Annotated in this window: 51 protein-coding genes (1 of these 51 running past the window's edge); 29 read left to right on the top strand and 22 right to left on the bottom strand. The window is 66.4% G+C overall.

Translation table 11 applies throughout. The features are described from left to right. The 7 genes from WKW77_RS32235 to WKW77_RS32265 all read left to right on the top strand — a co-directional run. Positions 1-3433 (top strand): Ig-like domain-containing protein (locus WKW77_RS32235; RefSeq protein ID WP_340360972.1); only part of this gene is annotated, 3433 nt, incomplete at its 5' end. A gap of 110 nt (positions 3434-3543) precedes the next feature. Continuing rightward, positions 3544-4539, top strand: coding sequence for an OmpA family protein (locus WKW77_RS32240; RefSeq protein ID WP_340360973.1), 996 nt, complete (start codon positions 3544-3546; stop codon positions 4537-4539). 368 nt (positions 4540-4907) lie between these two features. Then, entirely contained in the window at positions 4908-7109 is a 2202-nt protein-coding gene (locus tag WKW77_RS32245; protein ID WP_340360974.1) for a type I secretion system permease/ATPase, read from the top strand. 143 nt (positions 7110-7252) lie between these two features. Beyond that, positions 7253-8431, top strand: a complete 1179-nt coding sequence (locus WKW77_RS32250) for an HlyD family type I secretion periplasmic adaptor subunit (protein ID WP_422823309.1) — start codon at positions 7253-7255, stop codon at positions 8429-8431. Between the two features lie 5 nt (positions 8432-8436). Next, positions 8437-9975, top strand: coding sequence for a TolC family protein (locus WKW77_RS32255; RefSeq protein ID WP_340360976.1), 1539 nt, complete (start codon positions 8437-8439; stop codon positions 9973-9975). 77 nt (positions 9976-10052) lie between these two features. Continuing rightward, complete coding sequence (locus WKW77_RS32260; RefSeq protein WP_340360977.1) at positions 10053-10721, top strand: hypothetical protein; 669 nt, start codon at positions 10053-10055, stop codon at positions 10719-10721. Positions 10722-11021: 300 nt separating this feature from the next. Beyond that, the gene (locus WKW77_RS32265) at positions 11022-11582 is read left to right on the top strand and encodes a hypothetical protein (RefSeq protein ID WP_340360978.1); all 561 of its coding nucleotides are present in this window, start codon (positions 11022-11024) and stop codon (positions 11580-11582) included. Positions 11583-11586: 4 nt separating this feature from the next. Here the strand turns inward: WKW77_RS32265 and recJ are convergent, their stop codons facing one another. Together recJ and WKW77_RS32275 are read right to left on the bottom strand one after the other, a co-directional pair. Then, entirely contained in the window at positions 11587-13296 is a 1710-nt protein-coding gene (recJ, locus tag WKW77_RS32270) for a single-stranded-DNA-specific exonuclease RecJ (protein ID WP_340360979.1), read from the bottom strand. 2 nt (positions 13297-13298) lie between these two features. Continuing rightward, on the bottom strand, positions 13299-14270 hold the full coding sequence (locus tag WKW77_RS32275) for a hypothetical protein (RefSeq protein WP_340360980.1): 972 nt from the start codon (positions 14268-14270) through the stop codon (positions 13299-13301). A gap of 121 nt (positions 14271-14391) precedes the next feature. Between WKW77_RS32275 and WKW77_RS32280 the strand changes: the two genes are divergently transcribed. Together WKW77_RS32280 and lolD are read left to right on the top strand one after the other, a co-directional pair. After that, the gene (locus WKW77_RS32280; RefSeq protein ID WP_340360981.1) at positions 14392-15648 is read left to right on the top strand and encodes a lipoprotein-releasing ABC transporter permease subunit; all 1257 of its coding nucleotides are present in this window, start codon (positions 14392-14394) and stop codon (positions 15646-15648) included. Next, positions 15641-16336, top strand: a complete 696-nt coding sequence (lolD, locus tag WKW77_RS32285) for a lipoprotein-releasing ABC transporter ATP-binding protein LolD (protein WP_340360982.1) — start codon at positions 15641-15643, stop codon at positions 16334-16336. The genes WKW77_RS32280 and lolD overlap by 8 nt, the downstream gene beginning before the upstream one ends. A gap of 21 nt (positions 16337-16357) precedes the next feature. Here the strand turns inward: lolD and WKW77_RS32290 are convergent, their stop codons facing one another. The 5 genes from WKW77_RS32290 to WKW77_RS32310 form a co-directional block, all read right to left on the bottom strand. After that, positions 16358-17116: an SDR family NAD(P)-dependent oxidoreductase gene (locus WKW77_RS32290; protein ID WP_340360983.1), complete on the bottom strand. Its 759-nt coding sequence runs from the start codon at positions 17114-17116 to the stop codon at positions 16358-16360. Between the two features lie 76 nt (positions 17117-17192). After that, entirely contained in the window at positions 17193-18233 is a 1041-nt protein-coding gene (locus tag WKW77_RS32295) for a VWA domain-containing protein (RefSeq protein ID WP_340360984.1), read from the bottom strand. Beyond that, complete coding sequence (locus WKW77_RS32300; RefSeq protein ID WP_340360985.1) at positions 18230-19222, bottom strand: DUF58 domain-containing protein; 993 nt, start codon at positions 19220-19222, stop codon at positions 18230-18232. Before WKW77_RS32300 ends, WKW77_RS32295 begins: the two co-directional genes overlap by 4 nt. Next, positions 19203-20213 (bottom strand): AAA family ATPase, encoded by a 1011-nt coding sequence (locus tag WKW77_RS32305; RefSeq protein ID WP_340360986.1) that lies wholly within the window; start codon positions 20211-20213, stop codon positions 19203-19205. The genes WKW77_RS32300 and WKW77_RS32305 overlap by 20 nt, the downstream gene beginning before the upstream one ends. Before the next feature lie 177 nt (positions 20214-20390). Further along, positions 20391-21404, bottom strand: coding sequence for a S1C family serine protease (locus tag WKW77_RS32310; RefSeq protein WP_340360987.1), 1014 nt, complete (start codon positions 21402-21404; stop codon positions 20391-20393). A gap of 87 nt (positions 21405-21491) precedes the next feature. On the opposite strand from WKW77_RS32310, the gene WKW77_RS32315 reads away from it, so the two are divergent. Together WKW77_RS32315 and WKW77_RS32320 are read left to right on the top strand one after the other, a co-directional pair. Further along, positions 21492-22352 carry a TatD family hydrolase gene (locus WKW77_RS32315; protein WP_340360988.1) on the top strand — a complete coding sequence of 287 codons (861 nt, stop codon included), beginning with the start codon at positions 21492-21494 and terminating at the stop codon, positions 22350-22352. A 137-nt stretch (positions 22353-22489) separates the two neighbouring features. Next, entirely contained in the window at positions 22490-22870 is a 381-nt protein-coding gene (locus tag WKW77_RS32320; RefSeq protein WP_340360989.1) for a hypothetical protein, read from the top strand. A 67-nt stretch (positions 22871-22937) separates the two neighbouring features. Here WKW77_RS32320 and WKW77_RS32325 read toward each other — a convergent pair whose 3' ends face one another. Next, positions 22938-23771 carry a mechanosensitive ion channel family protein gene (locus tag WKW77_RS32325; protein ID WP_340360990.1) on the bottom strand — a complete coding sequence of 278 codons (834 nt, stop codon included), beginning with the start codon at positions 23769-23771 and terminating at the stop codon, positions 22938-22940. A 43-nt stretch (positions 23772-23814) separates the two neighbouring features. On the opposite strand from WKW77_RS32325, the gene WKW77_RS32330 reads away from it, so the two are divergent. The 4 genes from WKW77_RS32330 to WKW77_RS32345 all read left to right on the top strand — a co-directional run bounded on the left by WKW77_RS32330 (position 23815) and on the right by WKW77_RS32345 (position 27194). Continuing rightward, positions 23815-24348, top strand: a complete 534-nt coding sequence (locus WKW77_RS32330; RefSeq protein ID WP_340361037.1) for a DNA-deoxyinosine glycosylase — start codon at positions 23815-23817, stop codon at positions 24346-24348. After that, on the top strand, positions 24345-25088 hold the full coding sequence (locus WKW77_RS32335) for a class I SAM-dependent methyltransferase (protein ID WP_340360991.1): 744 nt from the start codon (positions 24345-24347) through the stop codon (positions 25086-25088). The genes WKW77_RS32330 and WKW77_RS32335 overlap by 4 nt, the downstream gene beginning before the upstream one ends. Before the next feature lie 21 nt (positions 25089-25109). After that, complete coding sequence (gene tfpB, locus WKW77_RS32340) at positions 25110-26894, top strand: type IV pilus assembly ATPase TfpB (RefSeq protein WP_340360992.1); 1785 nt, start codon at positions 25110-25112, stop codon at positions 26892-26894. A 141-nt stretch (positions 26895-27035) separates the two neighbouring features. Beyond that, positions 27036-27194 carry a hypothetical protein gene (locus tag WKW77_RS32345; protein ID WP_340360993.1) on the top strand — a complete coding sequence of 53 codons (159 nt, stop codon included), beginning with the start codon at positions 27036-27038 and terminating at the stop codon, positions 27192-27194. A gap of 21 nt (positions 27195-27215) precedes the next feature. Here the strand turns inward: WKW77_RS32345 and WKW77_RS32350 are convergent, their stop codons facing one another. Then, a complete protein-coding gene (locus tag WKW77_RS32350) occupies positions 27216-28040 on the bottom strand; it encodes a plasmid replication/partition related protein (RefSeq protein ID WP_340360994.1) in 825 nt (274 codons plus the stop codon). Between the two features lie 155 nt (positions 28041-28195). Here WKW77_RS32350 and WKW77_RS32355 point away from each other — a divergent pair, with 155 nt between their 5' ends. After that, on the top strand, positions 28196-28684 hold the full coding sequence (locus tag WKW77_RS32355; RefSeq protein ID WP_340360995.1) for a tripartite tricarboxylate transporter TctB family protein: 489 nt from the start codon (positions 28196-28198) through the stop codon (positions 28682-28684). A 10-nt stretch (positions 28685-28694) separates the two neighbouring features. Continuing rightward, positions 28695-30212 (top strand): tripartite tricarboxylate transporter permease, encoded by a 1518-nt coding sequence (locus tag WKW77_RS32360; RefSeq protein WP_340360996.1) that lies wholly within the window; start codon positions 28695-28697, stop codon positions 30210-30212. A 160-nt stretch (positions 30213-30372) separates the two neighbouring features. Here the strand turns inward: WKW77_RS32360 and WKW77_RS32365 are convergent, their stop codons facing one another. Continuing rightward, positions 30373-31287, bottom strand: a complete 915-nt coding sequence (locus WKW77_RS32365) for a LysR family transcriptional regulator (RefSeq protein ID WP_422823308.1) — start codon at positions 31285-31287, stop codon at positions 30373-30375. Positions 31288-31383: 96 nt separating this feature from the next. On the opposite strand from WKW77_RS32365, the gene WKW77_RS32370 reads away from it, so the two are divergent. The 4 genes from WKW77_RS32370 to WKW77_RS32385 are packed head-to-tail and all read left to right on the top strand — an operon-like array spanning position 31384 to position 35705. Beyond that, positions 31384-32352 carry a tripartite tricarboxylate transporter substrate binding protein gene (locus WKW77_RS32370; protein WP_340360998.1) on the top strand — a complete coding sequence of 323 codons (969 nt, stop codon included), beginning with the start codon at positions 31384-31386 and terminating at the stop codon, positions 32350-32352. Between the two features lie 13 nt (positions 32353-32365). Beyond that, positions 32366-33979, top strand: coding sequence for a gamma-glutamyltransferase family protein (locus tag WKW77_RS32375; protein WP_340360999.1), 1614 nt, complete (start codon positions 32366-32368; stop codon positions 33977-33979). A 3-nt stretch (positions 33980-33982) separates the two neighbouring features. Continuing rightward, complete coding sequence (locus tag WKW77_RS32380) at positions 33983-34891, top strand: DMT family transporter (RefSeq protein WP_340361000.1); 909 nt, start codon at positions 33983-33985, stop codon at positions 34889-34891. Between the two features lie 16 nt (positions 34892-34907). After that, the gene (locus tag WKW77_RS32385) at positions 34908-35705 is read left to right on the top strand and encodes an SDR family oxidoreductase (protein WP_340361001.1); all 798 of its coding nucleotides are present in this window, start codon (positions 34908-34910) and stop codon (positions 35703-35705) included. Positions 35706-35708: 3 nt separating this feature from the next. On the opposite strand, the gene WKW77_RS32390 is transcribed toward WKW77_RS32385, so the two are convergent. Next, positions 35709-36608, bottom strand: a complete 900-nt coding sequence (locus tag WKW77_RS32390; RefSeq protein ID WP_340361002.1) for a DMT family transporter — start codon at positions 36606-36608, stop codon at positions 35709-35711. Positions 36609-36706: 98 nt separating this feature from the next. Between WKW77_RS32390 and WKW77_RS32395 the strand changes: the two genes are divergently transcribed. After that, on the top strand, positions 36707-37693 hold the full coding sequence (locus WKW77_RS32395; protein ID WP_340361003.1) for a quinone oxidoreductase family protein: 987 nt from the start codon (positions 36707-36709) through the stop codon (positions 37691-37693). On the opposite strand, the gene WKW77_RS32400 is transcribed toward WKW77_RS32395, so the two are convergent. The 4 genes from WKW77_RS32400 to WKW77_RS32415 all read right to left on the bottom strand — a co-directional run bounded on the left by WKW77_RS32400 (position 37690) and on the right by WKW77_RS32415 (position 43964). Continuing rightward, positions 37690-39348 carry a Na/Pi cotransporter family protein gene (locus WKW77_RS32400; RefSeq protein ID WP_340361004.1) on the bottom strand — a complete coding sequence of 553 codons (1659 nt, stop codon included), beginning with the start codon at positions 39346-39348 and terminating at the stop codon, positions 37690-37692. The two genes, WKW77_RS32395 and WKW77_RS32400, sit on opposite strands and share 4 nt — an antisense overlap. Before the next feature lie 126 nt (positions 39349-39474). Continuing rightward, a complete protein-coding gene (gene lspA / locus WKW77_RS32405) occupies positions 39475-39972 on the bottom strand; it encodes a signal peptidase II (RefSeq protein WP_340361005.1) in 498 nt (165 codons plus the stop codon). After that, complete coding sequence (gene ileS, locus WKW77_RS32410; protein ID WP_340361006.1) at positions 39972-42815, bottom strand: isoleucine--tRNA ligase; 2844 nt, start codon at positions 42813-42815, stop codon at positions 39972-39974. Before ileS ends, lspA begins: the two co-directional genes overlap by 1 nt. Positions 42816-42926: 111 nt before the next feature. After that, on the bottom strand, positions 42927-43964 hold the full coding sequence (locus WKW77_RS32415; protein WP_340361007.1) for a bifunctional riboflavin kinase/FAD synthetase: 1038 nt from the start codon (positions 43962-43964) through the stop codon (positions 42927-42929). Between the two features lie 163 nt (positions 43965-44127). Here WKW77_RS32415 and WKW77_RS32420 point away from each other — a divergent pair, with 163 nt between their 5' ends. Continuing rightward, positions 44128-44685 carry an HNH endonuclease gene (locus tag WKW77_RS32420; RefSeq protein WP_340361008.1) on the top strand — a complete coding sequence of 186 codons (558 nt, stop codon included), beginning with the start codon at positions 44128-44130 and terminating at the stop codon, positions 44683-44685. A gap of 7 nt (positions 44686-44692) precedes the next feature. Here the strand turns inward: WKW77_RS32420 and WKW77_RS32425 are convergent, their stop codons facing one another. The 3 genes from WKW77_RS32425 to WKW77_RS32435 all read right to left on the bottom strand — a co-directional run bounded on the left by WKW77_RS32425 (position 44693) and on the right by WKW77_RS32435 (position 48479). Further along, on the bottom strand, positions 44693-46072 hold the full coding sequence (locus tag WKW77_RS32425) for an alpha/beta fold hydrolase (protein ID WP_340361009.1): 1380 nt from the start codon (positions 46070-46072) through the stop codon (positions 44693-44695). A gap of 85 nt (positions 46073-46157) precedes the next feature. Next, a complete protein-coding gene (locus tag WKW77_RS32430; protein ID WP_340361010.1) occupies positions 46158-47273 on the bottom strand; it encodes an acyl-CoA dehydrogenase family protein in 1116 nt (371 codons plus the stop codon). Between the two features lie 24 nt (positions 47274-47297). Next, complete coding sequence (locus tag WKW77_RS32435; protein WP_340361011.1) at positions 47298-48479, bottom strand: acyl-CoA dehydrogenase family protein; 1182 nt, start codon at positions 48477-48479, stop codon at positions 47298-47300. Positions 48480-48622: 143 nt separating this feature from the next. On the opposite strand from WKW77_RS32435, the gene purN reads away from it, so the two are divergent. Next, entirely contained in the window at positions 48623-49213 is a 591-nt protein-coding gene (gene purN / locus WKW77_RS32440; RefSeq protein WP_340361012.1) for a phosphoribosylglycinamide formyltransferase, read from the top strand. Positions 49214-49268: 55 nt separating this feature from the next. Here the strand turns inward: purN and WKW77_RS32445 are convergent, their stop codons facing one another. After that, positions 49269-49505, bottom strand: a complete 237-nt coding sequence (locus WKW77_RS32445; RefSeq protein WP_340361013.1) for a DUF1653 domain-containing protein — start codon at positions 49503-49505, stop codon at positions 49269-49271. A gap of 33 nt (positions 49506-49538) precedes the next feature. Here WKW77_RS32445 and WKW77_RS32450 point away from each other — a divergent pair, with 33 nt between their 5' ends. The 3 genes from WKW77_RS32450 to WKW77_RS32460 all read left to right on the top strand — a co-directional run bounded on the left by WKW77_RS32450 (position 49539) and on the right by WKW77_RS32460 (position 54044). Next, positions 49539-51398 carry a M48 family metallopeptidase gene (locus tag WKW77_RS32450; RefSeq protein ID WP_340361014.1) on the top strand — a complete coding sequence of 620 codons (1860 nt, stop codon included), beginning with the start codon at positions 49539-49541 and terminating at the stop codon, positions 51396-51398. A gap of 28 nt (positions 51399-51426) precedes the next feature. Then, positions 51427-52698: an RsmB/NOP family class I SAM-dependent RNA methyltransferase gene (locus tag WKW77_RS32455; protein ID WP_340361015.1), complete on the top strand. Its 1272-nt coding sequence runs from the start codon at positions 51427-51429 to the stop codon at positions 52696-52698. Positions 52699-52829: 131 nt separating this feature from the next. Further along, entirely contained in the window at positions 52830-54044 is a 1215-nt protein-coding gene (locus WKW77_RS32460) for a DesA family fatty acid desaturase (RefSeq protein ID WP_340361016.1), read from the top strand. Between the two features lie 136 nt (positions 54045-54180). Here the strand turns inward: WKW77_RS32460 and rpmG are convergent, their stop codons facing one another. The 3 genes from rpmG to trxB all read right to left on the bottom strand — a co-directional run bounded on the left by rpmG (position 54181) and on the right by trxB (position 55833). Then, positions 54181-54354, bottom strand: a complete 174-nt coding sequence (rpmG, locus tag WKW77_RS32465; protein ID WP_007830291.1) for a 50S ribosomal protein L33 — start codon at positions 54352-54354, stop codon at positions 54181-54183. A gap of 11 nt (positions 54355-54365) precedes the next feature. Next, complete coding sequence (rpmB, locus tag WKW77_RS32470) at positions 54366-54599, bottom strand: 50S ribosomal protein L28 (protein ID WP_088955402.1); 234 nt, start codon at positions 54597-54599, stop codon at positions 54366-54368. Between the two features lie 283 nt (positions 54600-54882). Beyond that, positions 54883-55833, bottom strand: coding sequence for a thioredoxin-disulfide reductase (trxB, locus tag WKW77_RS32475; protein ID WP_340361017.1), 951 nt, complete (start codon positions 55831-55833; stop codon positions 54883-54885). Between the two features lie 163 nt (positions 55834-55996). Between trxB and WKW77_RS32480 the strand changes: the two genes are divergently transcribed. Both WKW77_RS32480 and WKW77_RS32485 read left to right on the top strand, forming a co-directional pair. Further along, positions 55997-56671 (top strand): Crp/Fnr family transcriptional regulator, encoded by a 675-nt coding sequence (locus WKW77_RS32480; RefSeq protein ID WP_340361018.1) that lies wholly within the window; start codon positions 55997-55999, stop codon positions 56669-56671. Positions 56672-56803: 132 nt separating this feature from the next. Further along, on the top strand, positions 56804-57059 hold the beginning of the coding sequence (locus WKW77_RS32485; protein ID WP_340361019.1) for a DNA translocase FtsK. The gene runs 2120 nt beyond the window's last position; the window shows 256 of its 2376 coding nt (coding positions 1-256); the start codon lies at positions 56804-56806; the stop codon falls past the right edge of the window.

Raw genomic sequence — 57059 nt, forward strand, 5'->3', positions numbered from 1 at the left:
CGCGACCACCGACGACCCCTCGCCGACCCTGACGGGCACGGCCGAGCCGGGCAGCGTGGTGACCATCTACGACAACGGCAGCAAGCTGGGCACGGCCAGCGCCGACAAGGATGGCAACTGGACCTACACCCCCACTACGCCTCTGAATGAGGGTCAGCACGACTTCACGGTGAGGGCGACCGATGCGGCCGGCAACACCAGCGCGTCTTCGCCATCCTTCAAGCTGATCACGGACTACACGCCGCCGGATGCGAGCAAGCTCGCCATCACGGGCGTGGAAGACGACGTGGGTGTCGTGACCGGCAATGTGGTCTCGGGCGCCACGACCGACGACGCCGAGCCGCTGCTGCGAGGCACGGGCACGGCTGGCGACACGATCATCGTGATGGTGAAGGACAGCACCGGCAGCCACGAACTCGGTCGTGCCATCGTCGACGACTATGGCTACTGGAAGCTGGCGGTGGACAGGCCGCTGGCCCCGGGTGCCAATGAGTTCACGGCCATCGAGATGGACGCCGCAGGCAACAAGACCAGCCCCAGCGCGAGCTACACGATCGTCGTCGACACCAGCCTTCCCGGCTCGATCACGATCGACGGGATCACGGACGACACCGGCGTTTCCGCGAGTGACTTCGTCACCAACGACACGACGCTCACGATCCGTGGAACCCTCGGCCAACCGCTGCAAAGCGGACAGGTCGCTCAGATTTCCACCGACGGTGGCAAGACCTGGCAGAACGTCAACGTCTCGGGAACCGACTGGAGCTTTGTCGACGGCCGCACGCTCGCGGAGGGTTCGTACCTCTACACCGCGCGCGTGATCTCCGCGGCCGGTGTGCCGGGAACGCCCGACTCGAAGACCGTCGTGGTCGACACCACGGGGCCGACCAACAAGACCACGGTCGATCTGGCAACCGCGAGCGATTGGGGTGACTCGAACGCCGACAACATCACCTCGAACAAGACGCCGACGATCAACGGCAAGGTGGGCGCCGGCAGCGACACGAACCTGAGCAAGCTGACGGTCACGCTGTTCGACGACGTCAACAACAACGGCAAGCTGGATGCGGCCGACCGCGTCTTCGCCAGCGGCATCAAGGTCAACGCCGACGGCAGCTGGACCTACGACCTGCCGAGCCTGAAGGACGGCTCGTACCGCCTGAAGGCGGTGCTGGCGGACGTGGCGGGCAACCAGTCCAGCACCGTCTCGACGCTCGATGACAAGAACGCGAACCTAGTGATCGACAGCAATGTCCGGCAGGTCATTTCGGGCCAGCGGGCGGCCGACGAGTTCGGCTGGGACGTGACCAACATCGGCGACTTCAATGGCGACGGCATCGACGACCTGCTGGTCGCGGCCCCATGGTTTGACAATGCAGGGTACGGCGATACGGGCGCGGCTTATGTCCTGTTCGGCTCGCCCGCAGGCTTGGCCAGCGTCGGCAACATCGCCAATCTCACGCCGGAGCAAGGCCTGAAGATCTACGGTGCGGTGCCGATCCAGGAGGGTGCCGACCGGATGGGCTACACCATCAACATGCTGGGCGATATCAACGGCGACGGCTACGCCGATGCCCTGGTCGGTTCGCACTGGAACGACAAGGTCTACGTGGTCTTCGGCGGCGCGAACGGAACCTGGGCGAACGGCACGCTCAACCTCAACGCGATCGACAACGGCGACAACCGCTACGGCTTCAAGGTGGCGCTGCCGGTGGCCAACGACAGCTGGTTCGGTTTTGCAACTGGCGCCGCCGACATCAACGGCGATGGCTATGCGGACCTGTTGATCGGTGACCGCGAAGGCAACGCCGGCTTCGGCAATGCCATGGTGGTCTATGGCCACTCCGGCAAGTGGTCGAACATCGAACTGGTCTACAGCAACAGCAACACCACCTACTACAACTGGTCGCTGCCGAGCGGCGTGCATGGCACGCTGATCACGGGAACCTCGTCACAGGTTGGCTCGGTCGCGCAGCCCGGTATCGTCTACAACCGCGACCTCGGCGAATCGATCAACGGCGTCGGCGACGTCAACGGCGATGGCATCGAAGACTTCGTGGTCGCAGATCCGCGCGCAGGCAACGTGCTGTCCTGGCAGAACGGCGCAAGCGCCGGCACCGCCTACCTGATCTACGGCACGAAGGATGGCCTCCCGGCCAACTACGACCTCGGCAGCCTCACGGCGGATCAGGGCATCCGCATCAATGCGATGCCCTACGAATGGATCGGCGGTTCGAACACGGTGGAATCGCACAATCTGATCACCGGTCTGGGCGACATCAACGGCGACGGCATCGACGACTTCGCCATTGCGGCCCCGTACTCCGATCCGGGCGATCCGGGCCGGGTGTGGGTGATCTACGGCAAGGCGGGCGGCTATGGGAAGGACATCAACCTGGATGCCTTCTTTCCCTCGACAGCCTACGGACCGGCGACCGGGTACACCCCGACCTTCACGGCTGCCGATGGCTTCCTGCTGGTGAACGAGAAGTCCACGTCCACCAACCAGAGCAGTGACACGGAGTGGTTCGGCACGAGCATTCGCGGCCTGGGTGACGTCAACGGCGACGGCATCAACGACTTCCTGGTCGGTGCGCGCTACGCCGATAGCAACGGCCTGAACAACAACGGTGCGGTGTACGTGGTCCACGGACGTGGCGAGAACTTCGATGCTTCGGTGATTTCCATCAAGGACATCGTCAACGATCCGTCCAAGGGCTATGCGCTGCGCGGGCTGACCAACGAAGAGTGGCTGGGCAACGGCGTGGCGGTGGGTGACTGGAACGGCGACGGCGTGGCCGACATTGCGGTGGGTGCGCCGCTGCAGGACGCCAATGGCCTCGGCGATTCAGGTTCCGTGTTCGTGTATTACTCGACGCCGAACTTCACGCAGGAGTACACGACGGGCGACGACGTGCTGGTCGGCACCAGCGGCGTGGACTTCCTGTCGGGCGGTGGCGGCAACGACACCATCTCCAACATAGGCACGAAGGACATCGCGCTGGGCGGCACCGGCAACGACACGGTCAAGATCCTGAGCACGGACTTCACCAACGTCGACGGCGGCGCGGGCATCGATACCCTCGTGCTCGACGGCCGGGGCATGAACGTCGACTTGACGGCCCTGCAGAGCAAGGTCAAGGGCTTCGAGCAGTTCGACCTCGGCTCCGGCGGCAACTCGTTGAGCCTGCACATGAGCGACATCACGCGACTCGGTCAGAGCAACGTGCTCGTGAACGACGGCAAGAAGCAGCTCGTGGTGTACGGCGACGTCTCGGGCCAGGTGAACCTGGTCAACACGGGAGTCGCGGCCGACCAGTGGACCGACGCGGGTACGAAGGCCATCAACGGCGCGACGTACCACGCTTACACCAACGTCGCTGGAACCAGCGAGCTGCTGGTCGAAGACAAGGTTCACGTCACGATCCTGTAACCACCCGGGCGGCGTGGTGGCCTCCTGGCACCACGCCGTTCGTGGAGTCGCCCTAACCCTTCCTTCCACTACCACCCCGGCGCCTGGCCGCCGGGGTGCTGGAGCCTTACATGCAACAGTCGAATTCCATTCCTTCCAAGCGGCGCCTGGGCGCCGGTCGCGGCCCGGCCCTGGTGCTGTCGACGCTCTGTCTTTTCCTCGCTTCGGCCGCCGGCGCCCAGCCCGTCGCAAACGCAGCCGCCCATCGAGAGGAGGCTTTCTATAGTGCGGCGCCCGGTGTGGCGTCCCATCTGTCCCAAGTGATCTTCTTCAGGTCCGCGACGCCGTCGTCGGCCGGCAATGACCGGAACGGGGCCCATATCTACGTGGATGGCGAGTTCCACACCGCGCTTTCGGCGAGCCGCTATACCCGCTTCTGCGTCCCACAAGGCGTGCATTCGCTCGAGGCTTACATCGGCGATGCGCCCCGCTATGGCGGCAAGGCCAACCCGAAGACGAGGGTCTCGCTCGAAGGCGGCAAGACCTATTTCGTGCAGGTCTCCGACAGCGGCCTGGGCGAGGCCGTGCCGCTGGCGCGCGCCGAGGCGGAGCGCGCGCTCGCCGGCTCCCGCGAGCAGCGCCGCTTCGTGAATCGAGCGAGCACGGTGGTGGCCTGCGAGGAAGCCCCGCGCTCGTCTGCGCCGCCACCTCCGCCCCCTCCGTCACCTGCGCGGCGAATGAGCTTCACGGTCAGTAGCGACGTCCTCTTCGCATTCGGCAAGGGCAACTACGAATCGATCACGCCGCAGGGCCGGGCCGAACTGCGAAAGATCGCGGAGAAGCTTCGCGCGCAGCCCACCGACAACGTCAGCACGATCACGGTACGCGGGCATGCCGATGCGATCGGTTCGGCGGCCTCGAATCAATTGCTGTCCGAACAGCGGGCCCGGACCGTGAAACGCGTCCTCACGGAAGAAGGTCTCACCTCGGCTCGCATTCGCACCGAGGGTGTGGGCAGTCGCGAACCCGTCGTGTCATGCCCGGCCGCAGGAACGCAGCAGCAGCGCATCGACTGCAACGCGCCGAACCGCCGCGTCGAGCTGGATGCCGACAGCGTGCATGAGTGAGTGTTTGGCCGGGCTTCCGGCTCGACAAGAAAGTCACTGAATCAGGCGGCCTTCGGCCGCCGTTTTGCTTTTTGAGCGCTTTCTCATTTTCCGTTCCGGATCGCTTCAAGAAAATTCCACTTCCTCAACGGGTCGCGGCGCAAGCAGGGGTCGCCGGTCTCCATTTCCGAGATCTCGAAAGTGCGGTTCAGTCGTCGCGACCGGTGATTCGCCGCCGCTGGTCCGGAGCCCGCATCCGGATGCCTTGACGTCGCGACGCCGTCTCGGCCGCATCCAGTGAAGCCGTGTTCATTTTTCATCCGCGCCTCGTCTCGAGGCGCTGTCGAGCGCGATGGCAGCCCTGATGCCGTCGCCAACAAGGAGTACTCATGACTGCCGTGATGGTGCAGAACAAGCCCGCGGAAGGGCAAAACGCGATCCAGCCGCAGGCGGGTCCGGACACGCTGCTGTGGGCGGTGCACTGGCTGTGCGTTCACCATGGCGTGCCGCTGAGCATGGCCGCCCTGCAGGCGGGCTTGCCGCGCGACGCGCGACTCTCGCCCACGCTCGCAGGGCGCATGCTGGAGCAGGCCGGGATCGGCGCGGGGTGGATCAAGCGGGACGTGGACGACCTGCTTCCCTATCTGTTGCCCGTGGTCCTGCTGCGCAAGGATGGCGGCGCCTGCGTGCTGCTGGCGCGTCACGGAAAAGGCCGCGCGGCCACCTATGACGTCGTGCTGCCGGAAGCGGGCGGCGGAAGCGTCAGCCTGAACGCCAATGACATGGGGGAGCTCTATGGCGGGCACGCGCTGCTCGCCAAGCCGCGCCCGCGCCTGGACGAGCGCGCGGGCCCGGAGGTGCAGGAGAGCGAAGGCCACTGGCTCTTCGCCACGCTGTGGCGCTTCCGGCGCTACTACGCGAGTGCTGCGCTCGCGGCATTGCTCATCAATGTGCTGACGCTGGCCAGCACCTTCTTCACGATGAATGTGTACGACCGCGTGGTCCCCACCGGGGCCTATGTGACGCTCTGGTCGCTGGCGGTCGGCGTGGTCTTCGCGATGGTGTTCGAGTTCTGCGCCCGCCATGTGCGCTCGCATCTGGTGGACGTCGCGGGCAAGAAGGCCGACCTGCTGCTGGGGGCGGCCCTGTTCCGCAAGGTGCTCTCCACGCGCATGGAGTTCAAGCCGCAGTCGGCCGGCTCTTCGGCGAACCAGCTGCGAGAGTTCGAGTCGGTGCGCGACTTCGTGACCTCGGCCACCGTGTCGACGCTGTCCGATCTGCCCTTCTGCCTCCTGTTCGTCGCGATCATCGGAATGATCGGCGGCCCGCTCGCGCTGGTGCCGCTGCTGTCCATTCCGCTCATCGTCCTCATCAGCGTGGCGATCCAGTGGCCGCTCGCACGCGCCATGCAGGAAAACCTCCGCGAAGGCTCGCTCAAGCAGGGCCTGCTGATCGAGTCGATCGAGGGCCTCGAATCGCTCAAGGCAAGCCGTGGCGAAGGCGTCATGCAGCAGAAATGGGAGCATTTCAGTGCGCTCGCCGCATCCAGTTCCATGAAGTCGCGCGCCCTGTCGAGCCTGGCGGTCAATCTCGTGACCCTCATCCAGCAGCTGCAGACGGTGGTGCTGGTGGTCTGGGGGGTCTACCTGATTCATGCCGGTTCGCTCAGCATGGGCGCGCTGTTTGGCGCGGTGATTCTTGCGAGCCGTGCCACGTCGCCGCTGGCGGCGGTCGTCGGGCTCGCGGTGCGCTATCAGCAGGCCAAGACCGCGCTGCGCTCGCTCAACCAGATCATGAAGCACCCGGTCGATCGCGCGCCGGGGCAGCGCTATCTCGCCAAGCCCCAGTTCGCCGGCAGGGTGACCTTGCGAAAGATCGGCTTCTCGTATCCGAGTCCGCCGATGCAGCCGTCGCCGAAGGTCCTGCAGGACATCAGCCTGGACTTCAAACCAGGCGAGCGTGTCGCCGTGCTCGGCAACATCGGCTGTGGCAAGTCCACGCTGCTGCGCATCATGGCGGCCCTGTATCAGCCCTTGAGCGGCCAGGTGCTCATGGACGGCATCGACGTCGGGCAGATCGATCCGGCGGACCTTCGCGCCGCGGTCGGCCTGCTGGGCCAGGACGCCCGCCTTTTCCACGGAACGCTGCGCGAGAACGTGACGATCGGCAACCCGGCCGCGACCACGGAGGAATTCCTGCGGGTGGCACGGCTCACCGGTCTGGATGCGATCGCGGCGCGGCATCCGCGCGGCTTCGACATGCCGATCGGCGAAGCGGGGCAGGGACTCTCGGGCGGCCAGCGGCAGCTCGTCGCGCTCGCACGCTGCCTGCTGCTGCGCCCGCGCGTGCTGCTCATGGACGAGCCGACCAGCTCGATGGACCTGCAGACCGAGCAGTACTTCCTGCGGCGCATGACGGCCGCCACGCAGGGGCAGACCGTGATCGTCGCGACGCACCGCCTGTCGGTGCTGGAGATGGTGGACCGCATCGTCATCCTCGACGGCGACGGCAGGCTGTACGCCGACGGGCCCAAGGATGAGGTGCTCGAGCGCCTGCAGGCCAAGACCTCGAACGAAGGGAAAAGCGAATGAGCGACGATACCCCCGATCGACTGCCGGCAGCCGCCGGAGCGAACGACAAGCAGCGCCACGCCGGGACGAATCCGCCCCCGGCCATCAGGAATGCCGCCGAACGACCGGCAACGGCCCGTGTGCGCAAGGAAGACCTCGCGTTCATGCACGATCTTCGCGAAGCGATGCTGGTGCAGAAGACGCCAGGCAGCATGCTGGTCCTGTACCTGATCGCCGTGATCGTGGTCGTGGCGCTGGTCTGGGCGCATTTCGCGCGCGTCGAAGAGGTCACGGTCGGTGAGGGCCGGGTGATTCCCGCCAGCCGCGAGCAGGTGATCCAGAGCCTCGAAGGCGGGATCCTCGGCGCGATGTACGTGCACGAGGGCGATGTCGTGGAACGCGGACAGGTGCTGCTGGAGATCGACCCCACCCGTGCGGGCGCGGCGTATCGCGAAGGCGTGTCGAAAGTCGTCGCGCTCAAGGCCTCGATCGCGCGGCTGCGCGCCGAGGCCTATCAGGAGCCGCTGAAGTTCCCGGATGACGTGATGGCCGTGCCGACGATCGTGAACGACGAGACGCGCGCCTTCAATGCACGCCAGCAAACACTCTCCGAGAGCGTGCGGGCCCTGCGGCGCAGCCTGGATCTGGCCGAGCGCGAGATCGGACTGTCGGAGCCGCTGTCGGCGCGGGGCCTGATGTCCGAGGTCGAGATCCTGCGCATGAAGCGGCAGGCCAACGAGTTCCGGCTGCAGATCGCCGAGCGGCAGAACAAGTTCCGTTCGGACGCCAATGCGGACCTCACGCGCCTGGAGGGCGAGCTCGCTCAGGCCAAGGAGAACGTCGGTGCGCGTGAGGACGTCATGAAGCGCACCACCATCCGTGCCCCGCTCAAGGGCACCGTCAAGAACATTCGCGTGACCACGATCGGCGGCGTGATCCAGCAAGGCGCCGACATCATGGAAATCGTGCCGCTGGAAGACCAGTTGGTGATCGAGGCCAAGATCAAGCCCTCGGACGTGGCCTTCATCCGCCCGAACCTGCCGGCCGTGGTGAAGATCTCCGCGTACGACTACGCGATCTATGGCGGTCTGAAAGGCGAAGTCGAGCACATCAGCCCCGACACGCTGAAAGACGACGAGAAGGCTCGCCAGGGCCGCGCCGATGCCAGCTACTACCGGCTGCTGGTGCGCACCGACAAGGCCTCGCTGCATGCCGGCGAAAAGGACTTCCCGATCATTCCGGGCATGACGGCGACGGTGGAGGTCCGCACGGGCGAGAAGACCATCCTGAGCTATCTGCTCAAGCCCGTGCTGAAGGCGCGTGAGGCTTTCAGGGAGAGGTGAGAAAGATGCACAAGAAACTGCGATCCACGGCGCACGCCGTGGCCGTGCTGGCGGGTTGCCTTGGCGCCGCCGTGATGGCGCAAACGGCGCCGCCGTCGGCTCCGCGGACCCTCGAATGGGGTCACTTCGCCGATGGGGGTCCACCGGGCTCTTCGACTCCCGCCATTCCAGCGATTCCTGCGATTCCCGCGTCGGCCGCGAAGCCGGTCGCCAAGCCGGCCGAGCGGCCGCCCCTCGCGGTGGCTGCGCCAGCACGGGCTTCGGCCAGCCTTCCTCCGCACGTGCAAGCCGACGCGATGGCGCGGCCGCGGATGAGCGAGGCGACGCGTGCGTTCTTCCAGAGCACCGTGAGCAAGGCGCTGGCCCGGAGCCCCGAGGTCCGCGAGGCGAATGCGAAGTGGCTGGCCGCGGAGTCCGACATCAGCGAGGCCAAGGGCCAGCGCTGGCCGCAGGTGCAGCTCGGTGTGGCGTCGCCCTCGGCCACTTTCGGCAGCGGCACGAACGAATCCGCACGCAACGCGATCGGCAGCGTCCAGGTCACGACGCCGGTGTACGACTGGGGCCGCATTTCCCGCACGGTCGAGAGCCGCACCGAGACCTCGAGGGCCGTGCACGAGCAGATGATGCAGGTGCGCCAACAAGTGGCTTTCGACACGCTCAATGCGGTCATCGAGCTCGCGCGCAACCGCGAGGCGATGACGATCAGCAACGCCTACGTGGATCGCATGACCGAGCTGGTGGACATGCTGGGCGAGATCGTCAAGGCCGATCGCGGGCGTGCCAGCGAGCTGACCCAGGCGCGCGCGCGCCGCCTTCAGGCCGTCACGAGTCGCGATCAGGTCGCGGCCAAGCTCGGCGAGGTCGAGATCGATCTGATGAAGCTCGTGGGCGAAAAGGTGACGCTGCCGGCCGGCCTGCAATGGGGTTTCGGCGTCGTCGACGTGCAGGACGCATTGCAGGCCGCGCCGGAGCACCCGTCCCTGCGCCAGGCGCGCGCCGAAGCCAAGGCTGCCGAGCTGTATGCCGAATCGGTGCGGGCCTCGCGGCGGCCGCAGCTGAACTGGGTGGTCTCGAAAAGCACCCAGCAGGACAGCCTCGGACGGAGCCAACCCTGGGCCACGGGCCTGTCCGTGCAATGGAACGCCTTCCAGGGCGGCTCCGGCACCGCTTCGGAACGCGCCGCCTTCGAGCGCGCGGCCGCCAGCGAGCAGAAGGCCGTGGCGGCGACGCGCGACCTGGAGTACCGCCTGCGCACTTCGGCTTCGCAGCGCGACGCGGCATTGAGCCGAGCGAACGACTACACCGCGCTGATCCGGGATTCGAACGAGGTGCGGGCCGCTTTCTTCGAGCAGTGGTATCACCTCGGGCGGAGAACCCTGCTCGACGTGCTCATCGCGGAGAACGACCACTACAACCAGCAGATCGCTCAGGTGAACAGCCGCTTCGACGGCGAGGCCGCCGACCTGCGCATGCGGGCGGATGCGGCCATCCTCCTCACCCGCCTCTTCGGTTCCACGGGCGACGACGTTCCGTCGCCGCTCTGAGGGGCGCTTCGAGTTCCGCGCGGCGGCGAGCGCGACTGTCGCCGGGCTTTCAACGGGACTGCCTAGAATCCGCCGGCATGTCTCGACGGGTTCTTGCCGCCTTCCTTTGCACGCTCGCCTCCGCCTCACAGGCGGGCGGGCATTTCGACGTCGATGATGCCGGCACGCTGGACCCTGGTCGCTGCCAATACGAAATCTGGGCCGGCCGCTTCGGCGAGGACAAGGTCACCGACTATCACTTCGGGCCTGCCTGCCGGGTCGGTCCGGTCGAACTGGGCCTGAGCCTCGATCGTTATTCCGTCCTCGGCGAACACGCCTACTTCCTTGGGCCGCAGGCGAAGTGGACCTTCTTCGGCCAGGACCCCGACGCCCGTCTTGCCGCCGCTGTGTCTGCGAGCCTGACATTCGACGTGACGCGCGGCGGCCACACGGGCGGGCAGTTCGTGATCCCCGTGAGCTGGCGCGCGCTCGACAGTCTGTGGATCCACGCCAACCTCGGCGCCGACTGGTCCACGGACACCGGCGAGCGCACCGGCCGGGGTGGCTTGCAGGCCGAGTGGGCGATGAACGACGCCGTCTCGCTGATCTTCGAGCGCTTCCGCGCGTTCGGCCTCTGGACCTCACGCGGCGGCATGCGCTACAGCATCACGCCGTCCATCAGCATCGACCTCAGCGCCTCACGCACCGGGACGCAGGGCGTCTGGGGCTACGCAATCGGTCTCAACCACGAGTTCCGCGGCTTCTAGGCAATCGCCGGGGCGCATGACATAGGCCCTGCGTCCGGGCCGAGTGAGCGCATGCATCCCCCGAACGGCGGATGTGCAACGGCCACCGCCCCATGCAGACTCCGCCTCGTCGCAACAGACAGGAGACGAAATGGGGGATCCCGCAATGCGCGGCGTGCGCTGGTCGCGCGTCATGGCCGCTTCATTCAACCGTGATGTAGTTCACGCTTCTTGCGAGTGAGGACTGACAACGCTATGTCGCGATCCGAAGCATCCTTGCACACTGTTCTGCGGTCGAAGAACTCCCGCGAAAGGCTCGCCATGCGAATCGTGCGGACCCCGTCGAACAAGGTCGAAGGCCCGATTTCCGACTACCACGTGCTGACGTATGCCGACTCCGGCTTCGGCCCCTTGCCGCACTACACGAAGCGCCGCGTTCCACGTGACCAGGTGGAGGAGATCGTCAGCCGCATCAACCAGCGCGACGAGGCGGCTACCTTCTTCCCGCTGGCACTGAGCGCGGTGCCGCGCAAGGTGATCTGGGACAAGCTCCACTGGTCGGAGCTTCGCGCGCACCTTGCGGACTTCCTCCAGGTCAACGCACGCGCCTTCGGCGCGCGCCGCATCCTCATTGATCTGCAATCGCCGCACGGAACCGCGCACGTCATGGAAGCACTGCGCGGCGCGGTCGAAGACGTGCCGCCGGTCTGCGTGGAGGAGATCGTCGTCGTGACCGCGGCAGAGGGCGTCGATGAGCAGCCGCAGCTCTCGCGGCGCCAGCGGGACGCGAGCGTCATCGCGGCCATCGCTAAGGACCACGAGGCGCGCGCCGCCGAGGCCGAGATCCGCATGCGGCGTACACGGCAGCACGGTAGCGCCTGAGCGTTCAGATCTCCGCGCCTTCGACCAGGAAGCGCACGCGCCGCACTCCCTGCCACTCGTCTGCGTCGAGCCGGTAGGCGATCACCACGCGCGGCGGCAGCGGGTCGGTATGGCCGAACCAGATGCCGTCGACCGGCTTGCCCTTGTGCCGGAGCTTGAGCGCAAGGTGCTTCTCGCCGACCAGCCGCTGCGAGACGACTTCGACCTCCTCGCTGAAGGTCGGCGGCGCGAAGCCCTGTCCCCACACTTCCCGATGCAGCGTATCGACGAGGTCGACGCGCAGGTATTCGGGCGCGAGCGGCCCGTCGGTGTCCAGCCTGCGGGTGAGCGTGGCCGCGTCGAGCCACTCCTGCGCCACTTGGGCGAGCGCCTTCTCGAACACCTCGAACTGCTCGCGCGCCACCGTGCAGCCCGCCGCCATCGCGTGGCCGCCGAAGCGCAGCAGCACGCCGGGATGCCGCTTGGCGACGAGATCGAGCGCGTCGCGCAGGTGAAAGCCCGGAATGGAACGGCCCGATCCCTTGAGTTCGTGTTCCTTGCCGTCCGCGCCGCTGGCCGCGAAGACGAAGGTCGGCCGGTGAAAGCGTTCCTTGATGCGCGAGGCCACGATGCCCACCACGCCTTCATGGAAGTCCGCGCCGAACACGCTGATCGCCGCGGGCGGCTGCCGGGTGTCGTCGAACATGGATTCGGCCAGGCGCAGCGCCTGGTCCCGCATGCCGCCCTCGATGTCGCGGCGCTCGCGGTTGATGCCGTCGAGCATGCGCGCGAGTTCGTCGGCCCGGGCGGCATCCTCGGTCAGCAGGCACTCGATGCCGAGCGTCATGTCGGCCAGCCGCCCCGCCGCATTGATGCGCGGGCCGAGCGCGAAGCCGAAGTCGAAGGTGGTCGCGATCGCCGCGTTGCGCCCCGCCGCCTTGAACAGCGCCGCGACGCCGGCCGGCATCGCGCCCGCGCGGATGCGGCGCAGGCCCTGCGCGACCAGCCGGCGATTGTTGGCGTCGAGCCGCACCACGTCGGCTACGGTGCCGAGCGCCACCAGCGGCAGCAGCGTGTCGAGCTTGGGCTGCTGCGTCTTGTCGAACACGGCGCGATGGCGCAGCTCCGACCGCAGGGCCAGCAGCACGTAGAACATCACGCCGACGCCAGCGATGCTCTTGCTTTCGAAGTCGCAGCCCGGCTGGTTCGGATTCACCATCACGTCCGCGGCGGGCAGCTCGGCGCCCGGCAGGTGGTGGTCCGTCACCAGCACCGAGAGGCCGCGCGCCTTCGCGGCGGCGACGCCTTCGACGCTCGCGATGCCGTTGTCCACGGTGATGAGCATGTCGGCGCCGCTGTCCGCCACGCGCTGCGCGATCGGCGGTGTGAGGCCGTAGCCGTCGGTCACCCGGTCGGGCACGAGGTAGGTCGCGTGCTTGGCGCCGAGCAGGCGCAGGCCCCGGATGGCGACCGCGCAGGCGGTCGCGCCATCGCAGTCGTAGTCCGCGACCACGCACAGGCGCTTGTCGCTCTGGATCGCATCCGCCAGCAGCACGGCTGCCTCGCGCGCACCGCGCAGCGTGTCCGGCGGGAGCAGCAGCGCGAGTCCGTCGTCGAGCTCGGCCCGGCTCAGCACGCCGCGCGCCGCGTAGAGCTGCGCGAGCAGCGGATGCACGCCGGCCTGTTCGAGCGCCCAGGCGCTGCGTGGAGGAATCTCTCTGGCAATGATCTTCATCTTCACAGCCCTCCGAGCACCGCGGCAGCCGAGGGCCGGCTGAACATGCTGCGAAGCCGCTGCCCGATGCCGCGCGACTGCACGCCGAAGCACTGCGCACCGCGATCGCCGCAGAGGGTGATCGCCACGTCCGCGCCATTCGCGCAGGCCGTGATCAGCTCGAAGATCGGGCCTTGGTCGAGCGCTTGCCATGCCGCAGCCCACGCGGCGCCGTCGTCTCGCAGTGCGGGCGCGCGCAGGTCGCCAACCACCTCCGGCTCGGATGAAGGCAGGCCGATGAACGAGGCTGGCAGGCTCCCGGTCCCGCTGAGCCAGAACGAATTGATCGGCGGCACGCCTCGCGCCGCGCGCTCGTCGTTCACGCGCTCGGTGTAGAGAAGCATCTGCATTTCGTTCTGAAGGCGGCGCAGGGGTCGCGCCGCATCGGACAGCGGTGACCACTCCGAGATCGGAAAACCCACGGCGCGGTCCATCGATGCCGTCGCGAGACCGTCGAAGATCTTGCCGCAGGCCAGCCAGCGGCCGGGCGCCGACGAGGCGTGCAGCGCGATGCCATCCTCGGCGAAGAAAGGCTGCGCCACTGCGAGCAGCGCGGCGGATTCGGCGGCATCGATCTCGATGGCCGAGGGATCGCCGAGCACCACGTCGTCGATGCCGACCTGCCAGTGGCACAGCGTCGCTGCGCCCCAGCTCGCGCCGGCGTCCGTGGGCGCGAGGCCGAGCCTGCGCGCTTCCAGCGCCGCCCACGGGATGCAGCCGTCGGCTGCCGAAATGCCGATCGATTTGGCGAGCGCGCGCTCATGGGGAGGCGAAAGGGTGATGTCATCCTGCGTATCGCCGCTGACCAGCGCGAGCCGCGAAAGCAGCGCCTCGAGCTTCGGCAGCCGCAGACCCGCGAGGGCTTCGCGGCAGGCGGGCGAGCTGCGACCGGCGAACGGAATCAACAAATGGCGGGGAGAGGGGGGCGCAGACATGGGCCTATTGTCCGGGATGCCAAAATCCGTGGATGACCTGCCCCCACGCTCCTCACTTCGTGTATTCGCTGCCCCCCGAGGGGGCGCGGACCTCCTTCGGGGCGACCCGTCGGGAGGCCTGATGCGACTCCCCTACGAACTGCAACTCGGCTGGCGCTACACGCGGGCGGGCCGGGCGACGCGGCGCAACGGCTTCATTTCCTTCATCTCCGGCGTGTCGATGTTCGGCATCGCGCTCGGCGTGGCGGCGCTGATCATCGTGCTGAGCGTCATGAACGGCTTCCAGAAGGAAGTGACCGACCGCATGCTCGGTGTGATCTCGCACATCGAGATCTTCTCGCGCGACGGCCAGGCCCTCGGCGACATCGACGCGATCATGGCCCAGGCCCGCAAGAACCCGCAGGTGGTCGGCGTCGCGCCCTTCATCGCTGCGCAGGCGCTGATCGCGCGCGGCGAAGACATGAAGGGCGCGATCATCCGCGGCATCGAGCCGAAGCTCGAAGGACAGGTGACCGATCTCTCGACCACCACGCAGCATGGCGCGCTGGACAAGCTGGTGCCGGGCCAGTTCGGCATCGTGCTCGGCATCGAACTCGCGCGCTCGCTGTACGTGCGTGAAGGCGATCAGGTCACCCTGGTCGCACCGGGCGGGCAGGTCACGCCGGCGGGCGTGGTGCCGCGCCTCAAGCAGTTCACCGTGGTCGGCACCTTCGATTCAGGCCACTACGAGTACGACTCGTCGCTCGCGATGATCCACGAGGAAGATGCCGCGCGCATTTTCCGTCTCGAAGGACCGAGCGGCGTGCGCCTCAAGCTCAAGGACCTGCATCAGGCGCGCGAAGTGGCCGAGGAACTCGCCGCGACGCTGCCGGGCCAGTTCCTGATCCGCGACTGGACGCGCGCGAACAAGACCTGGTTCGCGGCGGTGCAGGTCGAGAAACGCATGATGTTCATCATCCTCACGCTGATCGTCGCGGTGGCCGCCTTCAACCTCGTGTCCACGCTCGTGATGACGGTGACCGACAAGCGCGCGGACATCGCGATCCTGCGCACACTCGGTTCGAGCCCGAAGAGCATCATGGGCATCTTCGTCGTGCAGGGCGCGATGGTTGGCGTCATGGGCACGCTCGGCGGGCTGCTGCTGGGCCTGGGCATCGCCTACAACATCGACGTGATCGTGCCGGCGCTGGAGCGGCTCTTCCACGCCAGTTTCCTGCCGAAGGACATCTACCTCATCAGCCAGATGCCCAGCGATCCGCAGCGCGGCGACATCATCCCGATCACCGTGATCTCGCTGATCCTCGCCTTCGTCGCCACGCTTTATCCGAGCTGGCGCGCGAGCCGCGTGAACCCCGCGGAGGCGCTGCGCTATGAGTGAGGCCAACAAGAACAATGTGGTGCTGAAGGTCCGCGGGCTGACCAAGCGCTTCAACGAAGGCCGCAGCATCGACCTCACCGTGCTGCACGGCGTGGACCTCGACGTGCATGCGGGCGAGACGGTGGCCATCGTCGGCGCCTCCGGCTCCGGCAAGAGCACGCTTCTGCACCTGATGGGCGGCCTCGACGCGCCCACCAGCGGCAGTGTCGAGCTGCATGGCGAGAACATGGCGCTGGTCGACGCGGCCGAGCAGGGCCGCCTGCGCAACATGCACCTGGGCTTCGTCTACCAGTTCCATCACCTGCTGCCGGAATTCACCGCGCTCGACAACGTCGCGATGCCGCTGCGGATCCGGCGCATGCTGCCCTCGGAAGCGCATCAGGTGGCGGCCGAGATGCTGCGCGCGGTGGGCCTCGGCGAGCGTGTGCAGCATCGTCCGGCGGAGCTGTCGGGCGGCGAACGCCAGCGCGTGGCGATCGCGCGTGCGCTGGTCACGCACCCCGATTGCGTGCTGGCCGACGAGCCGACCGGCAATCTGGATCGCGCGACGGCCGATGCGGTGTTTGCGCTGATGCTGCGCCTGGCGCACGAGCGCGGGACCGCGTTCGTGATGGTCACGCACGACGAGAGCCTGGCGGCCCGCTGCGACCGCATTTTGCGGCTCACGGCGGGGAGGCTGGCGGGCTGAGGCCTCGACGATCGGCGGCGTTCAGGCCGCGATCGAGTAGCCCCCGTCCACCGGGATCGCCGTGCCGGTGATGAAGTCCGAGGCGCCGCTGGCGAGGAACACCGCGATTCCCGCCAGATCCTGCGGCTGTCCCCAGCGTCCCGCGGCGGTGCGCGCGATCACGCGTTCGTTGAGCCCCGGCACCTGTGCGCGAGCGGCATCGGTCAGCTCCGTCTGGATCCACCCCGGAAGCACCGCGTTCACCTGGATGCCATCCGCCGCCCACGAAGCCGCCATCGCGCGCGTGAGCTGCACGATGCCGCCCTTGCTGGCGCCGTAAGCCGGCGCGTAGGGCGCGCCGAAGATTGACATCATCGAGCCGATGTTGATGATCTTCCCGCCGCCGGCCGCCTTGAGCAGCGGGTGCGCCGCGCGGCAGCAGAGGAAGGCGCTGGTGAGATTGGTGTCCATCACCTGGTTCCACTCGGCCAGCGCGAGCTGGTCCACCGGCTTGCGCACCGTGGTGCCGGCGTTGTTGACGAGGATGTCGAGCTGGCCGCAGCGCGCCGCGAGTTGGTCGAACAGCGCTTTCACCGAGTCCTCGTTCGTGACGTCGGCTTCGAGCGCGAAGCTCTCGCTGCCCAGCGCCTTCAGCGCATCGACCGCGGCTGCCGATTTCTGCGCATTGCGCGCGGCGATCACGACACGCGCACCGGCCTGTGCCAGCCCCTTGGCCATGCCGAGCCCGATACCGCCGTTGCCGCCCGTGACGAGCGCGACCTTGCCCTTGAGATCAAACATCGAGTGGAGTCCTTCCTTTCGCCGCGATTGTGCCGCTGCTCTTCGCAGCCTCGGCCTTGGGGCGACGAGCCGCAGCTCAGAGGATGCGGTTGAACCAGAGCAGCGAGAGTCCGGCCGAGAGCAGCGCGAGGCCGGCGGCCGCCATGGCGAAGAGGGCCGAGATCTCGGTTTCTTTCTTCTCCACGGTCAGGCGCGAACTCAGCGAGCTGTAGACCTTCTTCAGATCGGTGGCCGTGCCCGCGTAGAAGTACTCGGCGTTGGTCTTGTTGGCGATGGCCTTGAGCGTCTCCTCGTCGAGCCGCACGCGCATCGACCAGCCCTCGAAGCCGATGGTCTCGCCGTCGACCGTGCCGATGCCCACGGTGTAGACGCGCACGCCGCGATCGGCCGCCACCTTGGCCGCGTCGAGCGGATCGACGCCGGTGGTGCGCTGGCCGTCCGTCAGCATGATGATCGCGGCGGAGGTGTACGAGCCCGGCGCCACCGGCGTGAATTCCTTGTTCGCCTGTTTGCCGGCCCGATCGATCGGCGTGCCGCGCTCGCGGCTTTGCGGGCCGAAGTCGGAAATGTCGATGCCCGCCTCCGGGAACAGCGTGGCGAGCGACACCACGATCGCATTGCCGGTCGCCGTCGCCCGCTGGAGCTGGAAGGAATCGATGGCGGTGACGAGGTCTTCGCGGTTGGTGGTCGGAAGTTGAGCCACCTGCGCGCTGCCGGCGAACGCGACGATGCCGACCTTCACGGTGCGCGGCAGTTCCTTGATGAAGCTCTTGGCCGCTTCCTGTGCGGCGACCAGCCGGTTGGGCTGCACGTCGGCGGCGCGCATGCTGCCCGAGACGTCCATCGCCAGGATGATGGTCTGCTGGTTCGACGGCAGCACCACCACCGCCATCGGCCGCGCGGCGGCGACCAGCATCGCCGCCAGCGCGAGCATGAAGAGGAACGGCGGGATGTGCCGGCGGATCGTCTGGCTCGCGCCCATCGCCTCGCGCACGATCGACAGGCTCGCATAGCGCAGCGCGAGTTTCTTCTTGCGCCGCAGCAGCCACAGGTACAGGAGCACCAGCAGCGGCAGCGCCAGCAGCAGCCAGAGAAATTGGGGCCAGAGGAAATTCATGCTGCCACCACGGTCGAGTTTGCGAGCCCCGTGCGCACGCGCCGCTTTCGCATGTCGGCGAATCGCACGATGGCCTCCACCAAGTCATCGTCGGTCGAGAGTTCCACCGTGTCAACGCCCACCTTGGCCAGCGATTCGCGCAACGCGACTTCGCGCTCTGTGGCAAGCCGCGCAAAGCGCTTGCGGAAACCGGCGTCGTGCGTGTCGACCCAGAGCTGCTCGCCGGTTTCGGCATCGCGCAGGGGCACGAGGCCAAGGTCCGGCAGCTCGAGTTCGAGCGGATCGAACAGGCGCACCGCCACCACGTCGTGGCGCTGCACCAGATGGCCGAGCGGGCGCTCCCATCCGGGCTCGCTCAGGAAATCGGAGACCACGAACACGGTCGAACGGCGCGGCATCAGGACGGCGGCCGACTTGAGCAGATCCGCCAGCCGGGTCATGCCCTGCTGGGCGACCTCCGCCTTCGGCGCACGGCGTTCCATCGCGTGGAGAAGATGCAGCACATGCCGGCGGCCGGTGCGCGGGGGGATCACCGCCTCGATATCGTTGCCGTAGACCATCGCGCCGACGCGGTTGCCGTGCCGGGTGAGCAGCCGCGCGATCACGCCGACGAAACCCGCCGAGATCTCGCGCTTGGCGCGTACGCCGGAGCCGAAATCGACCGAACGGCTCAGGTCGAGCACGAACCAGGCGGCCATCTCGCGATCTTCGGTGAAGACGCGCACGTAGGGCGTCTGCAGCCGAGCGGTGACGTTCCAGTCGATGTGCCGCACATCGTCGTGGTGCTGGTACTCGCGAAGATCGGCGAGGTCGAGACCCGCACCGCGCATCAGCGTGCGGTAGTCACCCTGCAGCAGGCCGTCGAGGCGGCGGATCACGGTCCATTCGAGCCGGCGCAGCGCGCGTTCGACGCCGCTCGCCGCCGCCTCGGCGGCCGCGAGGGCTTCGTCGTTGGCGGCTTTCCCGCGCTTAGGCCACCAGCTTTTCATGCTCGAGCGGTTTTGCGGGCGCGGGCACGGCCCGCATGATCTTGTCGATGAGACTGTCGGGCGTGAAGCCTTCGGAGAGTCCTTCGTAGGACAGCGTGACGCGATGCCGCATCACGTCGGGCACCAGCGCGGTCATGTCCTCGGGCAGCGCGTAGCTGCGGCCGCGCAGCAGTGCGAGCGCACGTGCGCCTTCGGTCAGGCTGATGCTTGCGCGCGGGCTCGCGCCGAAGGTGATGAAGCGGCGCAGGTCCTTCAGGCCGTGCTTCTCCGGCGTGCGCGTGGCCGACACGAGCCGGACCGCGTACTGGATCAGCGAAGGATCGACATAGACGCGGCGCGCCTCGGCCTGCAGCGCGGCGAGCTGCTCCGTGGTGGCCACCGGCATGGCCGCGACCGGCGGGCCGATCACCCGCTCGACGATCACGAACTCTTCCTCGTCCGTCGGGTAGTCGACCAGCACCTTCATCATGAAGCGGTCCACCTGCGCCTCGGGCAGCGGGTAGGTGCCCTCGGTCTCGATCGGGTTCTGCGTCGCCATCACGAGGAAGGGGCGCGGCACTGGGTGCGTCTCGCCGGCGATCGTGACCTGGCGCTCCTGCATCACTTCGAGCAGCGCGCTCTGCACCTTCGCCGGTGCGCGATTGATTTCGTCGGCCAGCAGGAGGTTGGCGAAGACCGGGCCGAGCGAGGTGCTGAAATCGCCCGTCTTCTGGTTGTAGATGCGGGTGCCGACCAAGTCCGCCGGCACGAGGTCGGGCGTGAACTGGATGCGCTTGAACTGCCCGCGCACGGTGTCGGCGAGCGTCTTGACGGTCAGCGTCTTCGCCAATCCCGGCACGCCTTCGACCAGCAGATGGCCATTGGCGAGCATCGCCACCATTACCCGTTCGAGAAACCGGTCCTGGCCGACGACGACGCGCTTGACCTGATAGAGGATCTGCTCCATCAGCTCGGCCGTGGATGCGGAGGTCGGTTCGGTGTCTGTGCTCATGAGTGGACTCTTTCTCTTTTGTTCAACTCTTCATCACCACGCATTCGCAAACCCCCCGGCCGCGCAGCAGGCCCGTCCGCGGGCACCCGCGGAACCGGCTTTGCCGGGCCGCCGGGAGCGACCCCGGCGAGGGGGCGCAGAGCCACTTGAAGTGGGCGAGGCTGGGGGTGAGCATGTCTAGAACGGCGGCGAGCCGGCGGCGGATGCTGCGTTCTCGATCGGCACGGCGAAACCAATGCCGATGAAGGTGCGCTGCTGGGTCGGGTTGAGGATGGCGGTGACGATGCCGAGCACCTCGCCGTCCATGTTGATGAGCGGACCGCCGGAATTGCCGGGGTTGGCCGCGGCGTCGAACTGGATCAGGTTGCCCAGCTCCTGCTTGCCTTCGGGCGAGCGGAACGAGCGCTTCAACCCCGAGACTACGCCGGCAGACACCGAAGGTCCGATGCCGAAGGGGAAGCCGACAGCGGCGACCTGGTCGCCCGGCTGCAGGTCGGCGGTGGAACGCATCGTGGCGGGGATGAGATCGTCCGGCAGCTTCTGCGCCTGCAGCACCGCGAGGTCGTTCTCGGGCTGCACGCCTGTGATGGTGGCCGGCGATTCGAGGCCGTCGAAGAACGTCACCTTGATCGTTTCGGAGCCCGCGACCACATGCAGGTTGGTCAGGATGATTCCCTTGTCGACGATCACCACGCCGGTGCCGACGCCGCGCTCCACCTGCTGGCCGGGCGCTTCGTCCGCGGGCGCCTCGGCCGGCTTGCCCTTGGCGAGATTGCGGCCGCGCTTCTCGACCTTGGCGTCGGGCGTCGTCTTCTCGGTGCCGTAGCCGACCACGCGCACCACCGAGGGCCGGATGATTTCGGCCGCCTTGGCAGCGGGCGAGGGCAGGGTGGTGGTGTGCAGGGTGCGCAGCACCGCCTGGTCGATGTCCTTCTGCGTGTACTGGCGTGTGGCCTTGGGCCACATGACCGCAACCGTCGCGCCCATGCCGACGACGAGTGCGAGGAGCAGCGCGAAGCTGCGGCGTCCGGGTTGCCAGCGCTGGGGTGTCTGGGGAGTGGCTGCGGCTTGTGCAGGTTGCGATGGCGTGGTGTCGGAACCGTCCGACGCGCTCTTTGCCATGGTCGCCCCGGGCTCTGCCGCGTGGCGCGGCTCTCTGGGCGAGCGGCTGTAGAAAGCAGGCCTGCGCATCGGGCACCTCCGGCAAAAGAGAACGCTTGAGGAGGCACGGTAGCACGCTTTCCCGAGGTCTGCATGCCCTTGGGGCATGATGGCGGCATGGCCCTCTTTGTCGATACCCACTGTCATCTCGACGCGCCCGAATTCGGCGCCGAGATGCCCCGGATCAGGGCGCGCGCAGCCAGTCTCGGCGTCGGGCTTTGCGTGATTCCGGCGGTGGCAGCCTTCAATTTCACTGCGGTGCGCGAGCTGGCACAGCGCCAGGGCGACGTCTATGCGCTCGGCATCCATCCGATGTGCACCGGACAGGCGCTGGATGAGCATCTGGACGACCTCGACGCCGAACTGGTGCGCCGGCGCGACGACCCGCGGCTGGTGGCGGTCGGCGAGATCGGGCTCGACTTCTTCGCCCCAGGCCTCGACGCCGACCGGCAGGCAAAGTTCTTTCACACTCAGTTGCAGCTTGCACGCAAGCATGAACTGCCGGTAATCATTCATGTGCGCCGGTCGGTCGACAAGGTGCTGAAGCATCTTCGCCAGGTCGCGCCGGGGCAGCGCTGGCACGGCATCGCGCACGCCTTCAATGGCAGCGGGCAGCAGGCGCAGGCATTTATCGATCTCGGGCTCAAGCTGGGCTTTGGCGGCGCGGTGACCTTCGAGCGGGCCCTGCAACTGCGGCGGCTGGCGCAGGCCGTGCCGCTGGAGGCGATCGTCATGGAGACCGACTCGCCTGACATCCAGCCGCAGTGGATCTACCGCACGCAGGCCCAGCGCGATGCCGGCCAGCCGCAGGGGCGCAACGAGCCCGGCGAACTGCCGCGCATCGCCCAAGTGGTGGCCGACCTCCGCGGCATGTCGGTGGAAGCGCTGGCCGAGGCCACCACCCGCAATGCGATGGAGGCGCTGCCACGTCTGTCTTCGCTGGTCGGCGCGTCGGCGGGTATGCTGCGCACCGCGTAGGCCGATCGCTCGACCTGCGCGGCAGCGGCCGGGGAGTGCGCTTTCGATGTCATCCTTGGGCTCTGCACAGTCGTTGAATTGCTGTGTGTGCACCGGTGGCAATCAAGCCACTCCAACCTTGCAAGGAGCTTTACAAGATGAACAAGACTTCCATCCGCATCCTTCCTGCCGCATTGACACTCGCCGTCGCATCGGTCGCATTGCCGGCCCTGGCGCAGAACACCGCAGCGCCCACGACGACCGAGAAGGTCGAAAACGCCAGCAAGGAGACATGGGACTCCACCAAGAGCGGCACCAAGAAGGCGGTGAAGGCCACCGAGCAAGGGGGCGAGAAGGCCTGGGACGCCACCAAGAGCGGCAGCAAGAAGGCCTGGAACGCCACCAAGAAGGGCGCGCACGCGACCGGCAAGGCGGTCAGCGATGCCGGCGGTGCGGCCGCCGATGCAACCCGCAAGACCGGCGACAAGATCGGCGAGCACATCCCCGGCACGGCCCAGCATGACGCGAAGAAGCCTTGAGTACGGCGCGTTCTGCGCGCCGCAATGAAGAAACCCGCCTGTAGGCGGGTTTCGCTTTTCTGGGGCTTCAGGCCGGCTTGATCGGCGGGGGCGTCAGGTGGCGCTGCACCAGCGGCGTCTCGGGCGGCGGGTAGCCGGCGGCGCCGAAGGTCTTGACGATCGCCTTGTGCGTGTCGAAGTAGACCTGCCAGTAATGATCGGTGTGCGTATAGGGCCGCACCGCGAGCAACGGGCCCTCGGGCGTGAACTGGAGAATCTCCACGTCCGCCGGTTGCTCCTTCGAGACGTTCGGGATTTCGCTCACCGCGGCCTTGAGCCGCTGGATGGCGTCGCCGACGTCCACGCCGTTCGCGATCTTGGCCGTGACGTCGACACGTCGCCACTGCAGCGTGCTGAAGTTCTGGATCGTCTCCGACAAGACCTTGTTGTTGCCGACGGTCACGACGGTGTTGTCGGGCGAGATGAGCGTGGTGCCGAAGAGGCCCAGTTCCCTGACGGTACCCGTCACGCCGCCGACGGTGACGAAGTCGCCCACGCGGTACGGTCGCAGCACCTGCAGGAACACCCCGGCCGCGAAGTGCGTGAGCAGGCCGCCCCAGGCGGTGCCGATCGCCAGGCCCGCGCCGGCCAGCAGCACCGCGAAGGAGGTGGTGCGGATGCCGAACATGTCGAGGATCGCGAGGATCAGGACGATGTTCAGGACCACGCCGAGGATCGAGACCAGGTAGTTGCTCAAGGTCGGGTCCATGCGCTTGCCGCGTTCGAGCGCCTTGCCGACGAGCCTCTGGGCCAGGCCGATGAGCCACCGGCCGATGCCCCAGGCGATCAGTGCGCCGATGACTTTCAGGCCAAAATCGACGCCCTGCGTCGTGATGAACGTCCAGATCGCTTCCGTATTCAAGTTCTTCTCCTCACAGTGCCAGCGATTCACACCGGCAAGCGTTATGGATAAGCCAGCCTCGCGCCCAGTCGACGCGGACGCCGTGCTCACGGGCCTCGCACCGATCGTGTCCGAGAACACCGCCTTGTTGATCCTCGGCAGCTTTCCCGGCGAACGATCGATCACGGAGCAGCGGTATTATGCTCATCCGCAGAATCATTTCTGGAAGATTTTGCAGGCCCTGTGGCCCGCAAAGCCGCTCCCGCTGGGCGTTGATAGCTATCAAAAGCGTAGCGGGTGGCTGCTCGACCGAGGACTTGGCGTATGGGACGTCTACGCGAGTTGCCGGCGCGAAGGCAGCCTCGATACGGCGATCCGCGACGCGGTCGTGAACGACATCGTGAGCCTGCGTCTGCCGAAGCTCGCAGCCATCGCGCACAACGGCGGCGAGAGCTTCAAGCATGCAAAGCACACGCGCACGCTCGGGGTGCCGGTCCATCGGCTGCCCTCGTCGAGCCCTGCCAACGCATCGTGGAGCTTCGAGCGCAAGGTCCGCGCCTGGCGCGAAGTGTTTGAAAGGTATCTGGACATTCCATGAAAGTCTCTCTCCCCGAAGTCAACTTCTCCGATTGGGGAGACGTGCGCTACCTGCACCTGGGCACGGAGTGGGTGCAGGGTTCGATGAAGCTCGACGCGCCTTTCGACATCGAGCTCGAATACGTGCAGCGCATGATGGCGTGGCTGCTGTTCGTCGACCCGGCCAGCGTCGCGAAGCGGCATGCGATGCAGCTCGGGCTCGGGGCCGCGAGCCTCACCAAGTTCTGCCGCAAGCAGCTTCGCATGCGCACCACCGCGATCGAGCTCAATCCGCAGGTGGTCGCGGCGTGCCGGGGCTGGTTCAAGCTGCCGGCGGACGATGCCAAGCTGCAGATCGTGGTCGCCGACGCGGCCACCGAGATCCGCCAGCCGCAATGGCTCGGCACCGTCGATGCGCTGCAGGTGGATCTCTACGACCACGAGGCCGCAGCGCCGGTACTCGACAGCGAAGACTTCTATGCCGACTGCCGCGGTCTCCTGACCGAGGACGGATGCATGACCGTCAACCTCTTCGGCCGTTCGTCCAGCTACGAGCGCAGCCTCGCGAAGATCGTCTCGGTCTTCGGGGAGGAAGCGGTCTGGGCCTTCAAGCCGACGCGGGAAGGCAACACGGTCGTGCTGGCGCAGCGCGAAGCCAGCCAGCCGAAACGGCCCGTGCTTGCCGACCGCGCGCAAACCATCCAGACTCGCTGGAGTCTGCCCGCTCCCAAATGGCTGCGCGTGTTCAAGCCCGTGGCTTGAGCGCCGTCAGACTCGCCTTCTATGAACGCTGTGACCTCGCCTTCCTCTGATTCCCGGTTCGAAGGGCCGCTCGACCTGCGGCACCTCATCGAATGGCTTGCGCGGGATGGCGTGATTTCGCCGCACGAAGCCAAGCGAACGCTCGCGCGTTGCGCGCAGGCCGAGAGCCGGCAGGCGCCGCTGGTGCGTCTGGCGAGCGTTGCCATGACCCGCGAGGGGGACGGCAAGCCGCTCGATCTCGAAATGCTCACCCAATGGCTCGCCGCGCGGGCGGGTCTCGCGTACCTGCGCATCGACCCGCTGAAGGTCGACGTGGGCAAGGTGGCCGACACCATGAGCGCGGCCTACGCGGAACGGCACAAGGTGCTGCCGGTGCAGGTGACGCCAAGCGAAGTCGTGGTCGCGACCTCGGAGCCGTTCCTGACCGACTGGATCCCCGAGGTCGCGCGCCAGTCCCGTCGCTCGGTGCGGCGCGTGGTCGCGAATCCGGCGGATATCCAGCGCTACACGGCGGAGTTCTTCGCGCTCGCGAAATCGGTTCGCGCAGCACAGAAGGCGGGCTCCAGCGCGGGCAGCGCGAGCTTCGAGCAGCTGGTGGAGCTCGGCAAGTCCAACAAGCAGCTCGACGCCAACGACCAGAGCGTGGTGCAGGTGGTCGACTGGCTGTGGCAATACGCCTTCGACCAGCGCGCGAGCGACATCCACCTCGAGCCGCGCCGCGACCAGGGCGTGATCCGCTTCCGCATCGACGGCGTGCTGCATCCGGCCTACCAGATGCCGATGGGCGTGATGAACGCGATGGTCTCGCGCATCAAGCTGCTCGGCCGCATGGACGTGGTCGAGAAGCGCCGTCCGCTCGACGGCCGCATCAAGACCCGCAACATCCGCGGCGAAGAAATCGAAATGCGGCTGTCCACGCTGCCCACCGCCTTCGGCGAGAAGATGGTGATGCGGATCTTCGATCCGGACACCGCGGTCAAGGACCTCGATGCACTGGGCTTCGCGCAGCACGACGCGAAGCGCTGGGAGCAGCTCGTGACGCGGCCGCACGGAATCATCCTCGTGACCGGCCCGACCGGCTCCGGGAAGACCACCACGCTCTATTCCACGCTCAAGCGGGTGGCGACCGAGGAAGTCAACGTGAGCACGGTGGAGGACCCGATCGAAATGATCGAGCCGTCGTTCAACCAGACGCAGGTGCAGCCTCAACTCGACTTCGGCTTTACCGAGGGCTTGCGCGCGCTGATGCGGCAGGACCCCGACATCATCATGGTGGGAGAGATCCGCGATCTAGCCACCGCCGAGATGGCGGTGCAGGCTGCGCTCACCGGCCATCTGGTCTTCAGCACGCTGCACACCAACGATGCGCCCAGCGCGATCACGCGGCTGATGGAACTGGGGGTGCCCTCGTACCTCATCAACGCGGTGATGCTCGGCGTGCTGGCGCAGCGGCTGGTGCGCACGCTGTGTCCGCACTGCAAGGCACCCGACGAATCGATCACGCGCGAGAAGCTCGCGGAGTTCGTTGCGCCGTGGCAGATCAGCGGTTCGGTGCGCGCCTACCGGCCGGTGGGTTGCGTGGACTGCCGCATGACCGGCTACATGGGCCGCATGGGCCTGTACGAGCTGCTCACGGTGACCGAAGCCTTCAAGAGCGAGGTCACCAAGGAGCCGAGCATGGCGCCGCTGCGGCGGCAGGCGGTGGCCGACGGCATGCGGCCGCTGCGCCTGGCCGGCGCGCTCCGGGTCGCCGAAGGGCTGACCACCATCGAGGAAGTGCTCAGCGCCACGCCCCCACTCGAATAGCTTTGCCGCGCCTCCACTCAGGGGGGCGGAAAAAGGAAGAATTTCACGGTCGGCGCGGATAGCAACATCGGCTTTTTGGATGATTCCCAGAGGCCCTCGCGAGGCGCACAGTCGCACCCATCGACGACTCGGGGGAACGACATGGACTCTGAAGTTTTCACGATTGGCGCCCTGGCATTGCTCGTTGCAGGTGGCTGGTTGATCGACCTTCTGAACCATCGCGAGGAGTCCCGCCTCAGCCGCGGCATGGCCCGGCAACTCAAGAAATCGGCAGACACCGTGCACGGCATGCTGCACTGACTTTCCAGGCGATCGCCGAGCCTATACCGGGGCTTGCGACACAGACAGCTCGGCCAACTGGCGCCGCAGCGATTCGTTCTCTGCGGTCAGCTCGGCGACCCGCTGTCGCAGGATCTGCAGTTCATCGATCTGTCTCGGCTCATCCGATGTGACAGCGGGCTCCTCCCGGGGCTTGCGCTTCGATTCGCGAACCCGCTTGGCCGCCTGCTTCAGTTCTTCCTTGCCGCCGGTCGCTGCGGCGACCTGCTCTTCGGCCGGAAGGGTCGCCACTGCCGCTGCCGCGTTGATCGAGATGGTGCCGGCCTTGACGGCAGCGACGACTTCGGGCGCGGCCTGCTTCTGGATCTTTTCGATCATCACCACCTGGTTGCTGCTCAGGCGCGCGGCCTTGGCCAGGGCTTCGCGGCTTTCGAACGGCGCGGGCGGCGGTGCATCCGCGGCGACGGCGGCTTCGCGGCCGGGCGACCCGGCATCTCCGGCGGCTGTTGCGGCATCGTCCGCCGGAGGCGCGGTGCGCGAACGCCGGTCGGACACGATCTCGCGCTTGCGCAGTGCCAGTACGCCGCGCTGGAAGTCCGAGAGGCTCCGGCGGCCGAGATGCTGCTCGATCATCCAGAGGTGCACGTCCGCCATGGACTTGAAGCGCGTGTTCTGCACCGTCTGGAACGGCACGCCGTGCTTCTGGCAGATGCGGTAGCGGTTGTGGCCGTCCACGAGCACATCGCCCCACAGCACGAGCGCGTCGCGGCAGCCTTCCTCGAGGATGCTGCGTTCGAGCGACTCTTCCTCCTCGGCGGTCAACGGGTCGATATAGGCCTTGAGTTCTTCGTTGACGACGATGTCCATGAGGGAGCGGCAGCGCGGGGCATGAGTGAAAGGGGCCGCATTCTAGAGAAGCAGGGGCAGGGATAACCCTCAAATCCCGGTAGGTGGAATCCACATCGACCTGACTTTTGGCTGACTCCACAATTCGCGATCGAATTTTTTCGTGGAGACTGTTCGTGAAAATCAAGAGTCAGAAAGACTTCTTCTCGGGGGTGATGTTCGCCGTCGTCGGAGTCGCTTTCGCCTGGGGTGCCACGACGTACAACGTCGGCACCGGCGCCCGCATGGGCCCGGGCTACTTCCCGCTGATGCTCGGCATCCTGATGGCCATCATCGGGCTCGGCGTCATGTTCACCGGCCTCACGGTCGAGACCGAGGACGGCGAGAAGATCGGCAAGTGGGCCTGGAAGCAGGTCGCCTACATCATCGGCGCCAACCTCGCCTTCGGCGTGCTGCTCGGCGGTCTGCCGAGCATTGGCGTGCCGGCCATGGGGATGATTATCGCGATCTACGCGCTCGTGATCATCTCGAGCCTCGCGGGAGAGCATTTCAATCTCAAGGATGTGCTCGTCCTTGCCACCATTCTGGCGGTCGGCAGCTACGTCGCCTTCATCTGGGCGCTGAAGCTGCAGATCCAGGTGTGGCCGACCTTCATCACGGGCTGAGGACTGCGCCATGGATCTGATCACCAATCTCTCGCTAGGTTTTGGCGTTGCCTTCACCTTCACCAACCTTCTCTACTGCCTGATCGGCTGCATCCTGGGCACGCTGATCGGCGTGCTGCCGGGCATCGGCCCGGTCGCGACGATCGCGATGCTGCTGCCGGCGACCTATGCGCTGCCTCCGGTGTCGGCGCTGATCATGCTGGCCGGCATCTACTACGGCGCGCAGTACGGCGGCTCCACCACCGCGATCCTGGTCAACCTGCCGGGCGAATCGTCCTCGGTGGTGACCGTCATCGACGGCTACCAGATGGCGCGCAAGGGCCGTGCGGGCCCGGCGCTCGCCGCGGCCGGCCTCGGCTCGTTCTTCGCGGGCTGCGTCGGCACGCTGATTCTGGCCGCGTTCGCGCCGCCGCTGACCGAGCTGGCCTTCAAGTTCGGCCCGGCCGAGTACTTCTCGCTGATGGTGCTGGGCCTGATCGGCGCGGTGGTTCTGGCCTCGGGTTCGCTGCTCAAGGCGATCGGCATGATCGTGCTGGGCCTGCTGATGGGCCTCGTCGGCACCGACGTGAACTCGGGCGTCGCGCGCTTCAGCTTCGACATCCCCGAACTCACCGACGGCATCGGCTTCGTGACCATCGCCATGGGCGTGTTCGGCTACGGCGAAATCATCGCCAACCTGTCGCGTCCCGAGCATGAGCGCGAGGTCTTCACCGCCAAGGTGTCGGGCCTGTTCCCGACCAAGGAAGACTTCAAGCGCATGTTGCCGGCCGTTCTGCGCGGCACGGGCCTGGGCGCTGCGCTGGGCATCCTGCCGGGCGGCGGCGCGCTGCTGGCAGCCTTCGCGGCCTACACGATCGAGAAGAAGACCAAGCTGCATCCGGGCGAAGTGCCGTTCGGCAAGGGCAACATCCGCGGTGTGGCGGCGCCCGAGTCGGCCAACAACGCCGGCGCGCAGACCTCGTTCATCCCGCTGCTGACGCTGGGCATCCCACCGAACGCGGTGATGGCGCTGATGGTGGGCGCGATGACCATCCACAACATCCAGCCGGGCCCGCAGGTGATGACCAGCAACCCCGAGCTGTTCTGGGGCCTGATCGCCTCGATGTGGCTGGGCAATGCGATGCTGATCATCCTGAACCTGCCGTTGATCGGCATGTGGATCAAGCTGCTGTCGGTGCCGTACAAGTTCCTCTTCCCGGCCATCGTGCTGTTCTGCGCGATCGGGGTGTACTCGACCAACAACAACACCTTCGACATCTGGATGGTGGCGGCCTTCGGCTTCATCGGCTACATGTTCTTCAAGCTGGGCTGCGAACCTGCGCCGCTGCTGCTGGGCTTCATCCTCGGTCCGATGATGGAAGAGAACCTGCGCCGGGCGCTGCTGCTGTCGCGTGGTGACTGGGTCGTCTTCGTCTCGCGCCCGATCTCGGCGGGCCTGCTGGCCGCTGCACTCCTGCTGCTGGTGATCGTGCTGTTGCCTGCGGTGAAGTCCAAACGCGAGGAAGCCTTCCACGAGGAAGAGGCCTGATCGCCAGCCGATCTTCCTTTTCGCAAAGCGGCACCTTCGGGTGCCGTTTCTTTTTCAGGCACGGATCAGGAACCCCACGGAACCGGCTTCGCCGGGCCGTCGGGGTTGCTCCCGGAGAGGGGTGTCCGAGCCACACGAAGTGGGCGAGGCTGGGGGTGAACTACTTCCGCGGTTTCATGTGCTGCCGCGCCATCGCCAAAAAGGCCATCGCGGCCGGACTGAGCGGATGCTTGGCGAGCCGAATCGCCACCACCTGGTATTCGAGCGCAGGCCGCGTCACCGTGACGGCGCGCAGGTTGGCCGGCATCAGAACCTCCACGTAGCGCGGCAAGAGTGCAACGCCGGCACCGGCCTGGATGAGGCCGAACGCGGTCGAAAGCATCGAGACGTGGTGGACGACACGCGGATAGACATTCGCCGTGCTGGAGAGCATCCGGCTCACGGACCGCCACACATTGGCATCCGGATTGACGTGGATGAAGGGCAGCCCGTCGAGCTGCCTAGCATCGATCACCACCCGCTGCGCCAGCGGATGGTCCTCGCGCATGAACAGGCCCATGCGTTCGGTGAAGAGCGGCTCGGTGGCGAGCTCGGAATGCGTCTGCCCGATGTCCGACCCGAAGCCGAGGTCCGCCTCCTGCGTGAGCACGCGCGAGATCATCTGCTCCGCGGTGCTGTCGAGCAGCGTGGTCGCGAGCCCGGGGCGGTTCTCCGAGAAGCGGCGCAGCAGCGGCGGCAGCAGCGCACCGGCGGTGAGATGGCCCACCGCCAGCACCACGCGCCCTTCGCGCAACTGCGACTGCGAGCGGCACGCGCCAACGGATTCGTCGATCAGCCGCAGCGCCCGCACGGCGGTATCGACCATCATCTGCCCCGCGCTGGTCATCTGGATGCGGCGGCCGCGCACCACCAGCGCCTGGCCGAGCTCGCTCTCCATGCGCTTGACGAGATGGCTGATCGCCGGCTGCGTGAGTTGCAGGGCTTCCGCCGCGAGCGTGAAGCTGCCCGATTCGGCCACCGCCGCCAGGGCCCGGAGCTGTTGCAGGGAGATCTCTTCCATCCGCGTCCTTGCCATAAGCAAGGCTCATAGTTCGATAAAACGGATTATCTGGCTTGATGTGCCCGCGCTGCATAGGATTCGAGCTTCATCACAGGGACACAATCCAGATCCATGAAACGCCACCAGTTCCTCAAGGCCTGCGCTGCCGCGCTGTGCCTCGCTGCTTCGTCCGCCAGCATGGCGCAGGCCTTTCCGACCAAGCCGATCCGGCTGATCGTGCCGTTCCCGGCCGGCGGCGCGACGGACCTGTTCGCGCGCACCCTGTCCCAGAAGATGGGCGAGAAGCTCGGCGGCACGCTGGTGATCGACAACAAGCCCGGCGCCGGCGGCGCGATCGGCTCCGACATGGCGGCCAAGGCCCCGGCCGACGGCTACACGCTGCTGCTGGCCACCACGAGCACGCACTCGATCGGCCCGTTCATCAGCAAGGTGCCGTACGACACGGTGCGCGACTTCACGCCGATCGCGCATGTCGGCGATGCGCCGAGCATCATGCTGGTGCCGAACAACTCGCCCGCGAAGACGGTGCGCGAATGGATCGACCACGCGAAGAAGAACCCCGGCAAGCTCAACTACGCGTCCAGCGGCAACGGCACCATCGTCCAGCTCACGGCCGAGCTGTTCAAGGCGCAGGCCGGCATTTTCGTGACGCATATCCCGTACAAGGGCACGGCGCTGGCGATCCCCGATCTGATCACCGGCAAGGTCGATGTGCTCTTCGACTCGCTGCCCACCGGCATGCCGCATGTGCGTGACGGCCGTCTGCGCGCGCTCGGCGTGACCTCGCTCAAGCGCAGCCCGCTCGCGCCCGAGCTGCCGCCGATCGCGGACACGCTCCCGGGCTTCGAATCGAACACCTGGTTCGGCCTCTATGGCCCCAAGGGGCTGCCGGTGGACCTGGTGGCGCGGATCAACACGGCGGCGAACCAGGCGCTCTCCGATCCGGAGATGCGGGACAAGCTCTCGCGCCTGGGCATCGAACCCACGACGAGCACGCCGGCGCAGTTCGCCAGCATGGTGGCCGAGGACGCCGCGAAATGGAAAAAGATCATCGTCGAACGCAAGATCACCGGTGACTGAAAGAAGGACGCCCATGAAATTCGATTACGCCAATCCGTACAGCTCCACGCGCATTCCGGTCTTCGCGCGCAATGTGGTCTCCACCTCGCATCCTCTGGCCTCGCAGGCCGGGCTGCGCATCCTGTATCAGGGCGGCAACGCTGTCGATGCGGCGATCGCGACCGCAGCGGCGATGACCATCGTCGAGCCGGTGAGCAACGGCCTCGGCAGCGATGCTTTCTGCATCCTGTGGGATGGCAAGAAGCTGCATGGCCTGAACGGTTCCGGTTCGGCGCCGCAGGCCTGGACGCCGGACTACTTCCGCCGCAAGTACGGTAGTGACGCCGCCACGCCGCCGCAGCGCGGCATGGACTCGGTCACCGTTCCCGGCGCGGTGGGGAGCTGGGTTGCATTGTCGGAGCGCTTCGGCAAGCTGCCTTTCGCGGACCTGATGGCGCCGGCCATCGAGATCGCGGAGCGCGGCTACCTGATGCCGCCGGTGGTCCAGCAGAAGTGGGCTGCGGCGACGCCGATCCTGCGATCGCAGCCGGGCTTCGAGCAGGGTTTCCTGCCGTGGGGTCGCGCGCCAGAGGTCGGCGAGCTGTTCCGCTTCCCGGCGGCCGCGCGGGCGCTGAAGGCGATCGCGGCGACCAAGGGCGAGGCCTTCTACAGCGGCGAAATCGCGGCGGCGCTCGAAAAGTTCTCGACCGCGAACGGCGGCACCCTGAAGGTGAGCGATCTCGCCAACTGGAAGCCCGAGTGGGTCGAGCCGATCGCGCAGGAATACCGCGGCTACACGCTGCACGAGATTCCGCCGAACGGCCAGGGCATCGCGGCGCTCATCGCGCTCGGCATCCTGAAGCACTTCGACATCGCGTCGATCCCGGTGGATTCGGTCGCCTCGCAGCACCTGCAGATCGAAGCGATGAAGCTCGCCTTCGCCGATACCTACCGCTATGTGTCCGACCCCTCGTCGATGGAGGTGACCCCCCTGCAAATGCTCGACGAGGCGTATCTCGCTTCGCGTGCCAAGCTGATCGACTTGAACAAGGCGCAGGACTTCAAGGCGGGCAACCCGGTCAAGGGCGGCACGATCTATCTCACCGCGGCCGACGAGAACGGCATGATGGTGAGCTTCATCCAGAGCAATTACATGGGCTTCGGTTCGGGCTGCGTGGAGCCCGAGTTCGGCATCAGCCTGCAGAACCGCGGCCACGGCTTCAGCCTGAAGGCCGACAGCCCGAACGTGGTCGCGCCGGGCAAGCGGCCCTTCCACACCATCATCCCGGCCTTCCTCACCAAGGACGGCGCGCCGGTGATGAGCTTCGGCGTGATGGGCGGAAACATGCAGCCGCAAGGCCATATGCAGACGCTGGTGCGCATGCTCGACTACCGCCAGAGCCCGCAGGCGGCCTGCGATGCGCCGCGCTGGCGCTTCAACTCCGGCGTGGAGATCAACGCCGAGGCGGCGATGAACCCTGCAACGGTGAAGGGCCTCGCCGAACTGGGCCACAAGGTCGACGTCATCAACGATTCCTACCAGGACTTCGGTGCCGGCCAGTTCATCTGGCGTGCCGGCGACCCGTCGGTGGAGGGCTACGTCGCCGCGAGCGACGCACGCCGCGACGGCCTCGCGGCCGGGTTCTGACGGGTGCAGGCGGAGCCGCACGCACACAGGCGTCTCGGGCCGGGCCTCGCGCTGGCGACGCTCGGCGCGATCGCCTTCAGCGGCAAGGCGATCATCGTCAAGCTGGCGTACCGCTACGGCGTCGATGCGGTCACGCTGATCATGCTGCGCATGCTCTTCGCACTGCCGCTCTTCGCGGTCATGGCGTGGTGGGCGGGGCGCGGCAAGCCGCCGCTCACGCGGCGCGACTGGTTCGGCGTGCTGGGGCTGGGCTTCTCGGGCTACTACCTGTCGAGCTTCCTGGACTTCGCCGGGCTGGCCTACATCACTGCGAGCCTGGAGCGGCTGATCCTCTATCTCAACCCGACGCTCGTGCTGCTCTTCGGCTGGATCGTCTACCGGCGGCGCATCACGCGCGGCCAGTTCGTGGGGATGGCGATCAGCTATTGCGGGGTGCTGCTGGTCTTCGGCCACGAAGTGCAGCTGGGCCAGACCGCCTCCGCCGCCTGGGGCGCGCTGCTGGTGTTCCTGAGCGCGGTGAGCTATGCCATCTACCTCGTCGCGAGCGGCGAGTTCGTCAAACGGCTGGGCTCGCTGCGCCTCGTCGGCCTCGCGACCAGCGTGGCCTGCCTGCTGTGCATCCTGCAGTTCGTGCTCTTGCGGCCGGTCGGTTCGGCCTTCGACGTGGCGCCCCAGGTCATCTGGCTGTCGATCCTCAACGCGACGGTGTGCACCGCGCTCCCGGTCCTTGCCGTCATGATGGCCATCGAACGCATCGGCCCCGCCATGGCGGCGCAAACGGGTATGGTTGGGCCCATGTCGACCATCCTCATGGGGGTCGTCATCCTCGGCGAACCCTTCACAGCGTGGATCGCAGCCGGCACTGCGCTGGTGATCGCCGGCATCTTCGTATTCACACGCATGGGCCGCTGAGCCCGGAGGACACAGCATGGATTTGGGAATCGCAGGGAAGACCGCGCTCGTTTGCGGCGCCAGCAAGGGCCTGGGCTACGGTTGCGCGGAAGCGCTGGTGCGCGACGGCGTCAACGTGGTGATCGTGGCGCGCGGCGCCGAGGCGCTCGAAGCGGCGGCGAAATCGCTGGAAGCCGTTGCCGCGACGCATCCGGCCAAGCCCTTCGTGAAGCACGTGGCGGCGGACATCACCACCGTGGAAGGCCGCGCTGCCGCCTTCGCGGTGCACAAGGACTTCGACATCGTCGTCACCAATGCCGGCGGCCCGCCGCCCGGCGATTTCCGCGACTGGGACCGCGAAGCATGGATCAAGGCCGTCGACGCCAACATGCTCACGCCGATCGAGCTGATCAAGGCCACCGTGGACGGCATGGCCGCGCGCGGCTTCGGGCGCATCGTCAACATCACCTCCAGCGCGGTGAAGTCGCCGATCGATATCCTGGGCCTGAGCAACGGTGCGCGCAGCGGGCTCACCGGCTTCGTCGCCGGGCTCGCGCGCTCGGGCATCGCGGCCAAGGGCGTGACGATCAACAACCTGCTGCCCGGCGCCTTCGATACCGATCGCCTTCGTGGAACGATGGAAGGCGCCGTGAAGAAGACCGGCAAGGACATCGAGACGATCCGCGCCGCACGACAGAAGACCATTCCGGCCGGGCGCTTCGGCACCTCGGCCGAGTTCGGCGCGATCTGTGCGTTCCTGTGCAGCGTGCATGCGGCCTATATGACGGGCCAGAACGTGCTGGCCGACGGCGGCGCGTTCACCGGGACCTTCTGAGAATCAGCGGCGGGACGACACCCAGATCCCGCCCACGATCAGGATGAATGCGGCGCCGTGGAACCACTGCGGCACCTCGCCGAGGAAGGCCGCCGAAAGCAGCGCAGCGAAGAGCGGCGTCAGATTGCTGAAGAACCCGGCCGTCTGCGGACCGGCGCGCTCCACGCCGAGTCCCCAGCAGCGATAGGCCAGAAGCGCCGGGCCGAGCGTGATGAACACCAGCGCGGCGGCCAGCGGCCATCCCCAGTCGATGTGTGCATCGGTCACAGCCCATTCGCCGGCCGCGAAGGTCGCGGACCAGGCGAGCCCGAACACCATCTGCGCCATCAGGAACGAAGCCCAGTCGCGGCGCGCTTCGGCCGGCTCGGTGGTGCGCGACAGCAGCCAGCTATAGAACGCCCAGGAGATGGTGGCCAGCATCATGTAGAGATCGCCGGGCACCAGCCGCAGTGCGGCGAGCTGCTCCCAGTGGCCGCGGCTCAGCACGAGCAGCACGCCCGCCATCGACATCGCGGCGCCGAACAGTTGGCGCCCGGTGATCTTCGCGCCGAAGAAGAGCGTCCCCGTCGCCAGCATCCACAGCGGCATGCTCGATCCGACCAGCGTCACGTTGACCGGCGTCGAGGTCTGCAGCGCGAGGTACTGGAACGCGTTGTAGCAGCCGATGCCGAGCAGGCCGAGCACGGTGAAGCGCTTCCAGTGCGCCCACAGCGGGCTCTTCGGACTGATCATGGATGCGGCAAAAGGCAGCAGCACGATGAACGCCAGCAGCCAGCGGATGAAGTTCAGCGTCATCGGCGAGACGAGGTCGCGCACGATACGGCCGACGACGGCGTTGCCGGCCCACAGCAGGGGCGGCACCGCGAGTAGAAGGGCGGTGCCGGGGGTCAATCTCTGCTGCATGGGCATGACTGTAGCGGCTCGGTGCATCTTTTCCGGAAGCGGGCGACCGGGCGCAGACCGTGGCAGCATACGCGGCTCGTTCGAGAAGGAATCCAACCATGAGCAAAGCCGTCCGCATCGACCGCAATGGCGGTCCCGAGGAACTGAAGATCGTCGACGTCGAGGTCGGCGATCCCGGTCCCGGCGAGATCCGCATCCGCCACAAGGCGGTGGGCCTCAATTTCATCGACACCTACCAGCGAAGTGGCCTCTATCCGTTTCCGATGCCGCTGCAGCTCGGCATGGAAGCCTCGGGCATCGTCGAGGCGGTGGGCGAGGGCGTCACGCACCTGAAGGCCGGCGATCGCGCGGCCTACGCGAGCCAGCCGCCCGGGGCCTACAGCGAACTGCGCGTGATGCCGGGCCGCAATGTCTGCAAGCTGCCCGATGCGATCTCGTTCGAGACCGGCGCCGCGATGATGCTCAAGGGCCTGACCGCCCAATACCTGCTCAAGAAGACGCTGCCGGTCGAGGGCTTGCAGCCGGGCGACTTCATCGTGTTCCATGCCGCGGCGGGTGGTGTCGGACTCATCGCCTGCCAGTGGGCCAAGGCGTTGGGCCTGAAGCTCATCGGCACCGCGGGCACCGATGCCAAGTGCCAGGTGGCGCTCGACCACGGCGCCGCGCATGCGATCAACTACAGCAAGGAGAACTTCGCCGCGCGCGTGAAGGAGATCACCGGCGGCAAGGGCGTGAAGGTGGTCTACGACTCCGTGGGCAAGGACACCTTCGAAGGCTCGCTCGAATGCCTGCGGCCGTTCGGGCTGCTGGCGATCTTCGGAAATGGTTCGGGGCCGGTGCCGCCGTTCAACCTCGGCCTGCTCGGCGCGAAGGGATCGCTCTACGTCACTCGGCCGACTCTCTTCACGCACATTGCGACGCGCGAGAGCACGCAGGCCATGGCGGACGATCTCTTCGCGGTGGTCGAAAGCGGCGCGGTGAAGATCCCGATCGACCAGCGCTACCGCCTCGAAGACGTGCAGCAGGCACACCGCGACCTCGAAGCCCGCAAGACCACGGGCTGCACCATCCTCACTTTGGATTAACGCAGTTCGCTGAGCCGGGATTCGCGAACGCGGGTCGGCGCCAGCGCGCCGGCCGATTCGAGGATGGGATAGGCGATCGAGCAGATGTGCGAGTTGATGCGCTTGAGCTCGCTGATCAGGTCGATGTGCAGCGAGCTGGTCTCGATGCTCGACGCGGTCTGCTCGGTCAGCCGGTCCAGGTGCGTCGTCGCGTAGGCGCGCTCCAGGTCGCGGAAGCGCGCCTTTTCCTCCAGCAACCGCTGCGCGTCGCGCACGTTGCCGTTGAGGAACACGCTCATGGAGAGCCGCAGGTTGGCGACCAGCCGCTCGTGCAGCTCGACGATCTCGCGCATGCCGGCATCCGAGAAGTTGCGCTGCGGCTTGATCTTCTTGTCCTCGATGTCGATGATCACCCGCTCGATGATGTCGCCGATCTGCTCCATGTTGATCGTGAAGCTGATGATGTCGGTCCAGCGGCGGCTTTCTTCTTCGCCCAGCGCTTCGCGCGAGATCTTGGTCAGGTAGTACTTGATCGCCGAATAGAGCTGGTCCACCGTGTCGTCGAGGTTGCGCAGCTCCTGCGCGAGCTTGAGGTCGTTGTTGCGGATCACGTTGAGAACGCCGATCAGCATGGTCTCGACCACATCCGCCTGATGCAGCGCTTCGCGAGCGGCGTTGGAGATCGCCAGCGAAGGCGTGGAGAGCGCCGAGGGGTCGAGGTGGTGCGGACGCCGAGTCGCGGCAGGTTCTTCAGGCGCCGGCAGCAGGCGCGTGACCCATTTGGCCACGACGTTCGTGAGCCCGATGAAGCCGATGCTGATGATGACGTTGAAGGCGAGGTGATAAAGCACGACCAGGTGCGTGGCGTCGTCGACGTAGGGCCGGACTTCCCGCAGCCAGAGCCCGACGAAGGGCGCCGCCAAGGCCACGCCGAGCAGCTTGAAGATCAGGTTGCCGATCGTCACCCGCCGCACCTCGACCGCCGACTTCGCCGTGGTGAGCACCGCGAGCAGTCCGCTGCCGAGATTGGCGCCGAGCACCAGCCCGAGCGCCACGTCGAGCGGAACCACGTTGGAGCTGGCCATCGCCGCGACCAGCAGCACGATGGCGAGGCTGGAATAGGCCAGGATGGCGAGTCCGGCGCCGATGGTGATTTCCAGCAGCACGTCGCTGTTGATCGAAGCCAGCACGGCGCGCATGGCCGGGCTTTCGAAGAGCGGCCCCGTCGCCTCGACGACGAGTTGCAGCGCGAGCAGCATCAACCCCAGCCCGATGAGCACGCGCCCGACGCGGCCTGCGGGGCTCGACGGCCGCGTGATGAACAGCACCACTCCGACGAAGATGAAAAGCGGCGACAGCCAGGACAGATCGGCGGAGAAGAGCACCGACATCAGCGCCGTCCCGATGTCCGCCCCGCGCATCACCGCCAGCGCGGCAGGGAGCGTGACCAGCCCCTGGCCCACGAACGACGAGGTCATCAGCGAGGTGGCGGTGCTCGACTGCACCAGCGCCGTCACGCCGATCCCCGACAGCGCCGCCGTGAAGCGGTTGCGCATGCTGCGCACGAGGATCCTGCGCAGGTTGGCACCGAAGACGCGAAGAACCCCCGTTCGGACGAGATGGGTTCCCCATACCAGCAGCGCGATGGCTGCGAGCAGATTCAACAAGTGCTTCATGGAATCGAAACACTATAGAGCACGCGCCGGCCTGGATGCGAGAAACGCAGCGGAACCGGCTTCACCGGGCCGCTGGTGTGGCCCCCTGAAAGGGGGTGCCGAGCGACACGCAGTGGAGGCTGGGGGTCAGCCCTTTCTTACGCGGCGCAACTCGTCCAGGATGAGGCAGATCGCCCCGATGGTGATGGCGCTGTCGGCCACGTTGAAGGCCGGGAAGTGCCGCCCGGCCAGGTGGAAGTCGAGGAAGTCGACCACGTAGCCGTGCATCATCCGGTCGATCACGTTGCCGATGGCGCCGCCGAGGATGGCCGCCATCGAGAAGGAGAAGAGCTTCTGCCCCGCGTGCGACTTCAGCATCCAGATGATGAAGACGGCCGCCCCGATGCCGATCGCCATGAAGAACCACCGCTGCCAGCCCGCCGCGTCGGCCAGGAACGAGAACGCCGCCCCGGTGTTGTGAGCGCGAACCACGTTGAAGAAGCTGGTGACGTAGGTCGCGTCGCCGTACTTGTAATAGCCGAGGATCAGCGTCTTGGTGAACTGGTCGATGATGACGATGACCAGCGCAAGGCCCAGCCAGGGCCAGATGCCGAGGCCCTTCGAGCCGGAGGAGCGGCGGGCCATCAGGCGATGGTCCTTGCTTCGCCGGCGCCGTAGAGATTGCTCGTGCAACGTCCGCAGATGCCCGGGTGCGCCGGGTCGTGGCCGACATCGTCGCGCCAGTGCCAGCAGCGCTCGCACTTGGTGGCCTTGCTTGCGGTCACGGTGGCCGCAAGTGTGTCGCCGGACGCGAGCGCGATCGCCGAGGTGATGAAGACGAACTTCAGGTCATCGCCCAGCGAGGCGAGCAGCGCATGGTCATCGGCCGGCGCCGTGAGGGTCACGTTGGCTTGCAGCGAGGAGCCGACCTGGCCATCCGCACGCACCGTTTCGATCTCCTTGTTGACCGCATCGCGGATCTCGCGGATGCGGTTCCACTTGGCGAGCAGCGCATCGTCGGGCGTGCCCAGCTTGCTGTAGGTCTGCACGAAGATCGACTGGCCGTCGCCGCAGAACTTCCACGCCTCTTCGGCAGTGAAGCTCAGGAACGGCGCCATCCACCGCAGCATCGCCTGCGTGATGTGCCAGAGCGCGGTCTGCGCGCTGCGCCGCGCGCGCGAATTCGGTGCGGTGGTGTAGAGCCGGTCCTTCAGCACGTCGAGGTAGAACGCGCCGAGGTCTTCGGAGCAATACACCTGCAGCTTCGCGACGACCGGGTGGAACTCGTAGACCTTGTAGTGCGCGAGGATCTCGGCCTGGAACTGCGCGGCGCGGCTGAGCGCGTAGCGGTCGATCTCGAGCAGCTCATCGAGCGGGACCGCGTCCATGGCGATATCGAAGTCGCTGGTGTTCGCGAGCAGGAAGCGCAGCGTGTTGCGGATGCGCCGATAGGCATCGACCACGCGCGCGAGGATCTTGTCGTCGCCCGCGATGTCGCCCGAGTAGTCGCTCGCGGCTACCCACAGGCGGGTGATCTCGGCGCCCAGCTTCTTGTTCACTTCCTGCGGATCGATGCCGTTGCCGAGCGACTTGCTCATCTTGCGGCCCTGGCTGTCGACCGTGAAGCCGTGCGTCAGCAGGCCGCGATACGGCGCGCGGCCTTCGAGCGCGCAGGCGAGCAGCAGCGACGAGTGGAACCAGCCGCGGTGCTGGTCGTGGCCTTCGAGGTAGAGGTCGGCTTCGGGGCCGGTCTCGTGGTGCACGTTCGGGTGCGTGCCGCGCAGCACGTGCGAGAAGGTCGAGCCCGAGTCGAACCAGACTTCGAGGATGTCGGTGCTCTTGGTGTACTGCGGTGTGTCCTCGCCGCCGAGGATCTCCTCGGCCGTCACTCGGCTCCAGGCCTCGATGCCGCCCTTCTCGACGATGTCGGCGGCCAGGTCGAGGATCTCCATCGTGCGCGGGTGCAGCTCGCCCGAATCCTTGTGCAGGAAGAACGGGATCGGCACGCCCCAGCTGCGCTGGCGGCTGATGCACCAGTCGGGCCGGTTGGCGATCATGTCGTGCAGGCGCGCCCTGCCGTTCTCGGGGTAGAAGCGGGTCTCGTCGATCGCTTCGAGCGCGGTCTGGCGCAGCGTCTTCGGCGCCTTGTCCTTGGTGAAGACGCCTTCGCCCTCGTCCATGCGGATGAACCACTGCGCGGCGGCGCGGTAGATCACCGGCGTCTTGTGGCGCCAGCAGTGCGGGTAGCTGTGGGTGATCTGCTCGGTCGTCATCAGGCGGCCGGCATCGCGCAGCGCGTGGATGATGACCGGCACCGCCTTCCAGATGTTCTGGCCGCCGAAGAGCGGGAAGTCGGTCGCATACGAGCCGTTGCCCTGGACCGGGTTCAGGATGTCGTCGTACTTGACGCCGTGCGCGATGCAGGAATTGAAGTCGTCCACGCCGTAGGCCGGCGAGGAGTGGACGAGGCCGGTGCCGTCCTCGGCGGTCGCGTAGTCGGCCAGGTAGACGGGCGACAGGCGGCGGAAACCCGCGTCCACGTCGTAGAGCGGATGCTCGAACTCGAGGCCGCCGAGCCGCTCGCCCTTGACCGTTGCGAGCACCTTGCCCTCGAGCGCGTAGCGGGTCATGCACATCTCGACCAGCGAGTTCGCGAGCACCAGCAGTCCGCGTTCGGTATCGACCAGCGAGTAGTCGAGCTCCGGGTTGAGGTTGATCGCCTGGTTGGCCGGGATCGTCCACGCCGTGGTGGTCCAGATGACCGCGAAGGCATCCTTGTGCAGCGCCGGGAGGCCGAAGGCGGCCGCGAGCTTGGCCGGATCGTGCGCCTTGAAGGCGACGTCGAGCGTCTGCGATTTCTTGTCGGCGTATTCGATCTCGAACTCGGCCAGCGACGAGCCGCAGTCGAAGCACCAGTACACCGGCTTCAGGCCGCGATAGACAAAGCCGCGCTCGATCACGCGCTTGAACGCGCGGATCTCGCCCGCCTCGTTCGCGAAGTCCATCGTCTTGTAGGGATGGTCCCATTCGCCCAGCACGCCCAGGCGCTGGAAGTCGGCCATCTGCTGCGCGATCTGCTCGGTCGCGTAGGCGCGGCTCTTGGCCTGCATCTCGTCGCGGCCGAGGTTGCGGCCGTACTTCTTCTCGATCGCGTTCTCGATGGGAAGGCCATGGCAGTCCCAGCCCGGCACGTAGAGCGCGTCGTAGCCTTCGAGCTGGCGCGCCTTGGTGATCATGTCCTTGAGGATCTTGTTGACCGCGTGACCCATGTGGATCTGCCCGTTGGCATAGGGCGGGCCGTCATGCAGGATGAATTTGGGCGCACCGTGGCGCGCGTCGCGCAGGCGGTGGTAGATGCCTTCGTCGTTCCATTCCTTGACCCAGCCCGGCTCGCGCTTGGGCAGGTCGCCGCGCATCGGGAAGGGGGTGTCGGGCAGGTTCAGCGTGGCGCGGTAATCGGTGCCGCCGTCGGTCTTGTTGTCAGCCATGGAAGTTCCAGAAATCTGCGCTGCCGTGCAACGCGCGAAGGGATCGAAAGAAGCGTTCGGCCTTCGCGGGACAAGGCTCGGCCGGACGCGGCGGAAAGCGAAGGTCCCGCTTTAAATTCGATCGCGCGTGGTCTGGCGATGGGTCTCGGCGTGGGTGGAAGCAAAGAAGGCACGCGCGTCGCGACCGTCCTTCGCGATGCCCGCCGTGAGGGCCTCGAGGCTGGTGTAGCGCAATTCGTCGTGCAATTTGTGCAGCAGTTCCACGCGGACGATTTTACCGTAGGCCCCCTCTGCGCCCAGGTGCGCGGGCCAATCCAGGCAGTGGGTTTCGAGCAGCACGCGGCCGCCGTTGACGTCGTTGGCGTCGAGCGAAGGGCGCACGCCGAGGTTCGCGACACCCGGCAGCGGCTTTTCCGTCAGGCCATGCACCAGCACCGCGAAGATGCCGCTGGCGGCGGGCTTCCAGTGCTTGAAACGCAGGTTGAGCGTGCGGAAGCCGTCATTGCGGCCTGGCGCGGAAGCACCCAGTGCGCGGCCGAGCTTGCGGCCATGGACCACGTGCCCGGAGATCGCATACGGCCGCCCGAGCAGCGCCTGCACATCCGTCATCCGGCCTTCGGAAAGCGCCTCGCGCACCGCCGAACTGGAGACGCGCAGTCCGTGGACCTCGTAGCTGTTCATCCGCGCCACATCGAAGCCGGACTGCTCGCCGGCACGATCGAGCATGTCGTAGTCGCCGGCGCGCTTGGCCCCGAAGCGGAAGTCGTCGCCAACCAGGATGTATTTGGCGCCCAAGCCTTCGATGAGGACATGCCGGATGAAGTCGTCGGGCGATTGCGAAGCCAGCCGTGCGTCGAACGGCAGCACGATGGTCTGCGCGACCCCGCTTGCGGCCAGTTCGTTGAGCTTGTCGCGAAGCGTGCCGATGCGGGCCGGCGCGAGTTCAGGCCGCTTGGTGACTGCGGCGAAATAGTCCCGTGGGTGCGGCTCGAACGTCAGGACGCAGTTCGGCAATCCGCGAGCGCGGGCCTCGGCATTCAGCAGCCCGAGCATGGCCTGGTGACCGCGGTGGACACCGTCGAAGTTGCCAATGGTCAGGGCGCAGGCCGGAGCCACGCCGGGATGCCGAAAACCCCGGAAAATCTGCATCGGTCGTTATCTTTTTGATAGCACTTTGTGCCCGCGGAATGGGCACGTCGAGCGCGTTTTGTCACAAAGCCGGTATATTGTGACGCACTGCGTCATGCGCAAGCCGTTCCGGCGGGCGCCATGTCTTGGTCTTTCCGTGTTTCCTTCGAATGAGGAGCGTGTGGTGAAGGTCTTGAAGCTGTCGGCCCAAGGGCTGCCCCAATCGTGGATTTCGCTCGAACAGGCGGTGATCCACTATGCCTCCGACGAGGTTCGGTGGGAGGTGGGCGCCCAGGTGGCGGTATTCAGGGGCGGCCACAACGCGATCACGGGCCAGCAGTCGCAGATCGCAGTCAACAGCATCATCGGCACGAAGGGCGTGCCGCGCATCAATCCCTTCACGCAGCGGCCGGGGCTCACCAACGCGAAGCTGTTTGCGCGCGACCGGAATGTCTGCGCCTACTGCGGCGGTCATTTCCACGAGGAAGATCTGACCCGCGAGCACATCATCCCGTTCGCCCAGGACGGCATCGACACCTGGATGAACGTCGTCACCGCGTGCCGGCCCTGCAATCACCGCAAGAGCAGCCGCACGCCGGAGCAGGCCGGGATGCCGCTGCTGTATGCGCCGTACGTGCCGAGCCTGTGGGAAGACTTCATCCTGCGCAACCGCCGCATCCTGGCGGACCAGATGGAATTCCTGATGGCGCATCTGCCGCAGAGCTCCAGGCTGCACGGCTAGTTAGCGTTCAGTAGGTCAGTTCGAGCACGCTGACGTCGCCGCGCGACGCCGGCCAGGTCTGGCCGATCAGCTTTTCCCCATTGAATTCGGCCTCGACGGTGCGAGCGGCGTCGTTGGTGAGCTTGATCTTCGAACTCGATACACCCGAACCCGTCGGCGGCACGCCCGGCGGCAGTGCCTGCCCGTCGAAGCGCAAGGTGTCGCGCTCGAGGTCGAAGTAGCCGCGCGGGCGGGTGAAGGTCACCAGGGCCTTGGCATCGCCGTCGGTTTCGGCGATGCGCTCGGGTCGCAGGTGAACCACGTTGCTCGAACGTGGGAATGGACTGCGGTAGATGTGCGTGGTGGCATAGCCAGGCGCGCTCAGCACGAATTCGTAGCGCGTGTCCGGCCTGCCCTGAAGCGGTCCCCAGCGGCCGTCCTCTGCAATGGTCTGCTGCCACACTGCAGCCCCGGTCCGTGCGCCGGTGGAGGCGTCGATGGCGAACACTTCGAGGCGCGCGCCGACCAGGGGCAGGTTGTTGCTGAAGGCGCCGCTGTCCGGTTTCAGCGGATCGAGGCCGAGCCCGGTGACGCGGCCGGACAGGGCCACCTGCGCTTCGGGCTCGACCGCGAGTGTGCGCGGCGCCTCGCCGGTGAGGAAGCGCCAGGTGGCGCCGAAGGCGGAGGGAGAGAACGAGGTCTCCCGATGGTCCACGCGCGGCAGCACCACGTTGGTCGCGCCCTTGAGCGCCGGGCCGTCGAAGCCGACGTTGGTCGGCGTTCCCCGGATGCCGATCCAGACGCCGTCCGGCTGCGCGTATTTGTCGTTCCGGTCGGAGCGCAGGGTCAGCCACTTAACGCCGGCCGGGACCTCGTCGCCATTGCCGTTCTTCGGCGCGTTGAGCTGCTGCAGGAAGGGGCTCAGCCCCGAGAACTCGCTGCGCTCCTGCCGCCCCTTGATCGACCAGATGCCGTGCGACGGGGTGCCGCCGAGCACGACATGGCTCACCACGCGGTCGCCGCCACCGTTCTGGACGTAGTTGCGGATCGCATTGCCGCCGCGCGAGTTGCCGATCAGCACCACCTGCCTGGTGCCCGTCGTCTTCAGCACACGTTCGACCTCCGACTTCAGGAAGGCCATCGATTCGGCCGTGGAACTGCGGCCCGGCTGGGGCACGCTGTCGTCGTCGCGCGCCAGCGGAAAGGGCTGGTCGAGCGCGAACAGCCGTTCGCGCGGCCAGCCGTTGGATTCGAAGCGCCAGATCGTCGCCTGCCACAGCGCAGCGGAATCGCCGTTGCCGTGCACGAACACGATCGGCGGACGCTCGTTGCTGAACGGCGGGGTGGTGCAGGCGGCGAGCATGGTCGTCGAGAAACCGAGAAGAAGCAGTTGCCGGCGAGTGTGCATGGTGAATGGCCTTCCAAAGAAAACGCCCGCCAGCTTGGGGCCGGCGGGCGTTGCATGCCGTCGCGATCGTCAGCGGTCCGGATCGTCAGGCGAAGACGCCCGCGCTGTCCTGCATGCGTGCCGACACTTCGCCCAGGTGGTGCAGGGTGTCGCCGAAGGTCATTTCGAGTTGCGTGAGCTTCTTGAAGTAGTGGCTCACGATGTACTCGTCAGTCACGCCGATGCCGCCGTGCAACTGCACCGCCTGCTGGCTGACGAAGCGCATCGAGACGCCGAGCTGGTACTTGGCCCGCGCCAGCGCCTGACGGCGCTCGGCGGCCGGTGCGTTGAGCTTCAGCGTGGCGTAGTAGCTCATCGAGCGGGCCAGTTCGAGCTGCATCTTCATGTCGGCCACGCGATGGCGAAGGGCCTGGAAGGTGGCGATCGCCACGCCGAACTGCTTGCGCGTGTTCATGTATTCGACGGTGATCGCCAGCGTCTTGTCCATCACGCCGACGGCTTCGGCGCAGGTCGCGGCGATGCCGATGTCGACGGCGCGTTCGAGTTCGGGCAGGCCGTCCAGCGTGATGAGGACGCCTGCAGCCTTGTCGAAGACGACTTCGGCGGCGCGGCTGCCGTCCTGCGTGCCGTAGCCGCGTGCGGCGACACCGTCGGCGGAGCGCTCGACCAGGAAAAGCGCGATCTTGCCGTCGACCTGCGCCGGCACGATGAAGGCGTCGGCCTCGTCGCCGGCCGGCACCAGGCTCTTGGTGCCGCTCACTGTCCAGCCCTTCCCGGCCTTCGCCGCCTTGGTTTCGCACACATCCAGCCGGTAACGGGCCTTGCGCTCCTGGTAGGCGAGCACCACGAGCGCCTGCCCGCCCGAGATGCGCGGCAGCCAGTTGTCCTTGGTGTCTTCGTCGGCATGGGCCGCCAGCACGGCGCCGGCGATGAAGGATTGCGAGAGCGGCTCCAGCACGACACCGCGGCCGAGCTCTTCCATCACGACCATGCCTTCGACCGGCCCCATGCCCAGGCCGCCTTCATCCTCTGGGATGTAGAGACCGCCGAGACCGAGCTCGGCCAGTTCGTCCCAGGCCTCGCGCGAGAAGCCGCCCGCGGCTTCGGTGGCGCGGCGGCGCTCGAAGCCGTAACCCTTTTCGACCCACTTGGCGACCGCGTCGCGAAGCTGTTGCTGGTCATCCGAAAAATTGAAGTCCATTGCTTGATCCTCGTGAGTCAGCGTTCAGCCCAAGACCGTCTGCGCGACGATGTTGCGCTGCACTTCGTTGCTGCCGCCGTAGATGGTGGTCTTGCGCATGTTGAAGTACGTCGACGAGAGCGGTGCGAGCTGTGGATTGCCACCGGGGAAGTCGCCCTGCCAGCCGGCCTCCATGGCCTCGCGGATCAGCGGCAGCGAATAGGGCCCGCCGGCCAGCATCATCAGCTCGGAGTAGCGCTGCTGGATTTCGCTGCCCTTGATCTTGAGCAGGCCGGCGATGTCGAGCGAGTTCTTGCCCGAGGTTGCGGCCGAAAGAACGCGCAGCACCAGCATCTCGAGCGCGACCACGTCGACTTCGAGCTTGGCGATCTCGTCGCGGAAGCGCGGGTCTTCCCACACGCCTTCGCTCTTCGCGATGCGCTTGAGCCGCTCCAACTCGCGCTTGGCGCGGTTCACGTCGGCGATGTTGGTGCGCTCGTGCGAGAGCAGGTGCTTGGCGTAGGTCCAGCCCTTGTTCTCTTCGCCGATGAGGTTCTCCGCGGGCACTTCGACGTTGTCGAAGAACACTTCGTTGACTTCGTGGCTGCCGTCCAGCAGCTTGATCGGGCGTACCGTGACGCCTGGCGACTTCATGTCGATCAGCAGGAAGCTGATGCCGGTCTGCGGCTTGCCCTCGTTGCTGGTGCGCACCAGGCAGAAGATCCACTCGCCGTACTGGCCGAGTGTGGTCCAGGTCTTCTGGCCGTTGACGATGTACTTGTCGCCCTTGCGCTCGGCCTTGGTCTTCACCGATGCCAGGTCGGAGCCCGAACCCGGCTCGCTGTAGCCCTGGCTCCACCAGACTTCGCCGCTCGCGATGCCGGGGAGGAAGCGCTTGTGCTGCTCGGCGTTGCCGTAGGCCATGATGACCGGAGCGACCATCACCGGGCCGAAAGGAATGATGCGTGGCGCGCCTGCGAGGGCGGCCTCTTCCTCGAACAGGTGCTTTTCGACCGCGGTCCAGCCGGGGCCGCCGAACTCCTTGGGCCAGCCGTAGCCCAGCCAGCCCTTCTTGCCCAGGATCTTGGCCCAGCGCTGCAGATCGTCGCGCGTGAGTTCGAGGGCGTTGTGCACCTTGTGCGAAATCTCGGCGGGGAGGTTTTCCTTGACCCAGGCGCGAATCTCTTCGCGGAACTTCTGTTCTTCGGGGGTGAAGCTCAAATCCATGCGTGCCTCTCTGTGTTGATCGATCGCCGCGAAAGGCGGCGTGTCTCCGAAGCGGTGGTTTTTAGCACGGTCGTGCTAGTTCGGGGTGTCCGCGCCGCGACAAGTCGGGGCCGCCCGAGCGAGCACAGATAATCCCGCGTCCCATGAAGAACATTGTGATCCTGATTTCCGGCGGTGGCTCCAACATGGCAGCGATCGTCAAGGCTGCCGAAAGCGAGCGCTGGGCGGCTCGTCTCGACGCGCGGGTTGCCGCGGTGATCAGCAACAAGGCGGACGCGGGCGGGCTCGCCATTGCGCGCGGGCAGGGCATTCCGACAAGCGTGGTTTCACACAAGGATTTCGCCAGCCGCGAAGAATTCGACGCTGCGCTCGCGCGGGAGGTCGATGTTCATGCGCCGACGCTCGTCGTTCTTGCGGGATTCATGCGGATCCTGACGCCCTGGTTCGTGACGCGCTACGCCGGCAGGCTCATCAACATCCATCCGTCGCTGCTCCCGGCTTTCCCGGGGTTGAACACGCACCGCCGCGCGATCGAGGCGGGGTGCCGGGTGGCCGGCGTGACGGTGCACGAAGTGACGGTGGAACTCGATCACGGCCCGATCCTGGCCCAAGCGGCCGTGCCGGTATTGCCCGATGACACGCCCGACGCGTTGGCCGCCCGGGTGTTGGCTCAAGAACACAGGGTTTACCCCAGGGCGGTGGCCGACTGGCTGCGACGCGCAGACACAAACTGACACAATCCTCCTTGGCGTGCCCTGGGTGGAGGAAGTCGCCGTGTTCGCTTCTCGTCTAGTCGATCTTGATGAAGCGCTGCCGGCTCACCCCGTCCACGTCGACGGTCTCACTGAACATGGCAGCCGGGCGAACCCAGAGTCCACGCTCGCCGTAGAGGGCACGGTACAGCGTCATCGGCTCCAGCGTTTCGCTGTGACGTGCGGTGCCGAGCACCTCGTATTCGCCGCCCTTGTAGTGGCGGTAGCGGCCGGGTGGGGTTTCGATCAATGGGGGAAGGCTGTCGTCTGACAAACGGGGCACTCCTTCGAAGGCTGAGAGGTCAGGATGAATCGGGCGGATTTTGTACATCTGGTGCGACTGAGCGAGCATGCCAGTGCCGACGACAGTCTCGGCTACCGACGGGGCGTCGCCTTTTTCGCGGCCCTTGGCTACCTCTGGGTCTTCGCCTGCCTGGCGGTGGCGGTCGGCATCATCCTCTGGGTCGTTGGCGGCCTGGGGCAGGGCGGACGCTTCACCTTCACCCGCGGATGGCTGATGCTTTTTGCATTCGGCCTGCTGTGGGCCACCTTGAGAGCGCTGTGGGTTCGGCTGGAGGAGCCGGAAGGGGTGGAACTGCGACGCGAAGACGCCCCCGGCCTTTTTGAAGCCCTCGACCGCATCCGCCAGCGCATCGACGGGCCTCCGGTCCATCGCGTGTACCTCGACAGCGATTTCAACGCCAGCATCCGCCAACTGCCTCGCTACGGTCTTTTCGGCGGCGCGATCAACTATCTCAACGTTGGACTTCCGCTCCTGATGGCGCTGGACCGCCGTCGCCTGGTGTCCGTGCTGGCGCATGAGTACGGCCATCTTCGCGGGAACCACGGAAAGCTCAGTGCCTGGATCTACCGGACGCGGCTTTCATGGCTCAAGCTGGATGCCAATTTCCAGCGCGACGACGGCCTGATGGCCTTCGCCTCGCAGGCCTTCTTCCGGTGGTATTTCCCGCGCTTCGCCGCCAAGACCTTCGCGCTGGCGCGACAGGACGAGTACGAGGCCGACCGTGTCGCCGCCCGGCTGCTCGGGACGCGCGTGGTGGCCCAGGCCTTGAAGGAGATCTCGATCAAGAGCGCCTGGTACGCGGACCGGTTCTGGCCCGGTCATTGGGCCCGTGCGATCGACGAGCCGGTGCCCGTCGGGCCGTTCTCATCCCTGGCGCCGAAGTTCTGCGCGCCTGTCGAGGAAGACTTTGCCCGGTCTGCTCTACGCGGCGCGCTGCGCAGCATCAGCGACGTGGACGACACCCATCCTGTGCTGCGCGATCGGCTGGAAGCGCTGGATGAGAAATCCGCCCTTCCGTCCTGGTCGTCCAAGTCGGCGCTGGCGCTCCTGGATGATGCGCCGAAGTGGATCGCGCATTTCGACGCCGAGTGGTGCAGCGGTCATGCGAACGACTGGAAGCAGCACCACGCCTATCTGGTGCGCGTGCGCGAACGGGTGGCGGCGTTGACGGCGAGCGCCGGCCGCAACAACGCAGACGAAATGGTCGAGTGGGCCGATTGCGCCCGTCGTCTCGATGCCGAAGCCGACGTGCGCGCGTTGTACGAACGGGCGCTGCAAATCACGGCGAACCATGCCGGAGCCTTGCGCGGACTGGCGCAGGTGCTGCCGGCACGCGACCGCGGCCCCCGCCTCGCAGTGCTCGAGCGCCTGCACGAATCCAGCAACGCGAGCCAGTGGTGGGCCGCCAGGACGGCGGTGTCGATCCTCGAGGATCCCGATGCCGGGGCGCACGACGAGCGGTCCCTCAAGCTGTGGCGCGAACGCGCAAAGACAGCGGAGGCCGCGGAGCAGCGCGCCTGGGAAGAAATGACGGCGACACCGTGTTTCGCCCAGATCGCGCGCCACGATCTGAGCGAGTTCGAGCTCGGCGAGCTGCGGACCGATCTGGTGCGCTCCAGCGCAATCGCTCGCGCATGGGTGGTGCGCAAGAACCTTCGGGAGTTTCCGTGGCGGCGCGCCTACATCGTGTTCATCGAACTGCCGGGGCTAACGGACGACGAGCGCTGGAGCCTGTGCCGTGAACTCGAGCAGACCCTCTCGCTGCCAGGCGCCGCGCTGGTTCTGTGGGCAGGGCACTCGCCCACCCTTGCCGAGATCGAGCGGCACGCTTTCGGAGCGGTCTGGACGCGCGCCGCAAGTTGAGGCCGTTGGTGGCTGAGACAATCGGGGGATGCATCCCAAAGCCCTGCTTGAGGCCACGGCCGACCTGGTCGGCCTCGTCCTGAAATTCGATCATCCGGCCGATCAGGTCGTCTCCCGCTTCTTCCGCGAACACCGCGAACTGGGCCCGCGCGAGCGGGCCACGCTGGCCGAGACGGTGTACACCGTGCTGCGCAAGAAGCTGTTGTTCGAGCACCTGGCGCGCTCGGGCACCGGCGCCAAGGAGCGACGGATGGCCATCCTCGGCTTCCATGGCCAGAGGGATTTCCTCAAGAGCGCGCTGAACGACGCCGAAAGGCGCTGGCTCGACAGCTGCGATTCGGTCCAGCCCGACGAACTGCTCGAGCGCCACAAGCACAACCTGCCGGAGTGGCTGGTCGAACCTCTCAAGGAGCAGCTGGGCGATGAGTTCCGGGCGCTGGCGGACAACCTGCAGCAGCCCGCGCCGCTGGACCTGCGGGTCAATGTGCTCACCGACAAGCGGGCGGATCTGCAGAAGGAGCTGGGCCTTGCCGGCATCAAGGCCAGCCCGACGCCGTATTCCCCCTGGGGTCTCCGGATCGAAGGCAAGCCGGCACTGACGAAGCTCGATGCGTTTGCGCGCGGTGCGGTGGAAGTCCAGGACGAGGGATCGCAACTGCTGGCCCTCCTGCTCGAGGCGAGGCGCGGCGAGATGGTGGTCGATTTCTGCGCCGGCGCCGGCGGCAAGACGCTGGCGATCGGCGCGACCATGCGCAACACCGGCCGGCTCTACGCCTTCGACACCTCGGCGCATCGCCTGGATGCGCTCAAGCCGCGTCTGGCGCGAAGCAAGCTCTCGAATGTGCATCCCGCCGCCATCGCGCATGAGCGGGACGAGCGGATCAAACGGCTGGCAGGCAAGATCGATCGTGTGCTGGTCGATGCGCCCTGTTCGGGGCTCGGCACGCTCAGGCGCAATCCCGATCTGAAATGGCGCCAGTCGGCGCAGGCAGTCCGGGAATTGACGGCGAAGCAGACGGCGATCCTGCAGAGCGCTTCGCGGCTCGTGAAGTCGGGAGGCCGCCTCGTCTACGCAACCTGCAGCGTGCTGCCCGAAGAGAACGAGGCGATCGCCGAGGCTTTTGGTGCCGCGAACCCGGATTTCGAGGCGCTGGATGCGGCCGAGTTGCTGAGCGGCCTCAAGGTGGACGGCGCCGAAAGCCTGTGCTCGGGTGGTGAAGTCGGCAAGCGCTACCTTCGGCTTTGGCCTCATCGCCATGCGACCGACGGCTTCTTTGCCGCCATCTGGACCCGGAAGTAGGGGCGAGGCTCCAAAGACGGGCAAAACTTGCGATGTATCAAGGATTTAAGCCCCTTTTCAGGGGGTGAGCCTTTAAAATCACGGGTTACCTGGAGGCTGCACCTTCGTGTGGCCATGGAGTACCGAATTCAATGTTGCTTCCTGACTCTGCCGTCCTGAGCGCGGCCATCGATTGGCTCGGAAACGGCTTGTGGGACCTCACATGGTGGCAGATCGTGCTGTACACGCTCGTCACCACGCACATCACGATCGCGGCGGTCACGATCTTCCTGCACCGCACCCAGACGCACCGGGCCATGGATCTCGGGCCCATTCCGTCGCATTTCTTCCGCTTCTGGCTGTGGATCGGCACCGGCATGGTGACCAAGGAGTGGGTGGCCATCCACCGCAAGCACCATGCCAAGTGCGAGACCGAAGACGATCCGCACAGCCCGCAGGTGAAGGGCATCGACGAAGTCATGTGGCGCGGCGCCGAGCTGTACCGCAAGGAGTCGAAGAACAAGGAAACGATGGAGCGCTACGGTCACGGCACGCCCGATGACTGGCTCGAGCGCAACCTGTATTCGCGTTACAGCTGGCAGGGCGTGGGCCTGATGCTGATCCTCAACCTGGCGCTGTTCGGCGCCATCGGCCTGACGATCTGGGCAGTCCAGATGCTGTGGATTCCGTTCTGGGCGGCCGGCGTGGTCAACGGCATCGGTCACTACTGGGGCTATCGCAACTTCGAAGCCATGGACTCCAGCACCAATCTGATTCCCTGGGGCATCATCATTGGCGGCGAAGAGCTGCACAACAACCACCACACCTACCCGACGTCGGCCAAGTTCTCGGTCAAGAAATACGAATTCGACATCGGTTGGGTCTATATCAGCCTGATGCAGAAAATCGGTTGGGCCAAGGTCAAGAAGGTCCCGCCGAAGATGCAAATGGGCGACGTGCAGCCGGTGGCCGACGCGAAGACGCTCGAAGCCGTCATCGCCAATCGCTACGAGGTCATGGCGAACTTTGCGCGCGAAATGCGTCGCGCCACCAAGGACGAACTTGCATCGCTGAAGGCCAAGGGGGCGGACCTTTCCGTTCTGAAGGCAGCCAAGCGCTGGCTGCACCGTGACGACGACAAGGTGCCTGCCGCTGCGCGGACCCATCTCGTCCAGGCGCGCGCTGCCCATCCTGCGCTCGACAAGATGATGACGATGCGCGAAGAGCTGCGCCAGCTGTGGCTCAACACCTCGCAATCGCGCGAGCAGTTGGCGGCCGATCTCGCGGCCTGGTGCCATCGCGCCGAGGCGAGCGGCATTGCCGGTTTGCGAGAGTTCTCGACGCGCCTACGTGCTGCGCGCGCTTGACGGTCTCTCGGTAATTCCAAAGAAGCCGGCTCGTTGAGCCGGCTTTTTTTATGTCTCCTTGCCAGCCGCAATATCGAACAGGCAAAAGAAAACCCGCTGGATTGCAGCGGGTTTTTTGACAAGGGGAAAGGCTGAATTACTTCAGCTTGATTTCCTTGTATTCGACGTGCTTGCGTGCCTTGGGGTCGAACTTCATGATCGACATCTTTTCAGGCATCGTCTTCTTGTTCTTGCTGGTCGTGTAGAAATGGCCGGTACCCGCGGTGGATTCCAGCTTGATCTTTTCGCGTCCGCCTTTGCTCGTTGCCATGATTCAGCTCCTTAAGCTTGGCCGCGCGCACGCAGGTCTGCGAGCACGGCGTCGATGCCGTTCTTGTCGATCAGGCGCAGGGCAGCGCTCGAAACGCGCAGGCGAACCCAACGATTTTCGGATTCGACCCAGAAACGACGGTATTGCAGGTTCGGCAGGAACCGGCGCTTGGTTTTGTTGTTGGCGTGGGAAACGTTGTTTCCGACCATCGGGCCCTTGCCCGTAACTTCACATACGCGTGCCATAGGGACACTCTTTCTTGAACAGCTGGCACCTGTGCAACAGGGTGTTGCGAGGTGGTTTGCAGCTTGACCTCGCCAGAATCGGGTGGCGGTAGCCCGGAAGTTGCCGCTCATGCCGGCCAGAAGCCGGGCAAATTCAGCAAAGCCTGAAATTATAACCCAGCTGTGTGAGCTCCCGGCATCCCCGTAGGGGACACCGCGGAACCGGCTCTGCCGGGCCACCGGTGTCGCCTCCGGCAGGGGGGAGGCGCGCGCGACACGCAGTGCGCGCAGCCTGGGGGCGAGCCTAGTCCTGCTCGAGGAACCGCTGCGAGTCCAGTGCCGCCATGCAGCCCGTACCTGCACTGGTGATGGCCTGGCGGTAGACATGATCCTGCACGTCGCCCGCGGCAAACACGCCCGGAATGCTGGTCATCGTGGCGAAGCCCTGCAGGCCGGATCGCGTGACGATGTACCCGTCCTTCATTTCCAGTTGCCCCTGGAAGATGTCGGTGTTCGGGTGGTGGCCGATCGCGACGAAGCAGCCCTTCAGATCGAGTCGCTCCGTCTCGTTCGTCTGCAGGTTCTTGATCTTGATGCCGGTGACGCCGGAGTCATCGCCCAGCACCTCATCGAGCGCGCTGCGAAGCTTCAGTTCGATCTTGCCTTCGGCGACCTTTTCGTTGAGCTTGTCGACGAGGATCGGCTCCGCACGGAACTTGTCACGGCGATGCACGAGGGTCACCTTCCTGGCAATGTTCGCGAGATAAAGCGCCTCCTCGACGGCGGTGTTGCCGCCGCCGATCACGCAGACGTCCTGGTCGCGATAGAAGAAGCCGTCGCAGGTCGCGCATGCGGACACGCCGCGCCCCATGAAGTGCTGTTCGGACTCGATGCCGAGGTACTTGGCCGAAGCGCCCGTCGCAATGATCAGGGCGTCGCAGGTGTAGGTGCCGCTGTCGCCTGTCAACGTGAACGGGCGCTTGCCGAGGTCGACCTTGTTGATGTGATCGAACACGATCTCGGTCTTGAAGCGCTCGGCGTGCTCCAGAAAGCGCTGCATGAGATCGGGACCTTGCACGCCATGAACATCGGCGGGCCAGTTGTCGACTTCGGTGGTCGTCATGAGCTGACCACCTTGTGCAATTCCGGTAATAAGCAGGGGCTGGAGATTGGCTCGGGCCGCGTAGACTGCGGCGGTATAACCGGCGGGGCCGGAGCCCAGAATGAGAACCTTGGCGTGGCGTGGCGTTGACATGAGTAGAAAACCTAGGATTGACGCTGCGTCAGCGTGTACATTTTCAAGGGTGATAGGTATGGAGTATCACCGTTCGGTTCAAGACCGTGCGGGGGCTGTTTTCAATGCGCGCGATTGTATTAATCCATGGGGTTCGAATCGCGCGGAATCCGGGGATTGATGAATGTCGATGCTTTCCAATCTTGAATTGCTCCGTCGCGTGCCGCTCTTCTCAGCGCTGACGCCCACGCAGTCCGCGAGCATCGCCGATGCGATCGTCAAGAAGCGCTTCAAGCGTGCCGAGGTCGTGGTCGAGCAAGGCAAGAAGTCCGATGCCCTCTACATCATTCTGACCGGCCGGGCCAGGGTCATGAGCACCGACAGCCGCGGCCGCGAGGTCATCCTGGCAACCCTTCAACCGGGCGACTACATCGGCGAGATGAGCATGATCGATGACGAGCCGCACTCGGCCACGGTCCGCACCGAGATCCAGACCGATGTCCTGATGCTCGGCCGCGAAGCCTTCGCGCGCTGCCTGCCGGAGAGCTCTTCGATGTCCTACAACATCATGCGCGGCCTGGTGTCCCGGCTGCGTCATGCCGACCGGAAGATCGAATCGCTGGCGCTCATGGACGTCTACGGCCGCGTTGCGCGCTCGCTGCTCGAGTTCGCGGTGGACGATGGCGCCGGCAACATGAAGGTGCGCGACAAGATCTCCCGCCAGGACCTCGCCAAGATGGTCGGCGCGTCGCGCGAGATGGTCAGCCGCGTCATGAAGGATCTCGAAGAGCGCGGTTTCGTGCAGACCCAGTCCGACGGGTCGATGATCATCAAGGAACGGCTCTCATCGCTGGCCTGATGGTTCTGCCGGCTGCGCCATGGCGCGCCGGCTTCTCTGCTTCGCCGGCCCTGACAACCTGGCCGCGATGGGTTTCGTTGTAGTTTCCTCAAGCCACCGGTCCGTTGCCCCGGGCAGGTCGCTTTGCCTTTCATGACTTATTCGCTCAATACCCTTCAATCGTCGTCGGCCGAGGGACAGCCGGTCCGGGCGCGCGCGATGCGTTTCGCGCACGAGATCACGTTGATCGCGGGCTTTGTCGCGCTGTTGTTCTGGCTTCTCGCGATGCTGAGCTTCACGCCGTCGGACGCGGCCTGGTCGACCTCCGGCACCGGCGGCGATGTGAAGAACTGGGGTGGGCGCATCGGGGCCTGGGTCGCGGATGCGAGCTACTTCCTGGCCGGCTATT

This window comes from Variovorax ureilyticus, assembly GCF_037889935.1.
Classification (GTDB): Bacteria; Pseudomonadota; Gammaproteobacteria; order Burkholderiales; family Burkholderiaceae_C; genus Variovorax; species Variovorax ureilyticus.

Coding starts and splice junctions, on each gene's coding strand:
- WKW77_RS32240 (WP_340360973.1), top strand. CDS start 3,544: ATGCAACAGTCGAATTCCATTCCTTCCAAGCGGCGCCTGGGCGCCGGT.
- WKW77_RS32245 (WP_340360974.1), top strand. CDS start 4,908: ATGACTGCCGTGATGGTGCAGAACAAGCCCGCGGAAGGGCAAAACGCG.
- WKW77_RS32250 (WP_422823309.1), top strand. CDS start 7,253: ATGCACGATCTTCGCGAAGCGATGCTGGTGCAGAAGACGCCAGGCAGC.
- WKW77_RS32255 (WP_340360976.1), top strand. CDS start 8,437: ATGCACAAGAAACTGCGATCCACGGCGCACGCCGTGGCCGTGCTGGCG.
- WKW77_RS32260 (WP_340360977.1), top strand. CDS start 10,053: ATGTCTCGACGGGTTCTTGCCGCCTTCCTTTGCACGCTCGCCTCCGCC.
- WKW77_RS32265 (WP_340360978.1), top strand. CDS start 11,022: ATGCGAATCGTGCGGACCCCGTCGAACAAGGTCGAAGGCCCGATTTCC.
- recJ (WP_340360979.1), bottom strand. CDS start 13,296: ATGAAGATCATTGCCAGAGAGATTCCTCCACGCAGCGCCTGGGCGCTC.
- WKW77_RS32275 (WP_340360980.1), bottom strand. CDS start 14,270: ATGTCTGCGCCCCCCTCTCCCCGCCATTTGTTGATTCCGTTCGCCGGT.
- WKW77_RS32280 (WP_340360981.1), top strand. CDS start 14,392: ATGCGACTCCCCTACGAACTGCAACTCGGCTGGCGCTACACGCGGGCG.
- lolD (WP_340360982.1), top strand. CDS start 15,641: ATGAGTGAGGCCAACAAGAACAATGTGGTGCTGAAGGTCCGCGGGCTG.
- WKW77_RS32290 (WP_340360983.1), bottom strand. CDS start 17,116: ATGTTTGATCTCAAGGGCAAGGTCGCGCTCGTCACGGGCGGCAACGGC.
- WKW77_RS32295 (WP_340360984.1), bottom strand. CDS start 18,233: ATGAATTTCCTCTGGCCCCAATTTCTCTGGCTGCTGCTGGCGCTGCCG.
- WKW77_RS32300 (WP_340360985.1), bottom strand. CDS start 19,222: ATGAAAAGCTGGTGGCCTAAGCGCGGGAAAGCCGCCAACGACGAAGCC.
- WKW77_RS32305 (WP_340360986.1), bottom strand. CDS start 20,213: ATGAGCACAGACACCGAACCGACCTCCGCATCCACGGCCGAGCTGATG.
- WKW77_RS32310 (WP_340360987.1), bottom strand. CDS start 21,404: ATGCGCAGGCCTGCTTTCTACAGCCGCTCGCCCAGAGAGCCGCGCCAC.
- WKW77_RS32315 (WP_340360988.1), top strand. CDS start 21,492: ATGGCCCTCTTTGTCGATACCCACTGTCATCTCGACGCGCCCGAATTC.
- WKW77_RS32320 (WP_340360989.1), top strand. CDS start 22,490: ATGAACAAGACTTCCATCCGCATCCTTCCTGCCGCATTGACACTCGCC.
- WKW77_RS32330 (WP_340361037.1), top strand. CDS start 23,815: ATGGATAAGCCAGCCTCGCGCCCAGTCGACGCGGACGCCGTGCTCACG.
- WKW77_RS32335 (WP_340360991.1), top strand. CDS start 24,345: ATGAAAGTCTCTCTCCCCGAAGTCAACTTCTCCGATTGGGGAGACGTG.
- tfpB (WP_340360992.1), top strand. CDS start 25,110: ATGAACGCTGTGACCTCGCCTTCCTCTGATTCCCGGTTCGAAGGGCCG.
- WKW77_RS32345 (WP_340360993.1), top strand. CDS start 27,036: ATGGACTCTGAAGTTTTCACGATTGGCGCCCTGGCATTGCTCGTTGCA.
- WKW77_RS32350 (WP_340360994.1), bottom strand. CDS start 28,040: ATGGACATCGTCGTCAACGAAGAACTCAAGGCCTATATCGACCCGTTG.
- WKW77_RS32360 (WP_340360996.1), top strand. CDS start 28,695: ATGGATCTGATCACCAATCTCTCGCTAGGTTTTGGCGTTGCCTTCACC.
- WKW77_RS32365 (WP_422823308.1), bottom strand. CDS start 31,287: ATGGCAAGGACGCGGATGGAAGAGATCTCCCTGCAACAGCTCCGGGCC.
- WKW77_RS32370 (WP_340360998.1), top strand. CDS start 31,384: ATGAAACGCCACCAGTTCCTCAAGGCCTGCGCTGCCGCGCTGTGCCTC.
- WKW77_RS32375 (WP_340360999.1), top strand. CDS start 32,366: ATGAAATTCGATTACGCCAATCCGTACAGCTCCACGCGCATTCCGGTC.
- WKW77_RS32385 (WP_340361001.1), top strand. CDS start 34,908: ATGGATTTGGGAATCGCAGGGAAGACCGCGCTCGTTTGCGGCGCCAGC.
- WKW77_RS32390 (WP_340361002.1), bottom strand. CDS start 36,608: ATGCAGCAGAGATTGACCCCCGGCACCGCCCTTCTACTCGCGGTGCCG.
- WKW77_RS32395 (WP_340361003.1), top strand. CDS start 36,707: ATGAGCAAAGCCGTCCGCATCGACCGCAATGGCGGTCCCGAGGAACTG.
- WKW77_RS32400 (WP_340361004.1), bottom strand. CDS start 39,348: ATGAAGCACTTGTTGAATCTGCTCGCAGCCATCGCGCTGCTGGTATGG.
- lspA (WP_340361005.1), bottom strand. CDS start 39,972: ATGGCCCGCCGCTCCTCCGGCTCGAAGGGCCTCGGCATCTGGCCCTGG.
- ileS (WP_340361006.1), bottom strand. CDS start 42,815: ATGGCTGACAACAAGACCGACGGCGGCACCGATTACCGCGCCACGCTG.
- WKW77_RS32415 (WP_340361007.1), bottom strand. CDS start 43,964: ATGCAGATTTTCCGGGGTTTTCGGCATCCCGGCGTGGCTCCGGCCTGC.
- WKW77_RS32425 (WP_340361009.1), bottom strand. CDS start 46,072: ATGCACACTCGCCGGCAACTGCTTCTTCTCGGTTTCTCGACGACCATG.
- WKW77_RS32430 (WP_340361010.1), bottom strand. CDS start 47,273: ATGGACTTCAATTTTTCGGATGACCAGCAACAGCTTCGCGACGCGGTC.
- WKW77_RS32435 (WP_340361011.1), bottom strand. CDS start 48,479: ATGGATTTGAGCTTCACCCCCGAAGAACAGAAGTTCCGCGAAGAGATT.
- purN (WP_340361012.1), top strand. CDS start 48,623: ATGAAGAACATTGTGATCCTGATTTCCGGCGGTGGCTCCAACATGGCA.
- WKW77_RS32450 (WP_340361014.1), top strand. CDS start 49,539: ATGAATCGGGCGGATTTTGTACATCTGGTGCGACTGAGCGAGCATGCC.
- WKW77_RS32455 (WP_340361015.1), top strand. CDS start 51,427: ATGCATCCCAAAGCCCTGCTTGAGGCCACGGCCGACCTGGTCGGCCTC.
- WKW77_RS32460 (WP_340361016.1), top strand. CDS start 52,830: ATGTTGCTTCCTGACTCTGCCGTCCTGAGCGCGGCCATCGATTGGCTC.
- rpmG (WP_007830291.1), bottom strand. CDS start 54,354: ATGGCAACGAGCAAAGGCGGACGCGAAAAGATCAAGCTGGAATCCACC.
- rpmB (WP_088955402.1), bottom strand. CDS start 54,599: ATGGCACGCGTATGTGAAGTTACGGGCAAGGGCCCGATGGTCGGAAAC.
- trxB (WP_340361017.1), bottom strand. CDS start 55,833: ATGTCAACGCCACGCCACGCCAAGGTTCTCATTCTGGGCTCCGGCCCC.
- WKW77_RS32480 (WP_340361018.1), top strand. CDS start 55,997: ATGTCGATGCTTTCCAATCTTGAATTGCTCCGTCGCGTGCCGCTCTTC.